The organism is Pontixanthobacter sp. CEM42 (assembly GCF_017812015.1).
Classification (GTDB): domain Bacteria; phylum Pseudomonadota; class Alphaproteobacteria; order Sphingomonadales; family Sphingomonadaceae; genus Pontixanthobacter.
The window spans coordinates 1,139,414-1,197,084 of sequence record NZ_JADQTN010000001.1; the positions used below are offsets into that span (position 1 = coordinate 1,139,414).

Annotated in this window: 55 protein-coding genes (1 of these 55 cut by a window edge); 18 read left to right on the plus strand and 37 right to left on the minus strand. The window is 56.8% G+C overall.

The window, feature by feature from the left end:
* Window positions 1–106 precede the first annotated feature (106 nt).
* Genes J9777_RS05470 through zapE form a run of 3 tightly spaced genes read left to right on the plus strand, consistent with a single transcriptional unit; the run spans window position 107 to window position 2,490 of the window.
* Window positions 107–889: a succinate dehydrogenase iron-sulfur subunit gene (locus tag J9777_RS05470; RefSeq protein WP_209347743.1), complete on the plus strand. Its 783-nt coding sequence runs from the start codon at window positions 107–109 to the stop codon at window positions 887–889.
* A 27-nt stretch (window positions 890–916) separates the two neighbouring features.
* Window positions 917–1,375 carry a PaaI family thioesterase gene (locus J9777_RS05475; RefSeq protein WP_209347744.1) on the plus strand — a complete coding sequence of 153 codons (459 nt, stop codon included), beginning with the start codon at window positions 917–919 and terminating at the stop codon, window positions 1,373–1,375.
* Entirely contained in the window at window positions 1,372–2,490 is a 1,119-nt protein-coding gene (zapE, locus tag J9777_RS05480; RefSeq protein WP_209347745.1) for a cell division protein ZapE, read from the plus strand. Before J9777_RS05475 ends, zapE begins: the two co-directional genes overlap by 4 nt.
* A 3-nt stretch (window positions 2,491–2,493) precedes the next feature.
* Here the strand turns inward: zapE and J9777_RS05485 are convergent, their stop codons facing one another.
* The 13 genes from J9777_RS05485 to J9777_RS05545 all read right to left on the minus strand — a co-directional run bounded on the left by J9777_RS05485 (window position 2,494) and on the right by J9777_RS05545 (window position 19,422).
* Window positions 2,494–3,453 carry a crotonase/enoyl-CoA hydratase family protein gene (locus J9777_RS05485; protein ID WP_245228513.1) on the minus strand — a complete coding sequence of 320 codons (960 nt, stop codon included), beginning with the start codon at window positions 3,451–3,453 and terminating at the stop codon, window positions 2,494–2,496.
* A 152-nt stretch (window positions 3,454–3,605) separates the two neighbouring features.
* Window positions 3,606–5,504 carry an XrtA/PEP-CTERM system amidotransferase gene (locus J9777_RS05490; RefSeq protein WP_209347746.1) on the minus strand — a complete coding sequence of 633 codons (1,899 nt, stop codon included), beginning with the start codon at window positions 5,502–5,504 and terminating at the stop codon, window positions 3,606–3,608.
* Window positions 5,505–5,514: 10 nt separating this feature from the next.
* Window positions 5,515–7,077: an exosortase A gene (xrtA, locus tag J9777_RS05495; RefSeq protein ID WP_209347747.1), complete on the minus strand. Its 1,563-nt coding sequence runs from the start codon at window positions 7,075–7,077 to the stop codon at window positions 5,515–5,517.
* Entirely contained in the window at window positions 7,067–8,314 is a 1,248-nt protein-coding gene (locus tag J9777_RS05500; protein ID WP_209347748.1) for a TIGR03087 family PEP-CTERM/XrtA system glycosyltransferase, read from the minus strand. The genes xrtA and J9777_RS05500 overlap by 11 nt, the downstream gene beginning before the upstream one ends.
* Window positions 8,314–9,378, minus strand: coding sequence for a FemAB family XrtA/PEP-CTERM system-associated protein (locus J9777_RS05505; RefSeq protein ID WP_209347749.1), 1,065 nt, complete (start codon window positions 9,376–9,378; stop codon window positions 8,314–8,316). Before J9777_RS05505 ends, J9777_RS05500 begins: the two co-directional genes overlap by 1 nt.
* On the minus strand, window positions 9,375–10,283 hold the full coding sequence (locus J9777_RS05510) for an XrtA system polysaccharide deacetylase (protein WP_209347750.1): 909 nt from the start codon (window positions 10,281–10,283) through the stop codon (window positions 9,375–9,377). Before J9777_RS05510 ends, J9777_RS05505 begins: the two co-directional genes overlap by 4 nt.
* Before the next feature lie 14 nt (window positions 10,284–10,297).
* On the minus strand, window positions 10,298–11,485 hold the full coding sequence (locus tag J9777_RS05515) for an XrtA/PEP-CTERM system-associated ATPase (protein ID WP_209347751.1): 1,188 nt from the start codon (window positions 11,483–11,485) through the stop codon (window positions 10,298–10,300).
* Between the two features lie 18 nt (window positions 11,486–11,503).
* Entirely contained in the window at window positions 11,504–13,156 is a 1,653-nt protein-coding gene (locus J9777_RS05520; protein ID WP_209347752.1) for a preprotein translocase subunit YajC, read from the minus strand.
* A gap of 6 nt (window positions 13,157–13,162) precedes the next feature.
* On the minus strand, window positions 13,163–14,230 hold the full coding sequence (locus J9777_RS05525) for a capsular biosynthesis protein (protein ID WP_209347753.1): 1,068 nt from the start codon (window positions 14,228–14,230) through the stop codon (window positions 13,163–13,165).
* A 10-nt stretch (window positions 14,231–14,240) separates the two neighbouring features.
* On the minus strand, window positions 14,241–15,761 hold the full coding sequence (locus J9777_RS05530; protein ID WP_209347754.1) for an XrtA system polysaccharide chain length determinant: 1,521 nt from the start codon (window positions 15,759–15,761) through the stop codon (window positions 14,241–14,243).
* Between the two features lie 16 nt (window positions 15,762–15,777).
* Window positions 15,778–16,422, minus strand: coding sequence for an XrtA/PEP-CTERM system exopolysaccharide export protein (locus tag J9777_RS05535; protein ID WP_209347755.1), 645 nt, complete (start codon window positions 16,420–16,422; stop codon window positions 15,778–15,780).
* Window positions 16,423–16,627: 205 nt separating this feature from the next.
* Window positions 16,628–17,860 (minus strand): pyridoxal-dependent decarboxylase, exosortase A system-associated, encoded by a 1,233-nt coding sequence (locus tag J9777_RS05540; protein ID WP_209347756.1) that lies wholly within the window; start codon window positions 17,858–17,860, stop codon window positions 16,628–16,630.
* A complete protein-coding gene (locus J9777_RS05545) occupies window positions 17,857–19,422 on the minus strand; it encodes an acyl-CoA ligase (AMP-forming), exosortase A system-associated (protein ID WP_209347757.1) in 1,566 nt (521 codons plus the stop codon). The genes J9777_RS05540 and J9777_RS05545 overlap by 4 nt, the downstream gene beginning before the upstream one ends.
* Before the next feature lie 2 nt (window positions 19,423–19,424).
* On the opposite strand from J9777_RS05545, the gene J9777_RS05550 reads away from it, so the two are divergent.
* Genes J9777_RS05550 through J9777_RS05565 form a run of 4 tightly spaced genes read left to right on the plus strand, consistent with a single transcriptional unit; the run spans window position 19,425 to window position 22,253 of the window.
* Window positions 19,425–20,414, plus strand: a complete 990-nt coding sequence (locus tag J9777_RS05550; RefSeq protein ID WP_209347758.1) for a GNAT family N-acetyltransferase — start codon at window positions 19,425–19,427, stop codon at window positions 20,412–20,414.
* Window positions 20,415–20,448: 34 nt separating this feature from the next.
* Entirely contained in the window at window positions 20,449–20,790 is a 342-nt protein-coding gene (locus J9777_RS05555) for a phosphopantetheine-binding protein (RefSeq protein ID WP_209347759.1), read from the plus strand.
* 3 nt (window positions 20,791–20,793) lie between these two features.
* Window positions 20,794–21,480 carry a hypothetical protein gene (locus tag J9777_RS05560; RefSeq protein ID WP_209347760.1) on the plus strand — a complete coding sequence of 229 codons (687 nt, stop codon included), beginning with the start codon at window positions 20,794–20,796 and terminating at the stop codon, window positions 21,478–21,480.
* Window positions 21,477–22,253 (plus strand): hydrolase 1, exosortase A system-associated, encoded by a 777-nt coding sequence (locus tag J9777_RS05565; protein WP_209347761.1) that lies wholly within the window; start codon window positions 21,477–21,479, stop codon window positions 22,251–22,253. The genes J9777_RS05560 and J9777_RS05565 overlap by 4 nt, the downstream gene beginning before the upstream one ends.
* Here the strand turns inward: J9777_RS05565 and J9777_RS05570 are convergent.
* The 8 genes from J9777_RS05570 to J9777_RS05605 all read right to left on the minus strand — a co-directional run bounded on the left by J9777_RS05570 (window position 22,242) and on the right by J9777_RS05605 (window position 30,757).
* Entirely contained in the window at window positions 22,242–23,447 is a 1,206-nt protein-coding gene (locus J9777_RS05570; RefSeq protein WP_209347762.1) for a class I SAM-dependent RNA methyltransferase, read from the minus strand. The two genes, J9777_RS05565 and J9777_RS05570, sit on opposite strands and share 12 nt — an antisense overlap.
* Entirely contained in the window at window positions 23,444–24,841 is a 1,398-nt protein-coding gene (locus J9777_RS05575) for an NAD(P)H-hydrate dehydratase (protein ID WP_209347763.1), read from the minus strand. Before J9777_RS05575 ends, J9777_RS05570 begins: the two co-directional genes overlap by 4 nt.
* Complete coding sequence (locus tag J9777_RS05580) at window positions 24,825–25,226, minus strand: hypothetical protein (protein WP_209347764.1); 402 nt, start codon at window positions 25,224–25,226, stop codon at window positions 24,825–24,827. Before J9777_RS05580 ends, J9777_RS05575 begins: the two co-directional genes overlap by 17 nt.
* Window position 25,227: 1 nt before the next feature.
* Window positions 25,228–27,096, minus strand: coding sequence for a dihydroxy-acid dehydratase (gene ilvD, locus J9777_RS05585; protein WP_209347765.1), 1,869 nt, complete (start codon window positions 27,094–27,096; stop codon window positions 25,228–25,230).
* Window positions 27,097–27,192: 96 nt separating this feature from the next.
* The gene (locus J9777_RS05590; RefSeq protein ID WP_245228634.1) at window positions 27,193–27,924 is read right to left on the minus strand and encodes an N-formylglutamate amidohydrolase; all 732 of its coding nucleotides are present in this window, start codon (window positions 27,922–27,924) and stop codon (window positions 27,193–27,195) included.
* A gap of 16 nt (window positions 27,925–27,940) precedes the next feature.
* Window positions 27,941–28,753: a 4-(cytidine 5'-diphospho)-2-C-methyl-D-erythritol kinase gene (locus tag J9777_RS05595; RefSeq protein WP_209347766.1), complete on the minus strand. Its 813-nt coding sequence runs from the start codon at window positions 28,751–28,753 to the stop codon at window positions 27,941–27,943.
* Complete coding sequence (locus tag J9777_RS05600) at window positions 28,753–29,046, minus strand: hypothetical protein (RefSeq protein WP_209347767.1); 294 nt, start codon at window positions 29,044–29,046, stop codon at window positions 28,753–28,755. The genes J9777_RS05595 and J9777_RS05600 overlap by 1 nt, the downstream gene beginning before the upstream one ends.
* 49 nt (window positions 29,047–29,095) lie before the next feature.
* The gene (locus tag J9777_RS05605; protein ID WP_245228515.1) at window positions 29,096–30,757 is read right to left on the minus strand and encodes an electron transfer flavoprotein-ubiquinone oxidoreductase; all 1,662 of its coding nucleotides are present in this window, start codon (window positions 30,755–30,757) and stop codon (window positions 29,096–29,098) included.
* 89 nt (window positions 30,758–30,846) lie between these two features.
* On the opposite strand from J9777_RS05605, the gene J9777_RS05610 reads away from it, so the two are divergent.
* The 6 genes from J9777_RS05610 to J9777_RS05635 all read left to right on the plus strand — a co-directional run bounded on the left by J9777_RS05610 (window position 30,847) and on the right by J9777_RS05635 (window position 35,942).
* Window positions 30,847–31,602, plus strand: a complete 756-nt coding sequence (locus J9777_RS05610; RefSeq protein ID WP_209347768.1) for a hypothetical protein — start codon at window positions 30,847–30,849, stop codon at window positions 31,600–31,602.
* A 37-nt stretch (window positions 31,603–31,639) separates the two neighbouring features.
* Window positions 31,640–33,385, plus strand: a complete 1,746-nt coding sequence (locus tag J9777_RS05615) for a lytic transglycosylase domain-containing protein (RefSeq protein ID WP_209348618.1) — start codon at window positions 31,640–31,642, stop codon at window positions 33,383–33,385.
* A gap of 13 nt (window positions 33,386–33,398) precedes the next feature.
* The gene (moaB, locus tag J9777_RS05620) at window positions 33,399–33,926 is read left to right on the plus strand and encodes a molybdenum cofactor biosynthesis protein B (protein ID WP_209347769.1); all 528 of its coding nucleotides are present in this window, start codon (window positions 33,399–33,401) and stop codon (window positions 33,924–33,926) included.
* Window position 33,927: 1 nt separating this feature from the next.
* Window positions 33,928–34,455: a hypothetical protein gene (locus J9777_RS05625; protein WP_209347770.1), complete on the plus strand. Its 528-nt coding sequence runs from the start codon at window positions 33,928–33,930 to the stop codon at window positions 34,453–34,455.
* A 39-nt stretch (window positions 34,456–34,494) separates the two neighbouring features.
* Window positions 34,495–35,607, plus strand: a complete 1,113-nt coding sequence (locus tag J9777_RS05630; RefSeq protein WP_209347771.1) for a PA0069 family radical SAM protein — start codon at window positions 34,495–34,497, stop codon at window positions 35,605–35,607.
* Window positions 35,608–35,756: 149 nt separating this feature from the next.
* Window positions 35,757–35,942, plus strand: coding sequence for a hypothetical protein (locus J9777_RS05635; RefSeq protein ID WP_209347772.1), 186 nt, complete (start codon window positions 35,757–35,759; stop codon window positions 35,940–35,942).
* 19 nt (window positions 35,943–35,961) lie between these two features.
* On the opposite strand, the gene J9777_RS05640 is transcribed toward J9777_RS05635, so the two are convergent.
* Window positions 35,962–36,393, minus strand: a complete 432-nt coding sequence (locus J9777_RS05640; protein WP_209347773.1) for a DUF1330 domain-containing protein — start codon at window positions 36,391–36,393, stop codon at window positions 35,962–35,964.
* A 4-nt stretch (window positions 36,394–36,397) separates the two neighbouring features.
* Complete coding sequence (locus J9777_RS05645) at window positions 36,398–38,011, minus strand: long-chain fatty acid--CoA ligase (RefSeq protein ID WP_209347774.1); 1,614 nt, start codon at window positions 38,009–38,011, stop codon at window positions 36,398–36,400.
* An 83-nt stretch (window positions 38,012–38,094) separates the two neighbouring features.
* Here J9777_RS05645 and J9777_RS05650 point away from each other — a divergent pair, with 83 nt between their 5' ends.
* The gene (locus tag J9777_RS05650) at window positions 38,095–38,460 is read left to right on the plus strand and encodes a hypothetical protein (RefSeq protein ID WP_209347775.1); all 366 of its coding nucleotides are present in this window, start codon (window positions 38,095–38,097) and stop codon (window positions 38,458–38,460) included.
* On the opposite strand, the gene dnaE is transcribed toward J9777_RS05650, so the two are convergent.
* The 6 genes from dnaE to J9777_RS05680 form a co-directional block, all read right to left on the minus strand.
* The gene (gene dnaE / locus J9777_RS05655; protein ID WP_209347776.1) at window positions 38,437–41,910 is read right to left on the minus strand and encodes a DNA polymerase III subunit alpha; all 3,474 of its coding nucleotides are present in this window, start codon (window positions 41,908–41,910) and stop codon (window positions 38,437–38,439) included. The genes J9777_RS05650 and dnaE overlap by 24 nt on opposite strands.
* 96 nt (window positions 41,911–42,006) lie before the next feature.
* Window positions 42,007–42,354 carry a hypothetical protein gene (locus J9777_RS05660; RefSeq protein ID WP_209347777.1) on the minus strand — a complete coding sequence of 116 codons (348 nt, stop codon included), beginning with the start codon at window positions 42,352–42,354 and terminating at the stop codon, window positions 42,007–42,009.
* A 50-nt stretch (window positions 42,355–42,404) separates the two neighbouring features.
* The gene (locus tag J9777_RS05665) at window positions 42,405–42,884 is read right to left on the minus strand and encodes a glutathione peroxidase (protein WP_209347778.1); all 480 of its coding nucleotides are present in this window, start codon (window positions 42,882–42,884) and stop codon (window positions 42,405–42,407) included.
* Window positions 42,881–43,459: a DUF1579 family protein gene (locus tag J9777_RS05670; protein ID WP_209347779.1), complete on the minus strand. Its 579-nt coding sequence runs from the start codon at window positions 43,457–43,459 to the stop codon at window positions 42,881–42,883. The genes J9777_RS05665 and J9777_RS05670 overlap by 4 nt, the downstream gene beginning before the upstream one ends.
* Before the next feature lie 39 nt (window positions 43,460–43,498).
* The gene (locus J9777_RS05675) at window positions 43,499–44,173 is read right to left on the minus strand and encodes an ABC transporter ATP-binding protein (protein WP_209347780.1); all 675 of its coding nucleotides are present in this window, start codon (window positions 44,171–44,173) and stop codon (window positions 43,499–43,501) included.
* A complete protein-coding gene (locus J9777_RS05680; RefSeq protein ID WP_209347781.1) occupies window positions 44,166–45,407 on the minus strand; it encodes a lipoprotein-releasing ABC transporter permease subunit in 1,242 nt (413 codons plus the stop codon). Before J9777_RS05680 ends, J9777_RS05675 begins: the two co-directional genes overlap by 8 nt.
* 192 nt (window positions 45,408–45,599) lie before the next feature.
* Between J9777_RS05680 and purF the strand changes: the two genes are divergently transcribed.
* The 3 genes from purF to J9777_RS05695 all read left to right on the plus strand — a co-directional run bounded on the left by purF (window position 45,600) and on the right by J9777_RS05695 (window position 48,248).
* Window positions 45,600–47,066, plus strand: coding sequence for an amidophosphoribosyltransferase (gene purF, locus J9777_RS05685; RefSeq protein WP_209347782.1), 1,467 nt, complete (start codon window positions 45,600–45,602; stop codon window positions 47,064–47,066).
* Window positions 47,066–47,788 carry an SDR family NAD(P)-dependent oxidoreductase gene (locus tag J9777_RS05690; protein WP_209347783.1) on the plus strand — a complete coding sequence of 241 codons (723 nt, stop codon included), beginning with the start codon at window positions 47,066–47,068 and terminating at the stop codon, window positions 47,786–47,788. Before purF ends, J9777_RS05690 begins: the two co-directional genes overlap by 1 nt.
* Before the next feature lie 109 nt (window positions 47,789–47,897).
* Window positions 47,898–48,248, plus strand: a complete 351-nt coding sequence (locus tag J9777_RS05695; protein WP_209347784.1) for a PilZ domain-containing protein — start codon at window positions 47,898–47,900, stop codon at window positions 48,246–48,248.
* A gap of 96 nt (window positions 48,249–48,344) precedes the next feature.
* Here J9777_RS05695 and J9777_RS05700 read toward each other — a convergent pair whose 3' ends face one another.
* From J9777_RS05700 to J9777_RS05735, 8 genes are read right to left on the minus strand one after another with little or no spacing between them, the layout of a single operon-like run.
* Window positions 48,345–49,559: a serine hydrolase gene (locus J9777_RS05700; RefSeq protein WP_209347785.1), complete on the minus strand. Its 1,215-nt coding sequence runs from the start codon at window positions 49,557–49,559 to the stop codon at window positions 48,345–48,347.
* Window positions 49,560–49,596: 37 nt separating this feature from the next.
* On the minus strand, window positions 49,597–50,862 hold the full coding sequence (locus J9777_RS05705) for a cyclopropane-fatty-acyl-phospholipid synthase family protein (RefSeq protein WP_209347786.1): 1,266 nt from the start codon (window positions 50,860–50,862) through the stop codon (window positions 49,597–49,599).
* Between the two features lie 49 nt (window positions 50,863–50,911).
* A complete protein-coding gene (locus J9777_RS05710; RefSeq protein ID WP_209347787.1) occupies window positions 50,912–52,303 on the minus strand; it encodes a deoxyribodipyrimidine photo-lyase in 1,392 nt (463 codons plus the stop codon).
* Window positions 52,304–52,318: 15 nt separating this feature from the next.
* Window positions 52,319–53,239, minus strand: a complete 921-nt coding sequence (locus J9777_RS05715) for a metal-dependent hydrolase (protein WP_209347788.1) — start codon at window positions 53,237–53,239, stop codon at window positions 52,319–52,321.
* A gap of 3 nt (window positions 53,240–53,242) precedes the next feature.
* Window positions 53,243–53,872 (minus strand): hypothetical protein, encoded by a 630-nt coding sequence (locus J9777_RS05720; protein ID WP_209347789.1) that lies wholly within the window; start codon window positions 53,870–53,872, stop codon window positions 53,243–53,245.
* 21 nt (window positions 53,873–53,893) lie between these two features.
* The gene (locus tag J9777_RS05725) at window positions 53,894–54,943 is read right to left on the minus strand and encodes a 2-oxoacid:ferredoxin oxidoreductase subunit beta (RefSeq protein WP_209347790.1); all 1,050 of its coding nucleotides are present in this window, start codon (window positions 54,941–54,943) and stop codon (window positions 53,894–53,896) included.
* Window positions 54,927–55,280: a hypothetical protein gene (locus J9777_RS05730; RefSeq protein ID WP_209347791.1), complete on the minus strand. Its 354-nt coding sequence runs from the start codon at window positions 55,278–55,280 to the stop codon at window positions 54,927–54,929. Before J9777_RS05730 ends, J9777_RS05725 begins: the two co-directional genes overlap by 17 nt.
* A 2-nt stretch (window positions 55,281–55,282) precedes the next feature.
* On the minus strand, window positions 55,283–57,202 hold the full coding sequence (locus J9777_RS05735; protein WP_209347792.1) for a 2-oxoacid:acceptor oxidoreductase subunit alpha: 1,920 nt from the start codon (window positions 57,200–57,202) through the stop codon (window positions 55,283–55,285).
* Window positions 57,203–57,398: 196 nt separating this feature from the next.
* On the opposite strand from J9777_RS05735, the gene J9777_RS05740 reads away from it, so the two are divergent.
* Window positions 57,399–57,671: the 5' portion of an RNA pyrophosphohydrolase gene (locus tag J9777_RS05740; protein WP_209347793.1), read on the plus strand. The gene runs 216 nt beyond the window's last position; the window shows 273 of its 489 coding nt (coding positions 1–273); its start codon is at window positions 57,399–57,401; the stop codon falls past the right edge of the window.

Sequence of the window (57,671 nt, forward strand, 5' to 3'; positions counted from 1 at the left end):
TGTTCCATCCTGTAGGAATTACGGGCGAAACCGGCGCGCAAACGCTTGTGTCACACGGCAGAATCGTTACATAGGCAGCAACTAGAAAGATCAGGAATTTCTCTCCATGGCGACCTTCACTCTTCCCAAAAACTCCAAAATCAACGGCAAAGGGAAAACCCATTCTGCCGATGGCGCTGGGCGTGTGAAGAAATTCAAAGTCTATCGCTACGATCCCGATACGGGCGAAAACCCGCGTTACGACACATACGAAATTGACCTCGACAATTGCGGGCCGATGGTTCTGGACGCTCTGTTCAAGATCAAGAACGAGATTGATCCGACGCTGACGTTCCGCCGGTCCTGCCGCGAGGGGATTTGCGGGTCGTGCTCGATGAATATGAACGGCAAGAACGGCCTCGCCTGCACCTCTGCGATTGAGGACATGAAGGGCGAGATCCGCATTACCCCACTGCCGCATATGGAAGTGATCAAGGACCTCGTTCCTGACTTCACCCATTTCTACGCGCAATATGCCTCTATCCGTCCTTGGTTGCAGGCGGTTACGCCGACACCAAGCGGCAAGGAACGGCTGCAGAGCCCCGAGCAGCGCGAACAGCTTGATGGCTTGTATGAGTGCATCCTGTGCGCTTGCTGCTCGACCAGCTGCCCGTCATACTGGTGGAACAGCGACAAGTTCCTTGGCCCTGCTATTCTGCTGCAAGCCTATCGCTGGCTGGCAGATAGCCGCGATGAAATGACCGGTGAGCGTTTGAACGAGCTGGAAGACCCCTTCCGCCTGTATCGCTGCCACACGATCATGAACTGCGCGAATGTATGCCCCAAGGGTCTAAGTCCGGCCAAGGCAATCGCCGAAACCAAGAAGATGATGGCCGAACGGTCAATCTAAACGCTTGCTGGTGTAGGGGCAAAGCCAATGCGCGAGCCACCCGACTTCTTCACTTACGAACCGGTTCCCGGCCAACCCGGCTGGTATACTTGGGATATGGCCGATAATTCGCGCTTCAACACGCAAGTAATGGGCGCAATGAGGGTGCGTCAGGAGGGCGACAAATGCCGCCTGCGCATGTTTCCGGAGCACAAACACACCAATCTGCAAGATATGATCCACGGCGCGACCACTCTGTCGCTGATCGATATCTCGCTATTTTCTGCCATGCATGTGCTGCGCAAGAGCGAAGCCGGAATGGCGGTAACACTTGAGCTTTCAACGCAGTTTATCGGTGGCGGCAAACCGGACGAGCCAATGGATGCGGTGGTCGAAGTTATGCGCGAAACAGGGCGATTGATGTTCATGCGCGGCGAAGTTGTACAAGGCGATCATCTGGTGGCTGCATATTCCGGACTCGTCCGTAAAGCGTCTCCAAAAGCATGACGGAAACGCCGATATCGCGCTACGAAGAGCTAGTCGCTGCCGGCGAGCTTAAGCCTGATCCTGAACAGAAATCCGCAGCCCGGCGTCTAGCACTGTTACGACAGGAACTCGCGGCCCAATCACCCACCGGCTTTCTCGGCAAACTGTTTGGGAAGGCGCCACCGCCTCCGCGCGGGATCTATATGTGGGGCGGTGTCGGGCGCGGTAAATCGATGCTGATGGATCTGTTCCACGAAGCGCTTCAGATCAATCAGAAGCGCCGCGTACATTTCCATGCTTTCATGCAGGAAGTGCATCAAATGATCCGCTCCTGGCGCGAAGCTGATCCTGGCGATCCCATTCCAAAAGTCGCTCACGACATTGCGCAGGAAGTCCGCTGCTTGTGCTTCGACGAAATGGTGATCAACAACTCCGCTGATGCGATGATTATGAGCCGCCTGTTCCGCTCTCTGATCGTGGATGAGGGGGTAACGGTAGTGACAACCTCCAACCGGCCTCCATCCGATCTGTATAAAGACGGGCTCAACCGTGAGCATTTTCTGCCGTTCATCGACTTGATCGAAGATCGTCTGGATGTGCTGCCGCTCAACGGGCCGGTGGATTATCGCCTCGACAGGTTAGGCGACATTGATACGTGGCACTCGCCGCTTGGAGACGCAGCCACGGCACAGGTACGCGAAGCATTCTTTCGCCTCACCGACTACGCACCCGAAGATGCCAAAAATGTGCCTTCTGGAGAACTGGATGTCGGCGGTGGACGGATGCTCTACGTGCCGAAATCGCTCAAAGGCGTAGCGGTGTTCAGCTTCAAGCGTCTTTGTAAGGAAGCGCGCGGCGCGAGCGATTACCTGGCGATCGCAAGAACTTATCACACGGTCATCGTGGTCGGGATTCCGGTCATGAGCGCCGAGGACCGTAACGAGGCGGCACGCTTCGTCACTCTAATTGATGCACTGTATGAGCACCGCGTGAAACTGTTCGTGACCGCCGCTGCTGAACCAGAACAACTCTATCAAGCCGGCGATGGTAGCTTTGAATTTGAGCGGACAGTCAGCCGTCTGATGGAAATGCAAAGCGCCGAGTATATGGCATTGGGTCATGGCCCCAGTGACTAGCCACTAAGCGGCGTTTGCCAGCCTCTTCTGGGCGGAGGCCAACCTGCACATTACCTTCAGATCACGTTCGCTAAGCTGTAAAGCCGCGTCGGCCCACAATTCGGTGATACGGTTAAGCTCATCAAGCTGCAAATCCCAAGACAGTTTCATCGCCCGGCGAGCATTGACCAGCCCGGCATGGCGCCGATCCGACTTCTTGATGAAGTCGCGGCACACATTCAGCCCTTCGCCTTTCTCGGCCAAATGGTGAACCAAACCAAGCTCGTACATCTGCTCAGCGGAGTAGGTCTCATTGGAAACGATCAGCCGATCGGCCATCGCACTTCCCAATTTGCGCGAGAGGAATGCATGCGCACCCATCCCGGGAAACAGGCCGAACATGATCTCTGGCAGTCCGAATGTCGCATCACGCTCTGCCACGATATAGTCGAATGACATCAACGCTTCCCAGCCGCCGCCCAATGCAGCGCCCTCGACGAGACCGATAGTAAGCATCGGAATGTCTAGCGTATTCATGTTGTTGTGCAAAATCTCACAGCAACGATGGCCGTAATGTTCGAGACCCTCGCGATCACGCTCACGGATCAAATTTTGAAACAGGGTGAGGTCGCCACCGAAGCAAAATACGCCCGGCGCACGACTGCCAAGGACAAGATATTTGAGCGGTACTTTATCGGGACCGAAGCCTTGCGAAATCAACTTCTGCCAATTCTCAAAATCGCTCAGCATCGTCCGCGTAAAGCTCGGGCGGCCCTCGGGCCGCATATAGGTCCACAATGTCTGGGTATCTTCCTGATACATAACGTCGAGCTCTTTCAGAGCCAGAAGTCCGTCAGGAATTTCTGTGTGAGAAAGATCGTGATCAAGCAGATGCTCATCACCTTCCCCAAGGGGCATAACGGTTCTCGAGACGCTGTCCACGTCTTCTGTTACCCTTCCCGATCCAGCCGTAATCCGATCCATTGCGACCCCTTTTTAGGATGAATGCGGTGTACTGATCACCACCTTGCTACAGCCATGGTGACTCGCTTGGCAAACACTTATTTTCCAGCTTGAATTTTCCAACGTCCCGAAAATGGCCAGTTGGTAAGTAATTGTGACTCTTTTTCTTAGACTTAGCGCACGACCTGCAGATGCTTTATTGAGCGCTCAAGCATAAGCAATTGCCAAAGAATGCGGCCATGATCGGCACGCTTGGCTATGTGATCATCGGCAATTTTGGCCAAGGCGCGCGGGTTGAACCATCCGGTACGCGCCAATCCTGCGCTCGAACTAATAGCTTTCGCTTCACCAGCAAGCGGACCACGGAACCAATCAGAAATCGGCGTAACAAATCCCTGCTTCGGCCGATAAAGGATATCGTTCGGAAGATAGCGTTCCATCGTGTGTTTCACGAGCCACTTGCCCTGAGCACCGCGTACGCGGGCGCGGTGCGGCAACTGGGCTGCGAATTCAATCAGGCGATGATCCAACAGCGGTTCACGTGCCTCGAGGCTTACCGACATGCTGGCGCGGTCGACTTTGGTCAGGATATCACCCTGTAGCCAGAACTTAAGGTCAGCATATTGCGCACGGTCCAATCCGGACCTGGCAGGCGCATTGCGCATCAAATCGATTAGTGGTTGCTCTGCGCGGTATTCACCCAATTCACGTTTTAGATCGTCCGAGAACAGCTTCTGACGTAGTTCAGGAGGAATAACCGAGAGTGACCGCGCATAACCCGTCGCTCCATCTTGAGCGAGTGACTGCAAAGTGGATTTGGCTCGCAGGGGCCGCGGAGCCCAATCTGCTTTCGGCCAAACCGCGCCCAATCCACCGAATATGGGTTTGCGGAGGGACTCAGGAAGCATTGCCCTCGCCTGCTCTTCTCGAGCGTGGAAGATTTGGCGGCGATACCCAGCGAATGCTTCGTCCGCGCCGTCACCCGACAACGCGACAGTTACATGCTCGCGGGCCAACTGGCACACGCGCCATGTTGGTAGTGCAGACGCATCGGCAAACGGCTCATCGAACATGCCGACAAGCCGGTCGATCTCTTGAAAATCGTCGGGCTGGACGGTGCGGTTGTAATGATTGGTACCGAACAGGCCGGCTACCTTCTCGGCATAACCTGTTTCATCGAGCGCGGCGACGTCGAAGCCAATCGAGCAGGTCGTCACAGGATCGCGGTGTGATTCTGCCATCAGCGCGACCACACTGGATGAATCCACACCACCAGATAGAAACGCGCCCAACGGTACGTCAGCATCCATGCGAGACGTCACGCCCTCGCGCACATGATGAAGCAACTCTACGGAAAGGTCCGCATCTTTGCCTTTCTTGCGGTCGGCAAAGCTCACATCCCACCACTGGCGCGGCGGCTGGGCAGGCCGACCGTGCCTCAACAAGCGGAAATGGCCAGCCGGGAGCTTTTCGACACCCTTCAGGATCGACCTATGATCGGGCACATAGCCCCATGTCATGTAGTCCTCGATCGCTAACGGGTCAGTTTCGCGGCGTAGGAGCGGATGCGCCAGCAGGCCTTTGAGTTCGGACGCGAATGCCAAGCTGCCATCGCTCAGTGGTGCCATAAATAGCGGTTTCACGCCCAACCGGTCGCGCGCAAGCAGCAACTCTTTCCGGTTACGGTCGTAAAGAGCGAAAGCGAACATACCATGCAACCGCTCCAGACAATCTACGCCCCAGCGCTGCCATGCGGCCAGAATAACTTCGCTATCGCCGTCAGTCCGGAAAGTTGCACCCTGCCCCTCAAGCTCGCGCCGAAGCTCCCGAAAATTGTAGATCTCGCCATTGAATACGAGAACCGCATTACCATCCGCCGAATGCATCGGCTGGGGTGAACCCTCGATATCGATGATCGACAGGCGGCGGTGCCCCAGTCCCACGCCAGCATCGGTCCATACGCCTTCGCCGTCAGGACCGCGATGCTCCAGTGCGTCGCACATACGCTTGATACGCGCCGGATCGACCGGCTTGGGTGTCCCGCAATGGAAAAGGCCGGCAATTCCGCACATCGGCTGCGCCCTAACGTAGGCCCGCGATGCGGTCCATCCATTCGCTTTCATTGCCGATAGATTGGCGGAAAGCTGCGATAGAAGGAGCTGGTTTCTGCGTTTCGGTCTCTTCTGCCGATAGGATCAGCATCATCGTCGGCTGAGCGCGGAGCAATAGCCGGTCACGCATATTGGCGAGCTTCAGCTTGGCGGCACTCCCAGTGAGGATATCGCCGTGATGGAACGATGTCTGCGCCAAGCGCTTCACTTGCCCGTTGGCGAGGAGGTAATCGCTTACTGCTTGCGGCACCGCTTCGCCCGGGGCCAACCAACGCCACTCTTTCTCTGTCGACAATGCGCCCTCACCGTAAGCACTGGCCTCTCGGCCTTCTTCCTGAGCGGCATAGAGTGCGAGAAACACGTCTACCTCTTGGCCAGCTTCACTGCGATAACGCCCGAGCAAGCGGTGGTCCGCGCCTGTTGCCTTGGGTGACCAATCGACAAGTGGTGCGTAGTCTACGCGTGTCCATCCGTTCACTTCCGGCAAAGTGATCGATGCAGGCACCGCAGCTTCCACTTGCGATGCCATCGCATTCCAACCGCCGAAGAGGACGAGCATACCCGCTACCACGCCAAAGGCCATGTTCCCGCCGATAGTCGCAGCAATCAGGTTCTTGAACCAATGGTGAGTCTCGATAGCCGGCAAATCAATACCAAGGTCTTCGGGGTCACGATCAAAATAGCGCCACGATGCCGCCAGCAACGCGGCAACAACCAGCGCAAAGAATACCCAGCCGTAAAACACATGGTCGAACCCGGCAGCGAATTCGATGCCTTGCGATTGCGCGATGTAGATCGTTCCCCATGCGCGTACGCCATTGGCAAGGATCGGCAATGCGATTGCCGCCGCCATAAAGGCGGCCCGGCGCTTCCAACTTTTGAAACAACTGTAAGCAACAAGGGTGCCAAGCGCGATCATAGCGATCAGGAATTTTACACCCGAACATGCCTCGGCAACTTCGAACAAGCCTGCGGGTGTATCGATGAACACGCCGTCGATAATTGCCGGAATACCGCTCCATTCGGTCAGCGCGATAACGAGATCAGCGGTGACCATTTGCAGCGTTGGCACCAGCTCGTCACCGAACGGCACCAGAAACAGCATGTAGGTCAACGGGAACAGGTTTGCGGCTGCAATGCGCGGCCCTAGCAATACCAACGTGCTGGCCTGCAGCGCCAGCACGGCGCCAAGTTGGCTTACCGTGTTCACACCTGCGAGCGAGCCGATTAGCCAGAAGAACAATGCTATGCCAACTGCCAACAGACCCGGCCACCACGCGACAGGCTTTAGGTGGCGCAGCTGATCGCGCCGATCATAAATCAGCCAACCGACTATGAATGGTACGAGCAGAATGTGATTGTAGGTCGAGATGTTCCACCACTGGTCGAACATGGAAAGCCAATCGCGAAAGGTGAGCGCGATGATCGCCAGCCACGCGAGCGCTAACCGGCCTAGCGGTAAACGCCAGTGATCGGGGATGCTCTGCAGCAACTTTCCCTCGCCTGCGGTTCCAAGTGACAGACTACGCGGCATCGCGTTGGCGGCCCTTCGCCTGACCCGATTGTGGGGGATAGCCGCACAACTCCGCTAGAGGTGCCAACATGGCCTCCCAGCCCTGCTGCTCGACCACATGGCGGCGCGCAGCAGCAGCCATCAACGATGTCGATGGTCTATCAGCAAGCATATCCAATGCACGCTCTACTAACGCCTCATCGGTATTGGCCACCGCGAAATGCTCACCATTGGTTGCATCTATGCCTGTTGCAGCCTCGGGAGAGAGCAACACGGGCCGGGCCATCGCCATCGCCTCGAGCACTTTGTTCTGTACACCGCGGGCTATTTCCAACGGCGCGATCACAATATCTGCGCCCGCGAGAAATGGCCGCACATCGGGAACTTCGCCCCACACACGAATACCCGGCTCACCATCTCGCTTGGTCAGTTGACTGACCGGAGCCCGACCGACGAGATGGAAGCTAGCCTCGGGATGCACCGCGCGGATTTGCGGCATCAGTCGATCCATCACCCGCAACGCAGCACCAATATTCGGTGCGTAATCCATCTGGCCAGTGAACACAAAGTTCGGGCCGCTGGATCGCGCAAGGTCAGGATGCGGCTCGCAATTTAACGGGTCGAAAAATTCGGTATCGATACCGTTGCGAACAGCACCGGTCTCACAGCTCTCGTGCGACGTAACGCGCGAACGAAAAAGTGCCTCTTCAGCCTCGCTGACAAACAATGTGCAGTCGGCTCGCTGTGCCAATTGTTCTTCTACTTGCGCGAGCATCACGCCTTCACGTGCATCAATCCATTTGCGCGGGAATTTACCGTCTTCGGCATAGGCTTCGAATTTGGCGGAATCGACATCGCAAAGGTCGATTACGACCTTTCCCTCGAACGAGGCGGGAATGTACTGCCCCATTTGCCCCGAGAATACGAAGATCGTCTGGATATTCCGCTCTTGAATTGTTTTGACGACCCAGTCGGCCAGAGCGGCATCTTCAAAGGCAGTCAGGCTGACTGGCTTTCCCGTTGCAAGCGCTTCAATCCCGGCCCGAGCCATGGATTTTGAACGACGCGGCAAGCAATAGCTTTCTGCGAGTTCGCCAAGCAGGTGCTCATGCTCAAAATCATTGTCAGTATCGCCAAAGCAACCGACATGAACGGGCGCGAACTTAGCCAGCGCCCTCAGCAAATGATGTGAACGAATTTTGTCCCCGCGATCAGGTGGAAACGGCATTCGGTGCGCCAGAAACAGGATATGGCCCATTAGGCTAGTCCTTTGGCAATAACCGGCCCGATGATATTCGCGACTTTCAGCGGCAAGCGCTTCCACAGATCGATCTTGGCAGAGTAGGCTTCGCTATTGGGATTGATATCGCGCTTCGCATGTCCCGGCGCAGTCCAACTGGCGTAGCTGAGCGGTTGCGGCTCGAAGCCCCAATTCTTCTTGTAATTGTAAGGTCCGCTGCCGGTCTTCGAACGCCCAAAGTCAAACCGCTGCATACCGCGTCTGCGCGCGTGGAGCATCAGCTCGAAATACATCCGTTCGTTGGCGCGCAGATGACGCGCGGCGAATGTTCCACCGCCCCAATAGGGCATGACTGCGCCGTCATGATAGAATGATAGAACGCTGGCGACAGGAACGCCCTCATGGCGAACAGTTAGAATATCAGCATCAGCGCCGAATTCATCGAGCATAGCATCAAAAAGTGCGCGCGGAAAAACCGGAGTGCCGAGGTTGCGGACACTCTCTGCATAGACGGCATAGTGCGCCGCCCGATCTTCTTCGCCGCCGCCGACAGATACTTCAAGATCGAGCTTCAGGCTCTTCCGGATCTCCGCGCGCTGCTTGCGCGGAATCGCGAGCAATTGCTGCTCGTCATCCTCGGCTAAATCGGTAACGAAACCCGCATGGCTATCATCACAATGATGCCAGTCTCGTGGTGCATCACCACCGCGCAATTCAATTGTCGGACAAGACTTCCGGATCGCCAGTTCTTCAACTGAACGGCACAATTGCACCACAGTCTTGGCACTGCTCGCCAACGCTCCTCCACCGACACCAAATCCGCTCGAGACTAAGGCCCTGCCGAAAAGCGGCGAATGCACTTCGCTGAGTGGCAGCCAGCCCGTAACGTTCCCGCATTTCTCAGCAACGAGGCCAGTCGCTCTCTGACCGGTGCTCGTCTCCACCGCTCGCAGCCACGCAGGGCGGTGAAACGGTGTTCCGCCCATCTCGGAGACAAAACTCTCTATCCGCGCGAACTCACCCGGATCGCGCAATTGGACAAGCGAAATGCTCTCCGCCGAAAGAGGAAACGGCGCGTTCATGCGGCCCATTCATCCTGTAGAGCTTTGGCAAACGCTGCCTCGCGCTCGGCGACTTCGTCCATTCGGCCCCATGCAAAATCGTCGATCAATTCGCGAAGTTTGGGTGCCATCTTCTTCAGGTTTGTGTAGTGGCGCAGCCGCGATTTGATCGGTGCGCCGGGAACCCTTGGCTGATCTGGATCGACTTCCCAAGGATGGAAGTAGAACACCGCTGGGCGGTTCTCCTCACGATTTACTTGGCGAATGGCCCAGCGTGAGAACGCGTAAGGCAGCACACGGAAGAAGCCGCCCCCGCCAGCAGCAACGCGGCGCCCGCCGAGTATTGCGGTCGTAACCGGAATTTCGACTAAGTCCGAACCCTCCAGCGGATTGAATGCAAAGCGCGGTGCTTCGCGCCATCCGTAATGGTCATGTGCAATCGGCGCGACGCTACTGGAATAGGTGTAACCTTGCGCCGCCAATTCTTCGTAGGCCCATGGCGTCCGCTGATCGATCGAGAAGCTGGGCGCACGATACCCGGCGATCTTCGCGCCAGAAGCATCCTCGAGGATCGCCTGTGCCTTGGCGATATCTTCGCCGAATTCCTTACGGTCAAAGGTGAATACGCGTGCGTGGTCATAACCGTGGCTGGCCAATTCGTGCCCAGCTTCTACGATGCGTCGCATCAGCGGACCATGCCGCTTCGCCACCCATCCCAGCGTAAAGAACGTCGCCTTCACATCGGCTTCGCCGAACATGTCGAGGATGCGCAGGACATTGTCTTCCACGCGCAGCGCCAAGCCATCCCAATCTTCGCGGTCGATAACATTTTCGAACGCGCCAACTTGGAACCAGTCTTCAACGTCAACCGACAGGCCATTGATGACCGCAGTGTCCGCCTCTGGTTTTACCGGCGAATGTTCCATCCGGAACGCTCCTCTCAGGCGGCTTCCACTCGAGCGGGCTGCTCGCTTTCGATCCACTCGATCATCATGGTAAGCACATGGCGCACAGTGCGCTCTTGCTCATCAAGGCGGGCATCCATACCGGCAATTTTCTCGACCAGTTCCTTGGGAAGTTCGACCTCGCCAGACTTCGCTTCAACCGCGCGCGACAGTTCGACAACAGCTTGCTGCAGTTCTTTGATCTGGGAATCGCGTTCAGCCAAAATCGCGTCGATCTGACCCTGCGCGAGTTCCTGCATCACAGGCGCTGCAACAGCTTCCGGTGCCGCTTGAACAGCCGCTACATGCTTGACCGGGCCGGACAATGGCATTGCGGCCGAGCCGACGTCATTGTCGCCGTCAGCAACAGCGTTGTCGCCTTGCATCTCTTCGACCACAGAAGCCAGCATCGCGCTGTCGATCTTGGTGCGTTGTTCAACCGCGCCGAGCAGTAACAAACGTGTCGCTACTTGGTTCACGCGGCGCGGAACACCGCCCGTTGCTTCGTAGAATTCAGCAAAGATTGCATCGTCAAATTCAGGATTACCATCCCAACCAACACAGCCAAGGCGGTGCTCGATATAGGGCTTGAGTTCCGCTGGCTCCATCGCACCGAGGTGGTGCGCAGCGATTACCCGCTGACGCAGCTGCTCAAGCGCCGCGTGTTGCGCGAGAACTTGTTTGAATTCAGGCTGACCCAGCAGCAGGACTTGCAGCAAGGGATGCGAACCGAGCTGGAAGTTCGACAGCATCCGAAGCTCTTCAAGCGCTTCGACAGACAAGTTCTGCGATTCATCAACGACCAGCATGGTGCGCCGACCCGCGCGGGCCTCATCATGCAGGAAGTTTTCGATAGCGCCCAGCGCGCTCGCCTTGTCCTTGCCTTCAACCTCAAGACCGAAGCTTTGCGCCGCGACATGAACCAGTTCTTCGCCGTCCAGATTGCTGGTGACCACCTGGCCCACCGTCATCTGTTCACGGTCAATCTTCTGCATCAAATGCGCAACGAGCGTGGATTTACCTGCGCCCACTTCACCGGTGATCACGATAAAGCCTTCGCTCTGCGCCATGCCATATCCAAGATAGGACAGTGCTTTGCGGTGCGTTGCACTTTCAAAATAGAAATTCGGATCAGGGGTCAGCTGAAACGGTCGCGCCGTTAATCCGTAAAATTCATCAAACATTGAAATGGTCCCCTAGGATCAGAAGCCGAAGCGCAAGCCAACAAGGGCCGATGCTGCGGTGAAGTCTTCAGCCGAAACGTCGCTGTCGAGGCTGTCGACGGCGATCGCCGCTCGTGCCGACAAACGTGACGAAATGCTGTGATTATAAGCTGCGGATGCGCCAATCGCAGTCACGTCACCAGCGAGATCAAACCCGCTATTGAAGTAGTTGTAATAAGCGTTGGTGCTGAAGTTGCCCCGCTGGCCAACTTCGCCCGACAGGAACAGCGCTGCGTAATACGACTCATCGGTCACACCATCTGCTGCGGCCAGAACGGTGCCCGGCGTCGCAATAAAGCGGCGGCGGTCATATCCAGCGCCCACACCTGCATTTAGACGGCCGATATTGGTCGAATAGCTTACGGCGACACCGCGTGAACGGAAAATCGACGAGCGAACCGAGCCAAGCGCACCGTTGAGACAGTTTGCACCGTCTTGACCCGAGACACAGCCACCCAAACCGCCGGTAAGCGGATTACGACCGGCGGTGAATTCAGTCGGAAGGTTGGCGAGCGCGGTGTTCAACTGATTACCAAAGCCGGAAACAGTATCGTAGACCGATACAGCCAATGAACTGCGGCTATTCGGCGCATATGACAGGCTACCGTAATAGCTTGTTGAATCGTAACGACGACCGACATTCGCCGTCAACGAAGTGCGGCTGCTTGGACGCCAGATTACACCAGCATCCCAAATCAGACCTGAAACGTCATAGGCAAGTTGGCGCGGCTGGCTAGTATCCGTAACGAACCGCCCGTCCGGGCCAATCACCGGATCGCCATTTACATCGCGCACTGCATCGCGGCTTGATACTTCGACATCCTCATATCCAATACCGGCAACCAGCGCGAGCGATGGAGTGACCGGCAGCGAAATATCACCCCGGACATAGACATCGCGAAATCGCTGATCGAGATTGGAAATATCTTCCTGATTCCACCCGGCACCGACGCCAACGCCCACTGGCAATGGTTCACCCGGACGGGTTGCGAGATGCACTTTCGCGCTCTGCGATACACTGTCATCGAAAACGTCAATTGGCGTTGCGCCTGGTGCGGTAACAAGACCATCCGGTGCTTCAACGCGGGTATAGCCGATACGGTAGTTCGCATTGACTTCGACATCGCCAGCGCGAGTGCTCAAAGTCGGACCTGCATAAGCAGAATAGATCTGACTATCGGTTCCGCGATCATCGAGCGATGCAAGGTTGGATGCACCATTGCCGTCAACACGGGTTTTGGCCGCAAGTGCCCCTGCTTCAACGGTCAATACCTGCGGAACAATAGAGGCATATCCGCGCGCGACGCCGCTGATAGTATCGCTGTCCACGCTATCATCACCGTAACCAATGTTGCGTTCGTAGCGCAGCGATACAGAGCCGCCATTGTTGCGCCCTGTGATCGATGCATCAACGCCCGCAGCGACTTGGGTGTAGGTCACCACTTCATCGCCGGGGGACAACTCTGCAATCGCGATTTGCGAGACTTCGATATAGGGTTCGACATTGACTGCGCGAGTGCGCGAGTCACCTTCTTCATCGCTAGAATCCTGCGCCAGGGCAGGCGAAGCCGCGCTGATCGCTACGAGTGCACCGACCAAGGCGGTTGTGCGTTTAAGGGCGAGTTTTCTCATGACGGGTTATTCCCCATATCCATAGTAGGAGCCGAAATTCCGGCCGCTTGGACTGAAATGCGCTGCATTAAGCAGCAACTTGATGTCCGGACATGCGGAGAGGAGCTGGCAAGCATCCTCCAAAGCGCTTTGTCCGGTCTTATCCGCCCGTGCGACAAGCACTGCTTGCCCCACATGCTTTGCAAGCTCGGCTGCCGGTGATGCAGCCAAAGCAGGCGGAGAATCGAAGATAATAATGCGGTTAGGCGCACCGACCGTCAGGCGATCGAGCACTTCGGCGGTGCGTTCACTGGCCAGATATTCGCTATCCGATGTCGTATTGCTTCCCGATGGGAGCACCCATAAGCCAGGAATATCAGTGCCTAGCACCAAATCTTCCACGTGAACGTCTGGATCAGCAAGACAATCCATAAAGCCCGGCCCTTTGGGCAATCCAAGAGTCGAGAGGATCGATGGTTTTGCGAAATCGCCGTCCACCAACAGCACTTCGCTGTCGCGCTCAGCCGCCATGGCAATCGCCAGATTGGTCGCGCAGAAGGTTTTGCCTTCGCCCGGATGCGGCGAGCAGATCAGCACGCGGCGTGAACGCCCCGTACCTTTTTCACGCGCAGCTTTGATCACTTGGCGTTTCACGATGCGAAACTCTTCGATCAAGCCGGTGACCGTACCCTCAGGCACAATCATGCCCTGATCGCGCAAATGCTCGCGATCAATCTCATATTTCGGGCCTGACAGCGTGATGGCGGAAACTTCCGGTTCAACCACGATCTCGCGCGATGCCGCTGGAACCGGTAGGTTTACCTCAGGTTCGGGCTGATATTCGGTCGGCACAGCGGGTTTCGCAGCTGGCGCAGCTTCAACTGTTGCTGCGGGCTTTTCCGCTTGCTCCTTAGGCTCGGTGTCTTTCACCTTAACTTTGGCGCGCTTCATCTCGCGTTCGGGCAACTTGCCTTTGATTGGTGCTGCCGTGAACGGATCAAAGCCGAATGCGCCGCTGGCACGCTCGAACAGCGAGCCGTCAGTGCTACCGCCTTCGCCGTCTTTCGGGAGTGGGATGTTCTTATGTTCGGTCATATCCTGCTCCTCACGCCACCATTCCGCGCTGGACAAATTCCACCGCGAGTAGGACGACGCACAAGGCCGCTAGGCCCGCACTGCCGGCGTAAAACATGCGCATGCGCTTGGTCCGCAACTCGCGCGCGGTGTCGGTCATTGTCTGTGAAATCGCGCCCAGCACCGGCAGATCAAGCGCGCGCTCAAGCTTGCCGGTGGTCGCGAATGTCGAACGGAGCTGACCGATGGCGAAGGCAGCGCCAACACCGGCAGCAATGCCTGCGATCAGTACGCCGATCAGCAATAGAGGCCGGTTCGGTGCCGATGGCACGCGCGGCATAGTTGGCGGATCGATCACTTCAAATTTGAACGAACTGCGCTCATTGTCGACCTGCCCGCGCAGCTTCATTTCCTCGCGGTCCTGAAGCAACTCGTCATATTTGTCTTTGAGCACTTCGTAGTCGCGGCTGATGCGGTTCGCTTCAGCAGCAACCGCGGGCTCGTTGGCCGCGCTGGCCAGCAAACTCGACTCTTCAGATTTGAGCGCTGCCTGACGCGCGAGAAGTGCCTGCACATTAGCCTGGCGGTCCGCCTTAATGGCAATCAACGAGCTATAGGCCGGGTTAGTGGAACCAACGCTGTTCGGATTTTCATTGGCCGCCTGCACGCGCAAAGCCGCAATCTGTTTCTGGATCGCTATGACGTCTGGATGGCTCTCACGTTTCCCGCTCGCTTGCATCGTTGCGAGTTGTGACATCGCGTTGGAAAGCGCTTGGCGCGCTCCGCCAACCGCGCCAGGGGTTGTGATGGTACGCGGCGTTCCCGCCAACTGACCATTGATCGCCGCGAGTGCGCTTTGTGCAGCTGCAAGATCAGCTTCAACATCGCGCAGTTCGGTGCGCAATTGTCGACGCTTGTTCGATAGCGTGTCGCTGCCACCGATCAGATCGGGGTTTTCCGCTTCAAAAGCCAAGCGGCGCTGCTCCGCGGCTTCTAGCTCACGCTTCCGCTCTTCCAATTGCTGGTCGAGGAACACAATGGTTTCAGCTACGTCGCCGCGCGCTCCGGCGATGTTTTCCTCGCGGAAAATATCGATCAGCTTCTGTACTACGCTTTGTGCCAGAGCAGCGTTCTCGCCATCAGACAGGTCGCCTTTGCCAATTTCAGCTTTCAGTTCGAAGAGATTGTCCTCTTCGCTCTTCACGGTAACTTTCTCGGTAAGCCCTTCGATAGCGCTTTCCATGTCGCGCGGCGTTTTAACTTCGTCGCCCAGCTTGGTTGAACGGACGACCTTCTCCAGATTGACCTTACTTGCCAATGTCTGGCGAACGCGGGCAATATCCTGCTTGCCGGCACCTTTGATACCAAGCTGATCGGACAAAACATCATCGAGCTGCACGTAAATCCGTGCTTCCGATTCGTAGGAGTTGGGGATCATCGCGACCACCAGCCAACCCAGAACGCACACGCCCCAAGCCACGCCGAGCGCTAACCAGCGCCTGTGCCAGACCGAGAAAAGCGCTGCGCGCAGATCTTCAAATACTTCGTTCATGCTGTGTGCCGATCCCTCAGAACATGCTTTCCGGGATGATGATCACATCGCCGGGTTGGAGGAGAACATTCGCGCGGCTGTCGCCCTTCTTCAGAAGGTCGCCTAGGCGCAACGAGTACTCAGCTTGCTGGCCGGTCGACTTGTTGCGACGGATCAGCTTCGAACGGTTGCCCGCTGCGAATTCGGACAGGCCGCCAACGGCGATCAGCGCGTCGAGCACGGTCATATTGGCACGGTATGGCAGCGATGCGGGCTGCTCGGTCGCGCCGATGATACGGATACGTTGGCTGATTGCACCTTCGAACTTGGTCACAATGACCGAGACCAGAGGTTCCTCGATATATTGCGAAAGCTGCAGACGGATATCTTGCGCCAGCATCGACGGCGTTTTACCCACGGCAGGCATATCCGTAACTAGCGGTGTAGTGATGCGCCCATCAGGACGGACCTGAATTTTCTCGGCCCCCAGTTCAGGGTTGCGCCATACATGGATTGTCAGCTCGTCCAGAGCACCGATCAGATATTCTTCGCCGGGCTGATCTTGAGCGGTCACGGTTGATGCTGGAGGAAGCTGCGCGCCACCGGCGGCACAGCCTGCTAGTGAGAGTGCAGCCAAAGCGCTGCCTGCGAGCAGTTTCGAGAAACGTTTAGTACTGGGCATCGATGCGCATCCTTGCCGTTGAGCGGGCAATTCAGCGCAAGGTCGGAGCTACCGGCCTACCACTACCCGCGGATATGAGGATGGCTTCTCGCGAAAAAGGGTGAACATACCGTTAGCCTTTTTGCGTTTACGGCTGTTTAGGATGTTGCAGTCCCAAAGCGGGACACATTGAAACAAAACGTTAATTCGAGTGATTCGGTCAAAATCAGACCAGAATCTCGCGGGCAGCGCCCTGTCCGAGGAAGTCGGATGGCGATGCGGTGGCCCCGTATGCGCCCGCACAAAAAACGACGACCAAATCACCAACTTCGGCTCTTGGAAGATGCGCTTTGTCAGCCAAACGATCGAGTGGAGTGCACAAACACCCTACGATATTGGCCTCTTCGGAAGGTTCAGAATCATATTTCGTTGCGATTGCCGATGGGTAATTGCGGCGCACCACCGTGCCAAAGTTCCCTGACGCTGCAAGTTGGTGATGCAATCCCCCGTCGGTGATCAAGTAGGTCATGTCATGGCTGACTTTGCGATCAACGACCTCAGTCAGATAAACACCCGCTTCGCCAACGAGGTAGCGACCGAGTTCGATGCACAACTCGGTCTCGGTGAGGTTTGTTGGAAGGTCAGCGAACCGCTCTTCCAATGCCGCGCCAATTGCCGCGATATCGATGGGTTCATCTCCGTGGAAATACGGGATGCCCAATCCACCGCCCATGTTGAGCTTCGGCAGAGGTTTGCCGATTTCAGTCGCAAGCTGATCCGCGAGATCGAGCACATTTGCCTGCGCTTCAATAATCGCATCAGCGCTCAGCGCCTGACTGCCAGTGAAGATATGCAGTCCGCGCCACTCAGCACCTGCAGCAATGATCTCCTTCGCCAGCGCAGGTACGCGCTTTTGATCGACGCCGAATGGTTTGGCGCCGCCTCCCATCTTCATTCCCGAGCCGCGTAGTTCGAAGTCAGGGTTTACCCGGATCGCCATTCGCGGGACCGCGCCGATACGTTCAGCGATAGCAATCGCCCGGCGCGCTTCATTTTCGGACTCCAGATTAAGCGTTACTCCTGCACGCAGAGCAGCTTCCAACTCGTCATCACGCTTACCTGGGCCAGCGAAGCTGATCTTGGTGGGGTCAAGACTGGCCATTTGCGCCATGGTCAGCTCGCCGCTTGAGGCAATATCGAAGCCGTCCACCAGCGTGGCCATATGTTCGAGAACAGGTGCGAAAGGATTGGCTTTAATAGCATAGTTGATGGTGAGCCGATCGGGCATGGCAGCGCGCAAATCGGCGACGCGCTTGGTTAGATGCTCGCGCGAATAGACGAACAATGGCGTTGCCCCGCCCTGCTCCACCAATTCACGCGCGGTCATGCCGCCAACGCTTAGCTGACCATCCTTGATGGCATAGCCTGCAGGTATGGGGCCGAGCGGTTTCGGTTTCATGCCCCGATCTCTTCCATTATCTCTTTGGCAAGGGCCGTCCGGTCGAGCTTTCCATTCGGGTTTAGCGGCATTGCGTCTTTCCAGTGGATCACATGGGGCTGCATAAAGTTGGGAAGCTCCTTAGCCAGCGCTTTGGGCAATTGCGCCTCAGCATCCTCTGCATCATGGGCAGCGCGAACGACAAGGTGTATCGCATGACCAAGCCGATCATTTGTAACACCCAGCGCTACCGCTTCTGCCACAAGATCAGTTGCCCGCGCTGCGTCTTCGATCTCTTGCGGGCTTATCCGGTTGCCTGCGCTTTTGATCATCGCATCGCGGCGCCCGACAAAATAGAGCAAGCCGTCTGCCTCGCGTTTGACCCGGTCGCCGGACCATACTGCTGTTCCGCCATATTCTGAACTTTCCGGCGAAGCTTTGAACCGCTCTGCCGTCCGTTCGCTATCCTGCCAGTACCCTTGCGCAACCAAAGGCCCGCAATGCACTAGCTCACCCTCTTCGTCCGGATCGGCGACATTGCCATCGTCATCGATGACCATGATCTCGGCGAACGGGATGGCACGGCCCATAGACGTCGGGTGGCTCTCAACCAATTCGGGATCAAGGAAGGTCGAACGAAAAGCTTCTGTCAGACCGTACATGGGAAACAAGCGTGCCTGCGGGAAGATGTCGCGTAAATCTTCGACCAGTTCTTCGGTCAAAGCACCGCCACTGTTGGTTAAACGGCGCAGGGGTGCACTGGCCTCGGCAGGCCATTCCAGTTCGGTTAATTGCACCCAAAGCGGCGGGACGGCAGCAAGCGTTGTGACACCATACTTTTCGCATGCTCTCGCGACGTCGCGCGGGAACAGGTAGTCGAGCGGTACAACAGAAGCACCCGCATACCAGCTACTTAGAAGTTGGTTCTGACCATAATCGAAAGATAGTGGCAGCACGCCCAGCGTGACGTCATCCGGCTCCATTCCGAGATAATATGCCACACTGACGGCTCCCAACCACAGATTGGCATGGCTCAGCATGACGCCTTTGGGTCGCCCTGTTGAGCCGCTGGTATAGAGGATAGCGCACAGATCGTCGGTATTGGCCTTCGATGCTGACATCGGCTCAGCGACGTCATCTAGCGCGTCGAGCACATCATTCTCGTCAATCGCTTCGCAGCCTACCGGCAAGTCGCCATCCTCAAGCGAAGCCAAACGCGCCTTAGTACCGAGCAGCATAGCGGCACCGCTATCGGCCAGAATATGCTTAGCCTGCGTATGCTTAAGCAGCGGATTGATCGGTACATGGACCAACCCCGCCCGCGCCGCCGCCAGCGGCATCAGGCAGGTTAGCTCATTTTTTGCCGCCCACGTCGCGACCCGCGCGCCCTGCTGAGGCACCCGATCTCTTAACCAGCCACTAAGAAGGGCAACACGGTCCCTTAAGTCCTTGAAGCTAAGCGTCCGGTTGCGCAGAACCAGCGCCGGGCTATCATCAGCGCCAATCTCGGCGAGGTGATCCAGCGGCTTTGGATCTGGATTGGGCAAATTGGGCAATTGTGGCTCCAGCAAGGGAAACGGCATTTGTGTTGAGCGTCAGCTATCACGACACGGTTAATGTTCTGCAAGGGACGATTGAAAAATCGCGTGACTTGAATCAAGGGCCTTTTGACCGGGTTGAATGGTTGGAACTGCTGGCGAAGTCTGGTGCCGAGCCACTGATTGCTGTTGCGGAAGACGGCGATACCAAAGTCGCGCTCCCCTTGATGCGGGATAATGACAGGCTTGAAGCCCTAGCTAACTGGTACAATTTTACATGGCGGCCGCTCCATTCGCACGATCCAGCACTCCTTGAAACGGTCGCCAGAGGATTGCGCAGCCAAACGCACCGGATTGTGATGTCACCCGTCCCCGATGACGATGGCAGCGCGGCGGCAATCGAAACAGCTTTTCGCGGCGCAGGGTGGAATGTCCTGCGCGAGCATTGTGATCACAACCATGTTCTGGAAGTGAAAGGTCGTAGTTTCGCAGACTATTGGGCCGAACGCCCGGGGCGAATGCGCACGACGCTGAAGCGCAAAGCCAAGAAGGTTGATGTCGAGTTGCTAACGCGTTTCGGTGCAGATGCTTGGGCCGAATACGAAGCGGTCTATGAGGATAGTTGGAAGCCCGAGGAAGGTGATCCAGCGCTTCTGCGAACCTTTGCCGAGCAGGAAGGCGCTGCTGGCCGCATTCGCCTCGCTATAGCGCGCCATGAAGGCAAAGCTGTCGCCGCCCAGTTCTGGACGGTCGAGGATGGTATCGCCTACATTCACAAACTCTCACATCTCGAAGAGCACAAGGCGCTATCTGCCGGAACGACGCTCAGCGCGGCCTTGTTCGAACATGTTATGGACCAAGACAAAGTCGGTCTAATCGACTTTGGCACAGGTAATGATCCCTACAAACGCGATTGGATGGAGGAGGATCGCCCGCGCTTCCGGATAGACTGCCTTGATCCGCGCCAACCAAAGGCATGGCCCTCCCTCGCCAAACGAATAGTTACCCGGCTTGCACGCGGTGGCACCGAAAGCTAAGGGCAGCGCCGCACTTGCAGGGGAAAGCACGCATATGGATCGCGAGCCCGTGACAGACGGTACCGAGAATACTCCGACCGAAGACAGCGAAGCGCCAAGCGGCCTCGCGCCCAGTCGCCATGCGATTGATGTACAATTGCGCTCAATCCTATGCGATGTGCTTGGCCTCGATAGCGATGATGTCGAGCAATTCGACAACGACACCGGCCTGTTCGGTCACCTTCCCGAGCTCGATTCCATGGCAGTCGCAGGTTTGCTGACCGAGATGGAAGACCGGATGGATATCATTATCGAAGATGATGATGTCGATGGTGAAATGCTGGAAACCTATGGCGGGCTGCTTACCTTCGCCGAGGCCAAAGTCATCGAGGGCTGATCAGTGCGTAGCTTCGCACAATGGCCCGCCCCACTATCGGGCGGTGGCACAAGCGAAGAGCAAGCGCTGACGTTCAATCAGGGACGCGAGCAGCGGCTCTTGGTTCTCCCTGCTTTATTCGATGAGGCCAACAAGCTGCGGCGGCAGACAGTGGAAGTGATGCACCGTCTGGACCTATCGGGCATCGACAGTTTTCTGCCCGATTTGCCCGGTTGCAATGAAAGTGCCCAGCCACTTGAAGCGCAGACGCTTGAGAGCTGGCGCGAAACAGCCGTTGCTGCTGCCAAGTATTTTGACGCGACGCACCTGCTGACTATTCGCAGCGGCGCTTTGCTCGCACCCGGTGGGTTACCCGGCTGGCGGTATGCACCGCATGGCGGTAAGCAATTGCTACGATCAATGCTGCGCGCCCGCACCATCGCCGCGCGCGAAGCAGGTCGCGAGGAAACCATCGCAGACCTTGATGCGACTGGCCGAGCTGATGGCATTGAGCTGGCAGGATGGCAATTAGGTGCAGAACTGTTCTCTGCTCTGTCGGACTCCAAGACGCCCGCAAGCGAAACGCTAGCAGATATTCCAAGCGATGCTGTACCCGGCGCTGGCCTTTGGCTCCGCGCGGAGCCGGACGAAGATCCGGAACAATCAGACGCCATCGCAGCCATCATCGCGATCGCATTGTCCGAATCATGAGCCGCCTTTCGCTCACCTTTGAATGCCAAGGCAGTTGCCTAGCCGGGACGTTCGACACTGCGCCCGGTACCACAGGTCTCTTGATTGTGTCAGGCGGCAATGAAGTGCGCGCTGGTACATTCTCCGGACAAGCCAAGCTGGCAGCGAAACTTGCAGGCGCTGGCTTCCCGGTCTTTCGCTTTGACAGACGCGGGATTGGTGACAGCGACGGAGAAAATCGCGGTTTCACGAAGAGCCGGAAAGACATCGCCGCCGCTATCGAGGCATTCCGCGCAATCAATCCGCAAATGACGCGCGTTATTGGCTTCGGCAATTGCGATGCAGCGAGCGCGTTGATGCTGGCCGGTGGTACCGATCTGGACGGGCTGATCCTGTCCAACCCGTGGACTATCGAAGATGAAAGCGATGATACGCCGCCGCCGAGCGCAGTGCGGTCTCGCTATGTCGAAAAACTCAAGAACCCCAAAGAGATCTGGCGGCTGCTCACTGGCGGTGTTGATCTGCGAAAACTGTTTGGCGGTCTCAAACAAGCTGCAAGTGGTTCGTCCGAGACCACCGGTTTGGCACAGGATATGGCGGCGGGCATTGCTGCCTACGACAAACCCGTCAGCATTCTTCTGGCCAGCAGCGACCGGACGGCTCAAGTCTTTCTGGAAAATTGGAACGCCAATGATCCGCGCATCCGCAGCTGCGAGGGTGCCTCTCACGCCTATGTTGAGCCACATGCTCGCGAGTGGCTGGAACAGCAAATTTTGGAAGTGCTACGCGCTTGAGCGGACAAACAGACTGCTAAGCTCAACATGCGTTGACCAGCGGAATTGACCGACCGGACGCAATTTCTCAAGCCGATATCCACCCTCAATCAGCTTTCTGGCATCGCGTGCCCAGCTTGATGGGTTGCAACTGATATAGACTACTTTTTCCACTGTGCTTTCGGCCAGCAATTCGATCTGATCGCGAGCGCCAGCCCTGGGAGGATCAAGCAATATCGCACTGAATTTGTTGAGTTCCTCCAATTGTAGCGGGTTGCGAAACAGATCGCGGTGGATCGAATGGACTGGCTTACCCGTAACGCGCGCTGCCATCAGACAGGCCATATGCGTATCGCGCGCTGCCTCCGCCGCAAGCACCTTGGTCTTACCAGCTAAAGCAAATGCAAAGGTACCTAACCCGGAAAACAGATCGGCCATCGTGTGCGCATCGGCCAACCATGCCTTGGCGTCGCCGACAAGCACATCCTCGCCATCCTGCGTTGCCTGCAAGAAACCGCCGGACGGAAAACCGACGGGAACCCCTGATAGGGTTACGGTAACGGGGTCAGGCTCCCACAATGTCTCGGGACCATAGCCTTGATCCAGCGTTAGCCGCGCCAGTCTCTGATCACGCGCAAAGTCGAGAATCGTTTCAGTCTGCTCGAGCCCTTCAATTGGCAGGTTCTTGAGCGAGCAATCGACGCCTTGGTCGGTTTCAGCCAGTTCAATATCGACCGCGAACTTGCCTTTGCGGCGCGCCAGGATTGCTCTCAGTGCTTCAACAGTCCCAAACAATTTTTCTGACAGGATATGGCATTCAGTCAGACCGACCACCTTATGCGAGCCGGCCTCACGAAAGCCGATCAGCGGCTTCCCGCCCTGGCTAAGCGCCTGCAATGTGGCGCGGCGACGACTCCTTGGCGGCGACAGATGCGTTGGCAGCAATTTACCGACAGCAATATCTTGCCCCTCGGCGGCGTTGGCCACGCGCGACGTCACAAAATCGCGAAGGCTTTCCTCGTCAATATGCTGCAACTGGCAGCCGCCGCATTTGCCGAAGTGGCGACATGCTGGAGCGATATGATGCGGGCCATGCTGTAAAGTGCCATCGTCTTGCAGGATATCACCCGGCGCTGCCCCGGAAACGTGGCGGCCATCGGCGGTAATGCCATCGCCTTTGGCAGCGATACGGACGATTTCGGATGAAGTACTCACAGGCAGGCCGCGTAGGCGTCTGCTACCTTTCCGGCAAGCTCTGTCGCAGTGAAGGCTGTTCCGGATAGACGTGCCGCCTCCGAATGGAGCCACACAGCCTGACAGGCCGCCTCGAACGGTTCTGCGCCGGTAGCTAGCCTGCTCACCGCAATTCCGGCGAGGACATCGCCTGTGCCAGCAGTCGAGAGCCAACTGGACGCTGGCCTTGCCAGGGCTGTTCTACCATCGGGCGCGGCAATGATCGTGTCCGGTCCTTTGGCCACGATTACCATCCCGCTTGCTTTGGCCAGTGCCTGGGCTTTTTCGCGCTTACTTTTCGCAATCACCGCGAATGATCGGCACAATTGCTCCAGTTCGCCCTCATGTGGTGTCGCGATGTAGATTCCATCCTCGCGCAACATATCGGGCGTCAAAATTGTCAACGCATCGGCATCGAGGACCGCTGTCCGACACCATGCCAGCGTAGTCCGCAACGCCGCGCTTGCTTCATCACTGCGGCCGAGACCCGGGCCTACAAGAACTGCGCCGATCCGTTTGTCGCCCAACGCGACGTCCAGAATCTTTCGATCAACCACCAGATCTGCAGGCACGGCACGTTCCATCCGCTCGCTCAACAGCTTCACATAGCCTGCACCGGCATGCATCGCTGCTTTGCATGACAAGAACGCTGCACCCGGCATTTCACCACCAACAACCGCACACAGCCCTCGCGTATATTTGTGTGCGTCCGGCGCGGGAGCCGCCAGCACCGGCCTGCCAACCAGTGCGGCTGACTCGGTCGGGGCGGTAATACCGATTGGCACCAGCTTGCGCTCGCCCATGGTTCCGCAGGCCGGCATCGTCCAATGGGCATATTTCCATGCACCCAATGCCAGTGTCAGCGTGTTCTCAGGCAGGTTATCATTCAGGGTCTCACCGCTATCGCTTGCGATGCCAGAGGGTAGATCAATAGCAATCCTATACCGATGCCGCGAGGCAAGATCGCGCAGCAACAACAGCAATTCTGCCGAAAGAGGTCGTGAAAGGCCTGAGCCAAACAGACAATCGACCAGAACCGCACCGTCGATCCCTTTTCCCGAGGTGGCTGCCGTGCCTTTGTAAGCCCGCCGCGCATTCATTGCCGCTGGTGTCTTTGGTGCCATCGGCGCGACGACATTCACTGGCAGGCCGCGCGCGCGCAAAACTTCAGCAATTACATAGCCATCGCCGCCATTATTACCGGGACCGCACAGCACCGTCACAGACCGCCCGGCGGCAATCCGCCAGACCCATTCGGCTGCACCAATGCCAGCAATTTGCATCAATTCATCGACGCTTGATCCCGCATCGATCAGCGCCTGTTCCGCCGCGAGCATCTGCGCGGCGGTGAGTACGGGCTCACTCGGCCGCTTCATCCGCACCGGCATCTGGTGTTTCCTGGCCGCTGACATTGGCAGTAAAGCGATAACGATCAGCACCAACGCTGATCTCCAGAATATCGCCATCAAGCATCCGCGTCATCTGGTCAGCGCCATCCAGCTCAATCAGGCCGCGCCCGTCATCAAGCTGCGCAAAACGCCGGAAACCGCCATCTGGATGACGCACGATAAGCTGCTTCTGACCATCCACATCTTCTCGCTCGACCAGACAGTCGGGACCGAACTGGCTACCGTCGCCCAGCGCGCATTCGACCATCTGAGCGCCCTCTTCCGCCTGTGGTTGATCCACATCAGGAGAGGAGCATGCACTAGCACCGACCAGCAAAGCCGAAACGGTTAGAATTCGGGAAGTGACAGTCACATCAACCTCGCTTCGATTGGGGTTTCAATTGGGTCAGATCGCGCACAGCGCCTTTGGCCGCACTCGTGGTCATCGCGGCATAGGCTTGCAACGCCTGTGACACCATACGCGGTCGGTCTTTGGCAGGTTGCCACGCGTCCTCGCCTTTTGCCTCAACAGCAGCACGGCGTTTTGCGAGCATATCTTCAGAAACCGCCAGCGAAATCGTGCGGTTTGGAATATCGATTTCGATGATGTCACCATCCTCGACCAGAGCGATTGTGCCGCCCTCGGCTGCTTCAGGCGAAACATGGCCGATGGACAGGCCCGATGTACCTCCCGAGAAACGGCCATCGGTCAGCAAGGCACATGCCGCGCCCAGCCCTTTCGATTTCAGGTAGCTGGTGGGGTAGAGCATTTCCTGCATACCGGGTCCGCCTTTGGGACCCTCATAGCGGATCACGACCACGTCGCCCTCAACAACCTGATCGGTCAGGATAGCGGTCACGGCATCGTCCTGGCTCTCATAGACTTTCGCGGGACCGGTGAAGGTCAGGATCGAGTCATCGACGCCTGCGGTCTTCACGATGCAGCCATCAAGCGCGATATTGCCGGAAAGCACGGCAAGCCCGCCATCCTGACTGAATGCATTCTCTGCGCTGCGGATCACGCCGTTTTCGCGGTCGGTATCTAGCGATTCCCACCGGCGCGATTGGCTGAAGGCGGTTTGTGTCGGCACTCCTCCCGGAGCGGCTGAGTAAAATTCATGCACTTTGTTGTTCTGCGTGCGACTAATGTCCCAATCGTCCAGCGCATCGGCCATGGTCGGGCTGTGCACCGTCGGCAGCGCGGTATTGAGCAGTCCCGCATTGTCTAGTTGTCCTAGGATCGACATGATCCCGCCCGCGCGGTGGACGTCCTCCATATGGACATCGTCCTTCGCCGGAGCGACGTTGGAAAGGCACGGAACACGGCGGCTGAGCCGGTCGATATCTTCCATGGTGAAATCGACGCCCGCTTCGTGCGCGGCGGCGAGAAGGTGGAGCACTGTGTTGGTCGAACCGCCCATCGCGATATCGAGCGACATGGCATTTTCGAATGCCGAGAAACTGGCAATGCTTCGCGGCAGAACGCTCTCGTCGTCTTCCTCGTAATATCGCTTGGCCAAGGTCACGATCAGGCGGCCAGCGCGCAAGAACAGGTTCTTTCGATCAGCATGGGTGGCTAGAGTCGATCCATTGCCGGGAAGAGACAAGCCTAGCGCCTCTGTCAGACAGTTCATCGAGTTAGCCGTGAACATCCCCGAGCACGAACCGCAAGTCGGGCAGGCAGAACGCTCAATATCGGCAACTTCCTCGTCGGAGTAGCTATCATCGGCAGCGGCGACCATCGCATCAACTAGATCGAGCGCCTTTTCCTTGCCATCGATCACGACTTTGCCGGCCTCCATTGGTCCGCCTGACACGAATACAACCGGAATATTCAACCGCATCGCGGCATTGAGCATACCCGGTGTGATCTTGTCGCAATTGGAAATGCACACCATCGCATCGGCGCAGTGGGCGTTGACCATATATTCGACGCTGTCTGAGATGATGTCGCGGCTCGGCAGCGAATAGAGCATCCCGTCATGGCCCATCGCGATGCCATCATCGACCGCTATCGTATTGAATTCCTTGGCAACACCGCCCGCTTCCTCAATTTCCCTCGCAACCAATTGGCCGAGGTCTTTGAGGTGGACGTGACCTGGTACGAACTGCGTGAAGCTGTTCACCACCGCAATAATCGGCTTTCCGAAATCGCCGTCCTTCATGCCCGTGGCGCGCCATAGTCCGCGTGCGCCGGCCATATTGCGGCCATGGGTGGTGGTGCGGGAGCGATAGGCGGGCATTGAGAACTCCGGTATTCTGGAAGAATGTGCGGTATGTTGTGCCAGCAATGCTACCCTACCGGAAGGCGTATCCGAAACAGAAAATCTTGCGTGCGCTTAGGTTTCCGCTTTGAGAGCCAGCGCAACACGGTTGGCAACATCGGTGACCAGCGACGCCCAACGAGCTTGTTCCGCCTTGGTGCCGATCAAATCCTGCCGGATCTCAACGGTAATATATTTCCGGCCTTTCGCCTCCGCATGGCGATCCATCGTCGCATTAAGTTGCTTGCCCGAATAGGGTTCGTTGTCGCCGACATTCAGCCCTTCTTCGCCAAACAGGCGGATCGCATGGCGGGCGGCGCTATCATCCTGATTGTAGAGTAGCGCCACTTCCCATGGGCGATCCTCCATTTTGGATTCAAGTTTCGGTGTAAAGCTATGTAATGCAACGATCAGTTCGGGATCGGCCTCGTCCAGCCAATCTGCAAGCGCCGCGTGATAAGGGCGGTGAAAACGGTCCAAACGCCCCTCCACATCCGCGCCAATATTTCCCGCAATTACATGTCCGTCGCTCTCGGTTGGAACAACTGCAAGAGCATCTTCGGTCCGGTGCAGATCGCAGACCAAGCGACTGACAGTGGCAATATGCGCTGCGACATCGTGACGTCGTGCCATCCGGTCGGCAATGCCGCCGGTGCCGATATCATAGCCGATGTGAGTGTCCAGAAGGCCCTTGGCGATACCCAGTTCGATATCATCGGGCACATAGTTCGCTGCATGGTCGGCAACGCACACAATCCCGCCGCGACGGGGTTCGCCGACTTGGCGATATGGTAGATCATCCATCATCATGGAAGTGAATTTCCTATCTCAGCGTTCCGGGCATCTGCCACCAATCTGGGTGGTCGAATGCCAGCTTTTCTGCGGCTTCGCGCATGACGTCATGACTGCGATATAGCGCAAAACACGTCGCACCTGAACCCGACATACGGCTGAGAAAAGCATCTGTTCCGTTCAGGGACTCCAGCACTGTTGAGATTTCGGGACAGATGCTGATCGCGGGCGCTTCGAGATCATTGCGACCTTTCTGAGCGATCAGCGATGCCGTGCCAGTCGGCATTGGTCCGTGATCTTCGCCGTCCCACGCTTTAAACACCGGCCCTGTGGCTAAAGGAATGCGCGGATTGACAAGCAGAACCGATGTGCCGGTCAGATTACTCTCGATGGTTTCCAGTTCGGTGCCCGTGCCGCGCCCGATACACGTCAGGCTCTCGACACACGCAGGAACATCAGCCCCAAGCGCCGCAGCGCGTGCCTGCCAATCATCGGGCAGACCATGAATTTCGCGAACAATCCGGAAGATCGCACCGGCATCAGCAGACCCGCCACCAAGGCCAGCCGCAACGGGCAAATTCTTCTCAAGCATGACTCGCAAGCCATTGGCACGTGGTAATTTTCCAAGAGCCTTGGTAGCGATGTTGTCGAATGGATCAGTCAGCGCAGTGCCGAATTCGCCAACGACCGTGACCTCATCCTGCTCCGCCGCACTTGCTGTCAAAACATCGCCCTGATCGACAAACGCAAACAACGTCTCAAGCTCGTGATACCCATCATCCCTCCGCGCACGAACATGCAGCGCAAGGTTGATCTTGGCGTAGGCGGTTTGGATGTGAGCCATTATTTGTCGGCGCCATCCAGGCGTTCAAGCTCATTCAACAGCTCTTGAATGGTAAACCGGCCATCATCAGTGAGCGGGAGTTCAATAGCTACCGCTCTCGTACGAATGCTCTCCAAAGCGGCATCGCTGATCGGCTGAGTTATAAATCCAGCCCATTCGACGTGCAGCCAACGACCTTCCAGCAGCTTCTGTAGCGCCTCAGCAATCTCACCAGCGGAGCGATCCACCGGAGCCATCCGCACAACGACACCTGCGCTGGCAACAATTGCGGCCAAAGTTGCTAGCCGACCCACAACTGCCTTAGCTGCGTTAATGATCACAATGTATCGGCGTGACTGCGCATCACATATTCGGATAATTCGGACCGCCGCCGCCTTCGGGCGTGGTCCAGTTGATGTTCTGGTTCGGATCCTTGATATCGCAGGTCTTGCAGTGAACGCAGTTTTGCGAGTTGATCTGGAATTTCATCGAACCATCGCTCTCGTCTTCCAACCACTCATAAACACCCGCCGGGCAATAGCGCGTTGACGGGCCAGCATAGACGCCCAACTCGCTCTGTTTCTGCAGGTCAAGATCGGCCACTTTCAGGTGGACCGGCTGGTCTTCGGCATGGTTAGTGTAGCTGAACGATACCGAGGTTAGGCGGTCAAAGCTGATCTCTCCATCGGGCTTTGGATAGTCGATAGGGCGATACAGATCGGCGCGGCCCAGCTTGGTATAATCGGGATCGTGCTTCATCGTGATCGGCAAGCCAATCTTGAGCTGGCGCATCCACATATCGATGCCAGCGATAACTGTGCCGTAATCGCCTCCAAATTTGGCAATGGCGGGTTGAGCATTCTGAACCTGCTTCAACTCCTTGGCGATCCAGCTTTCACGCAAATTCGGTTCGTAATCGGTCAGTTCGGTTTTCTCGGCACCACTTGCAATGGCCTCAGCCGCCGCTTCTGCCGCCAGCATGCCGCTCTTCATGGCGGTATGGCTGCCCTTGATACGAGGAACATTCACGAAGCCAGCTGCGCAGCCAATCAGCGCGCCGCCCGGGAATGCGAGCTTCGGCACAGATTGCCAACCGCCTTCGTTAATGGCTCTCGCGCCATAGGCAACGCGCTTTCCGCCTTCGAGATATTCCTTGATGACCGGATGGGTTTTCCAGCGCTGGAACTCCTGAAACGGCGAGACATAAGGGTTTTCATAATCGAGCGCGGTCACGAAACCGAGCGCTACCTGACCGTTTGCTTGGTGATACAGGAAGCCCCCGCCCCATGTATCAGTCTCGCTGAGAGGCCAGCCTTGGGTGTGGATCACCCGACCCGGCTCATGCTTGGCAGGATCAATGTCCCACAGCTCTTTAATGCCAAGGCCGTAAACCTGCGGCTGGCAATCAGCCTCCAGATCGAACTTGGCTTTCATTTCCTTGGTCAGATTGCCGCGAACACCCTCTGCAAACAGCGTGTATTTCGCTTCGATTTCCATACCGGGTGCGAAATCACCTTTGTGCGACCCGTCCTCGGCGATGCCCATATCTTGTGTCACAACGCCGCGCACCGCGCCATTCTCATCAAACATCACTTCGGCAGCGGGGAAGCCGGGGAAGACCATTACGCCGAGCGCCTCTGCCTGCTCACCCAGCCAGCGTGTCATGCTGCCCAGCGAACCGGTGTAGCAACCATGGTTGGACATGAACGGCGGCATCATCAGATGCGGCATTCCGTACTTACCGCCCTTGGTCAGAACCCAGTGCCAATTATCGGTGACCGGCGTTTCGGCCATCGGGCAATCCATATCGCGCCAATCAGGCAAGAGTTCATCCAAAGCTTTTGGATCAACAACCGCACCAGACAGGATATGCGCGCCGATTTCGGAGCCTTTTTCAAGCACCACAACCTCAAGATCTTCATTGATCTGTTTAAGACGGATTGACGCTGCAAGGCCTGCTGGCCCACCACCCACAATCACTACGTCACACGGCATTGATTCGCGTTCTATCGCTTCGGCGCTCATAGTGGCTCTATTCCCTATCAATTAGCTGCGTCTAAAGTCGCTGAAACCCTTGAATACTGCGGCGCAGCAGGTCAAGACCCGTGCCAGCGATGACCGAGCCCTCACCTTCTACTTTAGCTAACGAATTTGCAGCAGCTTTGGACTGGTGGCGCGACGCGGGCGTCGATCATGATTTCGCCGATGACGTTACGGACTGGCTGGTCGCGCCGGAGGCTCAAAGCGCACAGCAAGAACATCAGCCTAAGCCGAAGAAAAAGGCCGAACCTGCCCCGCCGCCTCCACCAAAGAAAATTGGCGGCGCGCGCGAGGATTGGCCAGCAGAGCTTGCTGCCTTTCAACAATGGCTCGTCAGCAGTGAGGAACTAGACGGCGGCGGCGCATTTCCGCCAATCGCTCCGCGCGGTTCCGCAGGTGCAGAACTGATGGTTATTTTGCCAGAGCCCGAGGAAAACGACAGCGACGATCTGCTGGCCGGGCCGCAAGGGCGTTTGCTAGCGGGCATTATGCAGGCCGCTGCAATATCAGATGACGATATCTATCTCGCCACCGTGCTGCGCCGTCACACGCCGATGCCCGATTGGCAGGCTTTGCGCAGCGCTGGCATTGGCGAAGTCCTGTCACACCACATCGCTCTCGCTGCGCCGAAACGGATCCTAGCGTTCGGCCGTAACATTCCGCCGCTACTCGGGAACGATACGGCGCAGGGCACTGTAATTTTACCGAATTTTAACCATGAAGGCGGAAGCATACCCGCAATGGGTGTCGGCTCCCTGGCTGAATTGCTGCGATCCGCAGGAAGACGTCAAAGGTTCTGGCAGCGCTGGCTCGAATGGACGGATAGCTAATTTGAAACAGTTTGGCGGAATTCAGAAGGCCGTGTTGATGCTCGCAGGCGCTCTCGCTTGCGGTGTTTCCACACCAGTTGTGGCGAATAGCAGCGCGGCGGAATATTTCCGCGACCGCGCATCCTCCACCAACGTGCCCGAGCTATTGAGCCGCCGCGACCGCGAATATTATTCCAGCCTTTTCGATGCAATTGACGGCCAGAATTGGGACCGTGTCCAATCGTTGTTCAGCCAGCGCGATGATGGCCCTCTGCACCAAGTTGCCCTCGCCGAATATTATCTTCACGCCAACAGCCCGCGTGTTGAAGGCGACCAGATCGCCAATTGGCTCTCGTCAGGTCGCTATCTGCCGCATGCAGAGCAACTGACCCGTTTGGGCGAGAAACGCGGCCTGAACGCAACTTACGGCTTACCGCAGGCGCAATCACTGGTGCGCCAGCCTTACAAATCAAAGCGCATCCGGCCCAAAACCGTGCGCGATGGCACAATGCCTGCTTCAATCCGCAGCGCGATCCTCGACAAGATTAAGAATGACGATCCCGATGGCGCCCGTATTTTGCTCGATGGTATCGATGCGAGCCTGAGCTCCGCTGCCCGTGCCGAATGGCGTCAGCGCGTTGCATTTAGCTATTACATCGAAAACGATGATCCTGCGGCATTCGCCGTTGCACAGACCGTCAACGAAGGCACTGGCGGTTGGGTCGCCGAAGGTAATTGGGTCGCAGGTCTCGCCGCATGGCGGATGAAGGATTGCGGCAGCTCCGCGGTCTATTTCGAGCAAGCGGCCATTGGCTCAACCAATATCGAACTCACCGCCGCTGCACGCTATTGGGCCGCCCGCTCCTACATGCGTTGCCGCGCGCCGGAAAAAGTGACTGAACAACTGCGCGCAGCCGCTGATCTTGACGAAACGCTGTACGGAATGCTGGCCCGCGAACAACTCGGCCAAGCACTGCCGCAATCGCACTCGACCGCCGATTTTGATCTGGAAGATTGGCAGAAAATCCGCAGCGTCGACAATGTCCGCACAGCCGTTGGCCTTGCCGAAATTGGCCGCGGCAACCTAGCCGACGAAGTCCTGCGTCATCAGGCGAAGATAGGTGACGCCGAGCATTACGGCGAATTGTCGCGTCTGGCACGCGAACTCGGCCTGCCATCAACGCAGCTATGGATGGCGCACAATGCCCCGCGCGGTGCGAGAGCAGAGCCAGCATTGCAGTACCCTGCCCCTCGCTGGACACCAGTGAACGGTTGGAAAGTCGATCCAGCGCTGGCTTATGCTCACACGCTACAGGAATCGAACTTCCGTCCGGCAGTCGTTAGCCCAGCCGGTGCGCGCGGATTGATGCAGATTATGCCCGCGGCAGCCAAGGACCACCGCCGCAAGCTCGGCGTTGCAGGCAATGCACGCGATTTGTCTCAACCCGAGATCAACCTGGCCTTCGGTCAAGAACACCTGAACATGCTGCGTGATAGCCGCGCGACACAAGGGCTACTGCCCAAAATTATGGCGGCCTATAATGCCGGCCTGACGCCGGTTACGCGCTGGAACAGCGAAATCCGCGATCAGGGCGACGCGCTTCTCTACATGGAGAGCATCCCCTATTGGGAAACGCGTGGTTACGTTTCAATCGTGATGCGCAATTACTGGATGTATGAACGCCAAGCAGGCGGCGCATCCGAAAGCCGCAAAGCGCTGGCGCAAGGCATGTGGCCGACCTTCCCCGGAATGGGTTCCAACAGCTCTAGCACCAACGGCGTACGCCTGAGCGTGCGGGATTGATCCGCGCACGCTGATGCCAATCAAAGAAGATCTTCAGTTCAAGCCGATCAATATCGCGATTATTACGGTTTCCGACACGCGGACTTTGGAAACAGACAGTTCGGGCGACCTGCTGGCGGATCGGATCAAAGGTGCCGGGCACATACTTGCGGCACGCGTGATCGAAAAAGATGACGCCGATGTTCTCGCAAACCGTCTGAACAGCTGGATCGATGATAGCCGGATCGATGCGATCATTACCACCGGCGGTACTGGATTGACCGGCCGCGACGTAACGCCAGAGGCCTTGGACCGCGTCAAAGAGAAAGACATCCCCGGCTTTGGCGAGCTGTTCCGTTATCTCAGCTTGAAAAGTATTGGCACTAGCACCGTGCAGAGCCGGGCATGCGCTGTTCTCTCGCGCGGGACCTATATCTTCGCTCTGCCCGGTTCGAATGGCGCGGTGAAGGATGGCTGGGACGGTATTCTGGCGGAGCAACTCGATAGCCGGAACAAGCCCTGCAATTTTGTCGATCTTATGCCGAGATTGAGGGAACAATAATTTGGCTAAGAAGCCGAGCACCCGTCAGATCCGCAAGGCCCAGCGCGAGCTGCTTGAGCCGCGTATTGCCGAGGCCGGCTTCACCGGAAAGTATTCCGAATGGCACCGCGATACCGGCACGGCAATGCAATTTATCTCGATTGATCCAGCGAAGTATGGCGGCAGTTTTTCGATTAGCGGAGCATGGGGCACGCACAAAAGTTTCGGCGAAAACCTGCCTACTCTTGCCGCAACCAAATTCGAGGATCGAGCTAAGGTGATGCGGCTCATCCCACTTTGGCATCTGGACGGCATGCAACATGCCTATCGCGTTTCGCATTTCGAGTATGTGCATTTTACGGCCGACGAAGAAAGTTGCCGTGCGTTGATCAACGAAGCGCTACCGGGCCTTGAAGCATTATTGAGATGGTTCGACACAAAGGAAATGGGCAAGGAGCTGGGCACGGTTTTCAGCGCGGTCGGAAGCGCCGCCAATCCGGAACTTCTCAAGCGCATCGCTTCAGCAAAGGCAGAACTCGGTCTTTATTGAGGCCTTTCCTTTAGCCATTGTTCTGCTTATGTTCTCTCCATGGGTTCTCAAATTATCAAGGGTCGCGGAGCGCAATCCGCGTTAGTCTCTCAGCGCTTTGGCTTAGCGGAAAGAGAATTGGACGGTGACTGGCATGATGCGATGGAAGCGCTTGCCCAAGAGGACGGCGGTCCGCCGGTAAAGCTGCGCACAACCGTCACTGAAGAACATCCCAAAACGATCCTCAGCTTCAACCAATCACCTGACATTCCGTTTGATCGCTCGGTCAATGCCTATCGCGGGTGCGAGCATGGATGTGTATATTGTTACGCGCGTCCTACCCACGCCTATCATGATCTCTCACCCGGCTTGGACTTCGAGACACAGCTGTTCGCCAAACCCAATGCGGCGAAACTGCTGCGCGACACTCTAGCAAAGCCAAAATACCGACCGCGTTGGATTGCAATGGGGACCAACACCGACCCGTATCAGCCAATCGAAGCGAGTTATCGGATCACTCGGGACATTCTGAAGCTGTGCCTCGACACGCGGCATCCGGTGACAATCACCACAAAATCAGACCGCGTCCTGGCCGATATCGATCTGCTCGAGGAATTGGCAAAACGCAATCTCACCGCTGTGTCGATCTCCGTGACGACATTCGATCCACGCTTGTCCAGTCTTCTGGAACCCCGCGCCTCAGCCCCGCGCAAGCGCCTTGCCGCAATCAAGCGATTGGCCGCTGTAGGAGTGCCGACACACTGCTCAGTGTCGCCCATCATACCGGCTATAACGGATGATTTTATGGAGCAGATCATAGCGCAAGCTGGAGAAATCGGCGCGCGGTCAGCTGGCTGGATCCCACTGCGTCTACCGCATGAAGTCGCGCCTTTGTTTCGCGAATGGCTCGACGTTCACTATCCAGATCGCGCAGGCAAAGTGATGAGCATCGTCCGCTCGATCAGAGCCAAAAACGGGAAAGGCCGGGACAATGACCCCGACTTCAAAACGCGGATGAAACCCAAAGGCGTATGGGCCGACCTGTTCCGCTCGCGCTTCCGCCTTGCCTGCAAACGCGCGGGCCTGACCAGTCTCGACAACGACCCAAAATTTGAACTCGATTGCTCGCAATTTCGCAAACCGGAGATCGGCGGGCAAATGCGGTTGCTTTGAACGGTGTCGCTCGATCAATGTGAGTAACGCCACATAGGCTCTGCGGGCGTCGGGGTACCTTTTATTAACGATTACCGCATAATTCTTCAAAAGTAGTTCGCTAAGAAAGCGGGCACAGGTCGTTGAAGCTTTAGAAGTAAGGCACTGATATGTCGAAGACAATCCAAGGAACTCTAGTCGCAGCAGTATTGCTGATCGTAATCGCAACCCTCTTCAACTCGACATTCGTCGCAGGCGGAAGCGGCGTGGTTCTGATTGTTGGATTGGCCTATGCCTACGTCGTCAGCAAACGGGAAGTCGAGCGTGGTGAGGTTGCCGGAGCGGATGCGACCTAATATTTAGGTCAAGCGGTCTTTACCCGAACCCGCCGCCAGCCTCTCCCGGCTCAAACCGCATAAGGCGGCTATCGACCAGCGCCGCAGTGCGATTCACCACTGCTAGCTGATATTCCGGGTCTTTGATCATTTCAAAGAACGCGCCGCTATTGGGGTATTGCGCGACGAAGCCTTCATGCCATTGCTTCGCATCGGGTCCAGTGACCATCGTTTGAAACGCACCGCGCCACACGATTTCGCCGCCGACGCGCTGAAAGATCGGTCCGCTTGTCTTGCCATATTCCTGATAGGCGCGTTTGCCACTCCAGCCATTACCGTGATGCTCGTGCCCCTCGGGATATTCCGCGGACTCACGGAATTGCAACAGGTTGAGCATATGGATCGGCTGGTCGCGAAGTAGGTCTTTGAACGCCTGAAAATTGACCGGACTCGGGTCGATATACGTTGTCATTCCATCACCCTTCCAGCTTATAATTCTTGAACCGGTCGCGCAGATCCTTCTTCGATATCTTGCCGGTCGCTGTGTGCGGAATATCGTCAACAAACTCGACCGCATCGGGCATCCACCATTTGGCGATCAGCGGCTTGAGGTGCTCGTTGATATCATCGGCAGTGACATTAGATCCCTCATTACGAACCACAAACAATACGGGTCGCTCATCCCATTTAGGATGCGGCATGCCAACTGCTGCGGCTTCGGCCACTTCGGCATGACCCACGGCGGCATTTTCCAACTCGACCGAGCTAATCCACTCGCCGCCAGACTTGATCACATCCTTCGTACGGTCGGTCAGTTGCAGCGTGCCATCTGGATGGAGGATTCCAACATCACCAGTGTCAAACCAACCATTCTCGTCGACGCAATCTTCCTCTGCCTTGAAGTATCGCTTGATAATCCATGGCCCGCGGATTTGCAGCGCGCCCGAACTTTTACCGTCGCGCGGTAGTTCTTTGGTCCAATCATCGAGATCGACGGTGCGCAGCTCGACACCGAAGATCGGACGCCCCTGCATCGCGGTCTTGTCGACTCTCTCTTCAAAGCTCAGATCGTCCCAATCCCAAGTCGGTCCGCCAACGGTACCAATGGGCGACGTCTCGGTCATACCCCAAGCGTGCTGCACCCGGGTGCCGTTTTTCATCAGTCGCTCGATCATGAAGCGCGGGCAGGCAGAACCACCGATTGTCGCGGCTTTTAGCTTAGGCAGATCGATGCCCTGCGCGTCGCAATATTGGAAATGCGCAAGCCAAACGGTCGGCACGCCAGCGCTGTCAGTCACCCCTTCGCGCTCCATCAGTTCGTGCAGCACTGCGGGCTCGTTACTGCAGGAGAATACGAACTTGATCCCCGCCATCGCGCCTGCATAGGGCAGTCCCCAACTGGCCGCGTGGAACATCGGAACAACGGGCAGCATGACACTGGCGGCGCTGAAGTTGAACGTTGATGGCTGAAGACCCGATACCGCGTGCAGCACGGTTGAGCCATGCTCATACTGGACGCCTTTGGGGTTGCCCGTCGTTCCGCTGGTATAGCAGATCATGCATGGATCTGTGGCTTCGCCCATGATCCAGTTAAAGTCCCCGTCCTGGTCGCCAATCCAATCTTCGAAGGCAGGCGAATGCTCGGCGGAATCGAAGCAGATATAGTGCTCAACGGTGGTCCAGCGATCGCGCATCTTGTCGATGATCGGCTGGAACATTGCGTCATACAGCATCACCTTATCTTCGGCGTGATTGACGATATATTCGAGCTGGTCTTCGAACAGGCGCGGATTCACCGTGTGCAGCACCCCGCCCATTCCGGCGACGCCGTACCAACTCACCAGATGGCGCGAATGGTTCATCGCAAGGCTGGCCACACGCTCACCCTTCTTGATACCAAGCGCTTGAAGCGCCTGCGCCATTCTGAGCGCATCTGTGCGAATGCCTGCCCAATTGGTCCGTGTTTCATTGCCATCAGCCCAGCGCGTTACGATTTCACGAGCGCCGGATTCGCGTGCTGCATGATCGATCACATGGGTTATGCGCATGGTCCAATCATGTTGCATCGCGCCCAGATTTGCTGCTGACATTGTTATCCTCTCCAAGATTGCCGGTTGTTTTTTGCCACCATGCCTATGCTTGCCCGATTGCGCAATCGGTCTAAGAAAGCATCATGAGCCCGCTCAATGACATCAAAAACTTCATCGTCGAATTCAGCGGCCTCGCGAAAGATGCGCTGCATGTCTATGTCGCGTTGATTGTGTTCCTCGGCGCGTGCCTTATCTTCCGCTGGCGCGCATCCGAATGGAAACCATTGGCATTAGTTCTGGCGGTGGTTGTCATCGGCGAAATCATCGATATCCGCGACACCATCACTATTGAAAAGCGTGTTCTTCTGGGCGGTCATTGGCACGACATCTGGAACACGATGCTCGCCCCCACGCTACTTTTCGTGCTGGCCAGATTTAGCAGCGTGTTTGAGAGACGCGCAGCAATTGTGCCCGAGGGCGAAGAATCAGGCGACGAGGCGGAGGTTTGACGCACCGCGCCGCGCCGTAAGAGCGACTTTGTCGATGCCTTCTATGAGTGCCAACCTCTCGGCCAATTCGCCATCCAAAGCGTAATCACGGCCCAACCTGATCAGCGGTTCAACCTCACCGCCTGTTTTTAGCTGCACCAATACTTCGCCATAGCCGGGAGCACCGGGAGCAAGTTCCAATTTCAGATCGTGCAACGCAGCAGCATCGCTCAGTTCCATCCGCAGCATCATCCGCGAACCGCCTTTGATCTCCTCCAAGGGCCTGCCTCCACGGATAGTCACGCGCGGTGGTTCATCGGGGCTCGGAGAATCCAGTTCGACATTCAATAGTATGCAAGTGCTTTCCGATGCCCAGTTCTGGAAGTTTTCGACCAGTGATTCCTCGAAACACGCGGCACTGAACTGACCGGTGGAATCGGAGAAGTCAGCGCGCACAAAGTCCTTGCCCTTGCGGGTCTTGCCCTTGTTCACGCTCTCTACCATTGCCGCCATAACTGCGGCTTGGCGACCACCCGGAGGCGCACCAGCCTCCATCAGACTCTGAAAAGTCCTCGCTCCATTTGCGGAAGCAACTGCCCAATATTGCTGGACCGGATGCGCAGAGAAATAGAAGCCGAAATTCTCGCGCTCCTTAGCCATCTGCTCGGGCCGCGACCAGTCATCGATCTCTTTCAACCGCAGCGTGTCTTCGGCTTGATCTTCACCGCCGAACAACGCCACCTGACCACTTTCCCGTTCGCGCGTCGCCGCATCGGCTACCGCAAGCAGCAGCTCGACATTGCCAAACAGCTTCCCTCGGTTGGGTTCAAGCTCGTCCAACGCTCCCGCACAGATCAGCCCTTCCAACTGACGCCGGTTCATTGAACCGGGCGGCAAGCGTTCGAACAGATCATTCAGGCTTTCGAACCAGCCATTCGCCTCCCTCTCTGCGGCGATCGACTCCATCGCTTTCTCACCGACATTGCGGATGCCGGCGAGAGCATAGCGGACGGCATAGCCATCATCGGTTTGCTCGACCGAATATTCGGCTTCAGAACGATTGATATCGGGCGGCGCGACTTCGATACCATGCCGCCGCGCATCATCGACAAACAGCGCCAGCTTCTCGGACTGATGCATATCGAAGCACATCGAAGCAGCGTAGAACTCCTCGGGATAGTGCGCCTTCAACCAAGCCGTTTGATAGGCGAGTAAAGCATAGGCTGCCGCATGCGATTTGTTGAAGCCGTAACCGGCAAACTTGTCGATCAAATCGAACAGTTCGTTGGCCTTGGGCTTTTCGATCCCAGAAAGCTCTTTGCAGCCTTCGATGAAACGCGCGCGCTGCGAATCCATTTCTTTCTGGTCTTTTTTACCCATTGCGCGCCGAAGCAAATCGGCATCGCCCAGTGAGTATCCCGCAAGTATCTGCGCGGCCTGCATCACTTGTTCTTGGTAGACAAAAATCCCGTATGTCTCGGCCAAAATGCCTTCCAGCTTGGGATGCGGGTATTCGATCTCCGCTTCGCCATTCTTACGCTTTCCGAACAGCGGAATGTTGTCCATCGGACCTGGGCGATAGAGCGAAACGAGGGCGATAATGTCACCGAAATTGGTCGGCTTCACTGCCGACAGCGTGCGCCGCATACCTTCGGATTCAAGTTGGAACACCCCAACGGTATTGCCTGATTTCAGCAGATCATAGACCTTGGGATCATCCCAAGCGAGAGTGCCCAGATCAATCTCGATCCCGCGCTTTTCCATCAGGTCGGTCGCCTTGCGCAACACCGACAGCGTTTTCAGGCCAAGGAAGTCGAACTTCACCAAGCCGCTGCTCTCGACATGCTTCATGTCGAACTGCGTCACCGGCATATCCGAACGCGGATCGCGATAAAGCGGCACAAGTTTCGCCAGCGGCCGATCGCCAATCACCACGCCAGCAGCGTGGGTCGAGGAGTTGCGCGGGAAGCCTTCCAGTTGCATCGCCAGATCGACGAGGCGCTTCACCTCATTATCGTTGTCATATTCGCGCTTGAAATCCGCGGCACCGTTTAGGGCGCGCGGTAGAGTCCATGGGTCAGTCGGATGGTTCGGCACCATCTTGCAAAGCCGGTCCACCTGACCATAGCTCATCTGCAAAATACGGCCGGTATCGCGCAGCACAGCACGTGCTTTCAGCTTACCAAATGTGATGATCTGAGCGACGTGATCGCTGCCATATTTCTGCTGCACATAGCGGATCACTTCGCCGCGTCGCGTTTCGCAGAAATCGATGTCGAAGTCAGGCATTGATACACGTTCGGGGTTCAAGAAACGTTCGAACAGCAGGCCCAATTTCAGTGGATCAAGATCAGTAATAGTCAACGCCCAAGCGACGACAGAGCCCGCGCCCGAACCGCGCCCTGGTCCCACCGGAATGCCATTGTCTTTGGCCCATTTGATGAAGTCCGCAACGATCAGGAAGTACCCGGGGAAACCCATCCCGACGATCACATCGACTTCGAAATCGAGTCGATCGAAATAGGGTTTGCGCTCCTCCTCCGACATCTCACCATAGGGTGCGAGACGCTCCTCGAGACCTTTTCGCGCGTCGTCGGCAAGCGCTTTGGCTTCACCTTCCAGATCACCTGCAAGGCTGGGCAGAATCGGATCTCGATTGGGCGGCGCATAGGCACAGCGCTGGGCAATGGTCAGCGTGTTGGCGGTTGCTTCCGGAAGATCATCAAACAGTTCCTCCATCATCGCGGATGATTTTACATATGCCTCGCGGTTGGAACGGGGGCGATCATCCGCATCGACTTGGGATGAGTTGGCAATACACAACATAGCATCGTGCGCCGCGAAGACATGCGGCTCGGCGAAGAATGCGGGATTGGTCGCGACCAGCGGAAGATCGCGGGTATAGGCCAGATCGATCAACGCCTTCTCGGCCGCATCCTGCACCGCATCATATTTGCGTGCCAGCTCGATATAAAGCCGGTCAGGGAACAGCCCCTGCAGCCGGTCGAGCAGCGCTTCGCCATGATCTTGCTGACCTTCGCCCAACAATCGCGACAAAGCGCCCTCGTCTGCACCTGTCAGCGCAATCAAACCATCAGTATGACCTTCAAGATTGCTCAGCCGAACATGGGGTTCAAATTCCAGCGGGCGGTCAAGATGCGCCATGCTGACGAGATGGCAGAGGTTGTCATAACCCGTCGCATCCTGCGCATAGAGCGGCAGATAGTCGACTTGCTTGCCTTCTGCATCGCGCGCGATACCTAGCAGCGTGCCGATTATTGGCTGAATGCCCTCATCCAAGCACGCCTTGGCAAACATGACTGCGCCATAGAGACCGTTTCGATCACAAATCGCGATCGCCGGAAAACCGCGTTCCTTCGCCAATTTGGCAATCTGTTTCGGATCAATCGCCGCCTCAAGCATCGAGTAAGACGACAGAACGCGAAGAGGAACGAAGGGAGCGAAAGCCATTCTATAAGTATGTGGTCAAAGCGAGCGAAAGTGAAGGAGACAGGTGGGAGTTACCCCCCTATTCGTCATTGCCGTGAAAGCCGGAATGACAACGTGTCAACCGGAAGGCGTTTGATCTTCAGCCTTCGCTGCGGCGATCTTCTTGCGCGTATCGCGGATGCTCGACCATGCGCCGTAGACAATCAGGACACCGAGGAAAATCCACACCCAGACCGGGATGTTATTCCCTACCAATGCCAGATAGAGATACGCCGACACAAAGAAGAAACCGGCGGCCATCGTCGGCAGCAGCGTCGACTTGCCTGCTTTGGCATTGCGCACCAGCCAGCCGATCGACAGCAGGAAGAACGGGATGGCAGCGACGTAGATGCCGCCAAAAATATACGGATTCACGCCATATTCCGCGCCAAGCGACAGGAACCATTGGTTGATCGATTCGAGCATTGTGCCCTCCTAATTTCTTGGCCTGTCATTCGCCCGTGCAGCAAGAATGGTTACAGCAATTTCGCGATATCCTTCTCGATCCGCGCGGGTGTGTCCTGCGGCGCGTAGCGTTTCACAACTTCGCCATCGCGGTTGATCAGGAACTTGGTGAAGTTCCATTTGATTTTCTTGCTACCCATCAAGCCAGGTGCTTCGGCCTTCATCCAATCGAATAGCGGGCTCGCGCCTCCGCCATTGACTTCAACCTTCTGCATTAGCGGGAATGTCAGTCCGAAATTGATTTTGCAGAACTGGTCGATCTCTTCTGCCGTTCCGGGTTCCTGACCGCCGAATTGGTTGCAAGGGAAGCCAAGAACTTCAAAGCCTTGATCGCCGAACTTTTGATACAGTTCCTCGAGACCGTCATATTGCGGTGTAAATCCGCATTTGCTGGCGACATTGACCACCAGCAGGACTTTGCCTTTCTTATCGGACAGATCGAGATCCGATCCGTCGGATTTTTTCACGCTGAAATCGGCAATCGTGGTCATTCTGTATCTTTCTGCCCGGCATCTGCCGTGGGTCTGTAAGTGAAATCGAAACTCGGGCCCCAACTTTCTCCTTCGTCGTAGGAGACCTCGCCGCGCTGGCGCACCGAACCGTCCAGCTCATTTGGGGTGTAGGTCATGCGGATCAACCCGTCGCGTCCCGGTCCACCCACATTGGGCCACAAACCGGTGAGCACCATGCCGGTGCGAACACCCTGCCCTTTAAAATAGACTTGTCCGGGAGAGGAGCCGATCCATGTCTGCTCCCACATGTCTGTTTCGGGATTATACCCGCTGAGACTGCCACCGGGATTTGGCCGTGCAGGCATCCAGTTTTCACGGATTGCGCAGCCATTGTAGAGTTTTTCGATTTTGCTCTGTGCTACAATACGCGGGGAGCCATCAGGGCGTCTATCGGCGCCAGTGACATAGACATCCCACTCGCCTACCCAAAAGTCGAACGCGTCGTAGTTTTCACCTTCGCAGGTAGGTGCTGGAGGAGGCGTAGCAGGCGGCGGAGCCTCAGTTTGCGCGACTGACTCTTGAGCCAATATCAGAGCGAGGAACGAAACTAGCATTTGCAAACCCTTTCTACGGATACTTCCGCACCGGGCCGCCTAATCGAGTGTGCCCTCGTGCAACCGTACCACACGGTCCATCTGTGACGCCAGTCGCTCATTATGCGTAGCAACCAGCGCTGCGCTGCGCTCGCCACGCACCAGTGCAAGAAACTGGTCGAGTACCTTGTCGGCTGTTGCCTCATCCAGATTTCCGGTGGGCTCATCTGCCAGCACCAATTGCGGACTGTTCGCCAAAGCGCGCGCGACAGCGACACGCTGCTGCTCACCGCCCGAAAGCTGGCTTGGACGGTGATCGAGCCTACCGCTGAGACCCAGCGACGTCAGCAATTCACGCGAACGTTCGGAAGCTACGTCGCGATCAACACCACGAACCAATTGCGGCAGTATCACATTCTCTTCGGCGTTAAAGTCGGGCAGCAAGTGATGGAATTGATAGACAAAACCCATATGCGTCCGGCGCAGTTCCGTGCGCCCATCAGATGGCAATGCGCTCGCATCAATACCGCCAATCTCGATAGTGCCACCAAAGCCACCTTCGAGCAGTCCTACCGCCTGCAGCATTGTCGATTTACCCGAACCGGACGGGCCGAGCAGCGCGACAATCTCGCCAGGCTGGATTTCCAGATTCACGCCGCGTAGCACATCGATGCGCACACCGCCCTGTTCGAAAGATCGAGTCAACCCCGATAGTTTGACGACCGGATCACTCATAACGCAGCACCTGCACCGGATCCGTCTTCGCCGCCTTCATTGCGGGATAAAGGGTCGCGAGAAAGCTCAGGCCGATGGCCAACACGCAAATGCCAACAATCTCAATTGGATCGGTCCGCGCTGGCAGCTCAGTAAGCAGTCGCACTTGAGGGTCCCAAATATCCTGTCCAGTCGCGAAATTGAGGAAGCCCAAGATCGGTTGACGGAAGTAGAGAATGATAAAGCCGAGGATCACTCCGGTAATCGTGCCGAATGCCCCGATAGTCGTACCAGTGGTCACAAATATCTTGAGGATATTGCGCCGTGTCGCGCCCATGGTTCTCAAGATCGCGATGTCGCGCGTTTTGGCGCGCACCAGCATCACCAGTGACGACAGAATGTTAAAAGCAGCGACCAGCACGATCAGCGACAATGCAAAAAACATCGCGACCCGTTCGACCTCAAGGGCTTCGAAGATACTGGAATTGATCGACCGCCAATCATTGATCTGGGCAATGCCTTGAAGCTTGGGCTGCAAGGGTTGGAGGATTCGCCCGACATCCTCGGCATCCGATGTTGTCACTTCGATCAATCCAATGGTGTCGCCGGTCAGCAGCAGTGTTTGCGCATCGCGGATCGGCATCACTACGAAAGTTTCATCGAACTGATAAACACCCGTCTCGATCAGTGCCACCACATCATAAGCAACCTGACGGGGAACGGTGCCAAACGGCGTTGATCGCCCGAGTGGATTAATGATCGTAATCCTGTCGCCGATCCGCGCGCCAAGATTGATCGCCAACTGGGAGCCGATCGCTATCCGGCCTGCATCGGGCTCGAGTTCCGACAGATTACCTGCAATCAGATTTTCGCCCAGTTTTTCAATATCTTGCTGCGTGTTACCACGAACACTTACCTGCTTCACGCGGCCATTAAACGTCACCAGCAGCGGTTGCTCGATCAAAGGAGACGCGCTCACCACATCGGGCGTCGCGCGGACTTCCTCGAGAATCTCTTCCCAATTGTCCAAACTCCCATTGAAGCTTTGGATAATCGCATGGCCATTCAGATTGACGAATTTGTCGAGAAGCTCGCCGCGAAATCCGTTCATCACGCTCATCACGACGATCAGCAGCGCAACTGACAGCATCACCACGCCAACGCTGATCCCGGCGACAAGCGCAATAAAGCCCTCCCCTTTACCGGGCAGCATGTACCGCTTGGTGATCGTCCATTCGAAGGGGTTCAGAAACACAATAAAGGTGCTTTTTCCGTTATGACTTGCCGCACCGTTTAGGCAGGCTTTCCTGTCGCTGCAATGAAATCTGCCAAACTACGCGTATAATCCCCAGCGGCCTCTTGTAATTGACCTGTAACAGCGCCATTGAGCGCCCACGATTTGCTTCGCCGAGAAGCATCATCTGGCAGGCATCGGACAGGCTCTACCATGACGCACAATCATCCGTTTTTTGACGCAGGCGGAGATAAGCTGCGCGAAGAGTGCGGCGTGTTTGGCGCGATCAACGCTGATAAAGCATCAGCCGTCACCGCGCTCGGCCTTCACGCATTGCAGCATCGCGGACAAGAAGCCGCCGGCATTACCAGCTACAATGGCGACCGCTTTTACTCGGTGCGCGGCACAGGCCATGTTGCCGAGAATTTCTCGACTGAAGAGGCGCTCGCCGAACTACCCGGCCATATGGCAGCAGGCCATGTCCGTTATTCTACTACTGGCGGATCGGGCCTGCGCAATGTCCAGCCGCTCTATGCAGATCTCGCTAGCGGCGGTTTCGCAGTCGCGCATAATGGCAATATTTCCAACGCGCGGACTTTGCGTGATGATCTGGTCAGCCGGGGTGCAATTTTCCAATCGACATCCGATACCGAAGTAATCATCCATCTGGTCGCAACCAGCCGCTACCCAACGATTATCGACCGTTTGGTTGATGCGTTGCGGATGGTCGAAGGCGCGTATTCGCTGATTGTAATGACGCCGGATGGTATGATGGCTTGCCGCGATCCCTTCGGCATCCGCCCATTGGTTATGGGCAAACTGGGCGACACCACAGTTTTTGCCAGCGAAAGCGTTGCATTCGACGTAATTGGTGCCGAGTTCGTTCGCGAAGTCGAGCCAGGTGAACTTATCCGCATCGGTTTTGACGGGTCGATGGGATCGCTCCACCCGTTCGGCAATATCAAACCGCGCCCATGCATATTCGAGCATGTCTATTTCAGCCGTCCCGACAGTATCTTTGTCGGTCAATCGGTCTACTCATCGCGCAAATCAATCGGCGAGCAATTGGCCATTGAAAGTCCAGCAGATGTCGATCTGGTTGTGCCTGTGCCCGATAGCGGCGTTCCTGCGGCAATCGGTTACGCGCAGCAAGCAGGCGTACCGTTCGAGCTGGGCATCATCCGGTCGCACTATGTCGGGCGGACCTTTATCCAGCCGACGCAAGGAGCACGCACTTCCAGCGTTTCGTTGAAGCACAATGCCAACCGCGCGCTGGTCGAAGGCAAGCGGATTGTTCTGATTGACGACTCATTGGTGCGCGGCACAACCAGCATCAAGATCGTGCAGATGATGCGCGATGCCGGTGCAACCGAAGTCCATTTCCGCGTTGCCAGCCCGCCCTTCGCGCATAGCTGCTTCTATGGCGTGGACACGCCCGAGCGCGAGAAACTGCTCGCTGCGAAGATGGATACCGAGCCGATGCGCGCGCATATCGGAGCGGACAGCCTAGCGTTTGTCTCCATTGACGGTCTCTACCGTGCCGTTGGCCTGCAAGGGCGCGAAAGCGCGTGCCCGCAATATTGCGATGCATGCTTCACCGGCGAGTATCCGACCCCGCTGACCGACCAATCCAAGCGCGAAGACAAAGACGCGCAACTTTCCTTTGATAAGGTCACCTGATGTCCGACGATAAACCGCTATCCGACAAGCTGGCTCTGGTCACAGGATCAAGTCGCGGGATTGGCGCGGAGACGGCGAAGGCTCTGGCAAAAGCTGGCGCACATGTTATCCTGACCGGCCGCGACGTCAAAGCGCTTGAAGCTGTCGAAGACGAGATTCACGATTTCGGCGGCAACTCGACAATTGCGCCGCTTGATCTGGGCGAGCCCGATGCTATTTCGCGTCTTGCGGCGGCAGTTGCCGGGCGCTGGGACAAGCTTGATTATCTCGTGATCTCTGCAGCTTACCTGCCAAGCCTCACACCTGTCACCCAGATCGACCAGAAGCAATTCAGTACTGCAATCACCACTAATGTGCTCGCAACGCAAGCACTGCTCGCAGCGTTCGATCCGCTATTGAAGCGGGCCGGCGCGGGCCGGGTGATTGGTCTGACCAGTTCGGTAGGGTCCGACGCTCGCGCTTATTGGGCCGCCTACGGCGCTACCAAAGCGGCGTTTGAGTCCATCCTCGACAGCTATGCACAGGAAGTCGAGAAAATCGGCGGCGTAAAGGTCGCGATTGTCGATCCCGGCGCGACTCGCACGGCAATGCGAGCGAAGGCCTATCCCGGCGAAGATCCCGAAACTGTTAAGACAGCAGACGTTGTCGCCGACCGGATCATTCATTTGTTGGTTGAAGATTTTGCAACCTCCCACCGAGAGCGGGTGGTAAAACCTTCTTAACCATCCTCGGTAATTCCTGAGAAAGTAGCTTGGTGCAGAAAGTACAAAGCCTGCCCGGAAATACCCCGGAAAGGTGTGGTTAGTCTTCAAGCCTACAGGATGCCCGTAAATGCTGGCTCAAACACACGATTCATACGAGCTTGCAGCCCAAGAAGATCGCTGCTCGCCTCGCACAAAGCTTACCATCCCCGCGCAATTGCGCGCGTCGGGTGGCCGTGCCTTCCAGACAGTCGTCCACGACCTGTCGATCTCGGGTTTCTCCTGTGCGGCTATTAGCCGCATGCGCGAAGGCCAGCTCTGCTGGATCACGTTGCCCGGTTTGGAATCGCTTCAGGCCGAAGTGGTCTGGTGGGACAGTTCCATCGTCGGTTGCGCATTCTCGGAGCTTTTGAGCCCGATTGTTCACGACAATATTCTGCAGCGATATAGTCCGAGCACGGTGTATCGCAGCACGCTCTAAGGAACCAAGTCCCCCAAAGACCAGAATCCTTAGAACGCCCAGAGACGGGTCGCTCCCCAAGAGTGGCCCGTTTTTGTGTTTGTACTATCGAGTGGATTATTCGGCGGATTGGGCATCCTCGGTTGGTGCCAGCGCATCAACCGCTTGCTGGACCGATCCGTAGAACTCCATTCGCTGCTTGCCTTCTGCACCCTGCCCCGAGGCGTTGGGCCAGTTGCTGTTGGATGCAATCACAAGATTTCGCGCGGGATCGATAAAGATGCCCTGTCCGAAGATACCCTGAGCGGCATAACTGCCATCGTCATAAGTCCACCATTGGAAGCCATAACCATAGCCTGGTGCGCCGATATCGGCTTGCTTGGTTGTGGCCTGCGCCAACCAGTCTGCGGGCACAATGCTCTCGCCGTCCACCATCGCTCCGCCGCGTATAAATTCGCCAAAGCGCGCATAATCGCGCGTTGCCGCCTGAATGCAGCACCCGCTGATTTCATGACCGGTCGAGCCAAGCAACCACGTGGCGTCCTGCTGCATCCCGTATGGCGCCCATACTTTCTCGGAGAGATAGTCGGCGAGACTCTTGCCGGTCGCTTCGCTAACCAAAACGCCGATCAGGTTCGTCTCACCGGTGCTATACACCCACTTCTCGCCGGCGGGCACATCCCGAGGGAGCGTTTTCATATAGCTGACGGTGACGTCCTCTCCGTCTTCCGCCTGATGCTCGTTGAACAGCGCCACATCCGATTGCGGATCGGTGTAATCCTCATTCCAGCGGACACCTGATGTCATGGTCAGCAATTGCTGGATCGAGACATCATCATAAGCGGAGCCCTTGAGCCCTTCGATGTAGTCAGTGACCTTATCGTCGAGGCTCTTGATATAACCGTCCTTCACCGCAGCGCCGACCAGAGTCGATGTGAAGCTTTTCGCGACCGAGAAGCTGGTCCATTTACCGTCAGCATCAAAATCGAGCCCATAGCGTTCGTAGACCAGCTTGCCGTCGAGCAGGATCACAATCGCCGCGGTTCGTTGCTCCTCCATGTAAGCATCGACATCGCTTGGAATTGAAAGCGCCGCGCCATCCGGCAGTTTGCGGATGGTATCGCCCGATTCAATCACGCGTGCATCGGCCAATATCGGGATCGCATCAAGCGTGCGGAACGCGATCTCCCGCTGCTCGTCAGACCAGAACAACACATTGCGATCAGTCGGCAGATTGGCGAGCAACGCACGCTGATCCTTGTCCAAGCTAGCATAGGCAATCGTCCCGCCCGCAAGCAGCACAACCAATATTCCGATGATCCATTTCTTCATTTTCGTGCCTCTCGCTGAACGCGGATTGTTGCGTTGATTATGTGCCTTTGACCAGTGTCACCTGGCTCACGTCAATGCTGCCCGCGCGAAAACCCGCTTCGCAATACATCAGATAGAAGCGCCACAGCCGGATAAAGCGTTCATCGAAACCATCGGGCAATTTGCCTGCCTCGGCGGCATTGTCGAAGTTTTCACGCCATAGTTTCAGTGTCTTGGCATAATCGAGTCCGAAGAATTCCTGATCGCGCCATTCCAGACCGCGCTCGGCGGCCAGTTTCTGAAACTCGCTATTGCGGATCAGCAAACCGCCCGGGAAAATATACGCCTGAATGAAATCCGCGCTGGCCGCATAGGCATCGAACAGATCATCATCGATAGTGATAAACTGGAGAGCCGCGCGGCCACCGGGTTTGAGGTTGCGGGCGATACAATCGAAATAGCTTGGCCAATATTCGCGCCCGACCGCCTCAACCATTTCGACACTGACAATGGCATCATACTGGTCTTCGGTATCGCGGTAATCCTGCTTGCGGAATTCGATGGATTGATCGTGATGTTCGCGCGCCCACGCCAACTGCGCATCAGACAGGCTAATACCGGTGACCTGTGCACCCTCGCCCGCAAAGTGCCCCGCCAGGGCGCCCCATCCGCAGCCGATCTCCAGCAGCGTAACGGGATTGCCCACACGTTCGGACAATCGCGCCCATTTGTGCTTTTGCGCCGCTTTCAGATCGTCGCCCTCTGCGAAAATCCCTGACGAATAGCTCATCGTCGGGTCGAGCCATTGCGTATAGAAGTCATTGCCCAGATCATAATGCGCATGAATATTGCGCGCCGAACCGGACTTGCTGTTCCGGTTGAGCCAATGCGCAACCTTTGCCGCCAAGCGAAACGGTCCCTTCGCGCGGCCTGTCGCTCCAAGAGAACGAGCATTGTGGGGGAAGATCGCCAGAACCTGCACCGGATCGGGGCTGTCCCATTCACCTGCTTCCCACGCCTGATACCAGCCAATCGATCCGTTCGTTGCAAGCCGGATCAACGCGCGCCAATCTTTCAAATCGACAATCGTTTCAAACCCGGGGCTCCGGCCACCAAGCAAGCGCGTGGTTCCGTCGGGCAAATGCACCTGCATCACCCCGCGCTCCAACCCGCGATCAATTTGGTCGAGGATTTTGTGGAAGCTGGGCGCGATTAGGCGGGCAAAAAAGCCCGAGAGTCCATGAGACTTGCGCTCGAAACGCGATGCGCCGTCAATAAGTCCCTGCCCTCTTCTCAGGTCTCCACTTGCTCCCTCCGCACTCATGCGCTGCTCTATGCCGCGCAGGCGTTAGAGGAGCAAGCCCGGAGCAAACCTAGTTACCCTTCATTTTCTTGTATGCCGCAAGCGCTCGTTCCCTAGCCTCGCGGTGGCCGATAATCTTGACGGGATAGTCACTTGGCAAGCACCCATGCTCTTCGGGATCGTGGATGTAAGGGGCGTCCAGATCAGCCAGTTCAGGCACATATTCGCGAATATAGCTCGCCGCGTCGAATTTCTCCGATTGGCTGAGCGGCGCCATGATCCGCACGAACATATTGCTGTCCACACCCGTCCCGGCGACCCATTGCCAATTGGTACCGTTCTGCGCGTAATCGGCATCGACCAGCGTGTCCCAGAACCATTTTTCACCGTGCCGCCAATCAATCAGCAGATGCTTGATCAGGAAGCTCGCTGCGATCATCCGCACGCGGTTATGCATCCAGCCTGTCTGCCATAGCTGCCGCATTCCGGCATCGACGATAGGATAGCCGGTTTGGCCCTTTTGCCATGCTTCCAGATCGGCCGCAGCTTGTTCATCGGCTTCCGGATCGCGCCATGTGAGGTCTTCAAACGCCTCCCGATATCCTTGCTTGGGATAAGCGGGAAATTGGCAAATCACATTCTGCGCATAGTCGCGCCAGATCAGCTCCTTGCCGTAGACATACCAACCCTTCCCACTCCGCCCTTTCAGTGCGTGCCACACCTGCGCGGGTGAAATCTCACCAAAATGAAGGTGGGGTGACAGGCGTGATGAGCCATCCTGTGACGGCATATTGCGCGCATCATCATAGTCGGCGACGTCGTCTTCCCAGTCGGTCAAACGCTCATGCGCAGCAGCTTCACCAACATTCCAGAATGCGTCGATCCCGCCGGACCAATCAGGACGTTCGGGGAGCAGGCTCCATTCTTCCAGCGCATCGCTTCGCGGCCAAGTGTCGGGATGCGAGAGCGTTTCCGGCTCCGGCAGAACATCGCGCGGGGGCATATGTTCGAGCGTCGCTTTGGAGAACGGCGTATAGATCTTGTACGGCGTGCCCGATCCGGTCGTAACCGCTCCGGGAGGGAGCAGATAATTGCCATCATACAGTTGGAGGTCGAGTTTTTCCGAAAGCTTCCCCTGAGCCTTACGCCACCATGGCTCGTAGTGCCGGATCGCATGAACCGTTTCCGCTCCGGTTTCCTCAGCAAGCTTGGTCAGCTCCTCAACCGCATCGCCGCGCCGCAGAACGAGCCGCGAATTCCTTGCACCAAGCGACTTGGAGAGGCTCTCCAACGAATGGTGCAACCACCAGCGCGACGCACCGCCATAAGCATGGCTTCCCGCCGCTTCATCATCCAGCACATAGACGGGAATAACCGGACCAGCTTGCGCGGCGGCAAAGAATGCGGGCTGGTCAGCTAAGCGAAGGTCACGGCGGAGCCAGACAATTTGTGTTTTGGTCATGCGAGGAGAACGACGCTACTCCGCCGAAGGTTCCACGCACTTCAAACCCGTCAGGACGGCGGTAAACCTGTCCCGCGCGCGGGGGTCATAGAAACGCGCATCGCGCAGCCTCCAAACGCCGTCTTCACCCGGTTCGATAAAGGGCGTCCGCGACCAAAACAGAAAGGAATCAACCTGCGGATTGTTCGCCCGGAGTTCGTTCAGATTGCAGCGATCCAACGGCACGCCAGGCAGCGCGGTGCCATTGATCGCGTACAGGCCGTTTCCACCGGTAATTACTTCACGCCCTAGGAAGTTTCCGGGAACGGGGCTTGCGATAACCTGCTCGGAACCAGTTGGAGCATAGGAATAGGTGTCCACTGCTACCGATGATATCGCTCCATTCAGCCCGATATATGCGACCGCCACGGCCATCGCCACGCGCGCAGGCTTCTTCCAGTCTCCGCCTCGTTTTTCACGGCGCAGGGAGAACCATGTGGCGAAGCCCATCAGTGCCCACAGCCACACATCAATGATGAACAGCGTATCGCCGTAGAACCACTGGCTCGAAAACGGTTCGAGCAGACGGATTCCATAGACATTGAGCCAATCCAGAGCAGGATGCGTCAAGCAACCGATAAAGCTCAGCAGGAACAGCCATTTGAAACTGACCGGCAGCCGCGTTTCTGGCCGCTTTCCGCGTTTGGCCTGCCATCGATCAAAACCATAGAGCAGCCCCGCCAATATTAGCGGCAGTAGTACCAGCGCTGGCGGGCCGTGCGTGATTCCGCGCCGGAAGCCGAGATGCTCCGTGCCTTCAAGCCAAAAGAAACACGCTGCATCCACATCGGGCAAATTCGCCCCTATAATCAGCGCAGGCATCGCCAAGCCGGTCTTCCTCTTAAGACCTGTCTGGCCAAGCAAAGCGCCGACCAGCGAATGGGTTAGATTATCCATAGTCTACAATCCCCGCCGCCCGAAGCGGCCAGAGCGAGGCTGCGGAGGACTTTCCAGCCCGGTCGTTACAGTGTCAGGCGCCGTTTGCAGCAGTGTATTCAGTTCACTGGCGAGTTCTTCAATTTCTATGACAGACCCGACTAGCACGGCACCATTTCGCGGCCCGCCAACAGCTTCGATGTAGAGGCATGTACCGCCTCCGCGTTGTTGGTTTCCGGCAGTCGCGCGAGAGCCGGAGAAAAACTGTGTGATATTGGCGAAAGCGACGGTGTGCTGCGTACTAGGCGACCCTTCAGTCTCTCTATCTACTTTCACTTTGGAAATGACCAACTCCCGCTTGCGCATATCCATTTCCAGTTGCGTCACTGACTTGCGCGGATACAGCCCGCTCCATCCCAGAAGAGCGCCCATTGCTGCCATCCCGCCGCATAGGATTATACGTATCCATGTCACATCCTGGCCGGTATCTTCGACTGGCATCTGCCAGAAGAAAATCGCTGCAGCGAGGAAAGCAGTACCGCCAAGCGCAGCGAATATGCGGCCCATCAGGCTTACTTCAGGGTTCTCGCGAATTAGCAGATCGTCACCTCTGCTGGCGCGGAGAAGCGTGTCACCTATTACAAAATGAACCATTCGCCCCTCCCTTGCCCTGATCTAATCCGTCGGGTGCCCCTCACTCGGTTCCACAGTCCACGTCTGGCCCTTGCCCAGCAGTTTCGCCAGATTGGCCTCCTTGCCCGCAGCGGACTTGGCGCGCTCTTCGATCACAGCCGTCTCGAATGTCGGGCGCGGATCGTCATAGAGAACGCCCAGCGCCATCGGGAACGGACCGAACGGCATTTCGATCAGCAAGTGAGCAATTGTGCGGTCAGTTTGATCATGGACCAGTACGCCCGCTTCTTCCCAATTCTCTTCGGTCGCTTCAACGACTTTCAGCGTCAGAGTATCGCGGTCGAGAGCGATGCCTTTGTCAAATCCTGCCTTCGGATCACCGAACAGCATCGGCTTACCGTTTTCGAGCCATAGCTGACGGTCGCCTGCTCCCTTTGGCGCAGCAAAGTCGTTAAACACGTCTTTGTTGTAGACGATGCAGTTCTGGAAGATCTCGATAAACGCCGCGCCTTGGTGGGCGTGTGCCGCTTTCAAAACGTCGGGTAGATTCTTCGACACATCAAAGCCACGACCGACAAAACGCGCACCCGCACCCAACGCAAAGGCACATGGATTTGCAGGGTGATCGAACGAGCCAATCGGAGTCGATGGGCTCTTTGTCCCCTCACGACTGGTGGGCGAGGACTGGCCCTTGGTCAGGCCGTAAATCTCGTTGTTGAACAGCATGATCTGCATGTTCACATTGCGGCGCAGCACATGCATCATGTGGTTGCCGCCAATGGACAGGCCGTCACCGTCACCGGTTACCAGCCAGATATCGAGATCCGGATTGGCCAGCTTTACACCGGTCGCCACCGCAGGCGCACGCCCGTGGATCGTGTGGAAGCCGTATGTTTCCATGTAGTACGGGAAGCGGCTGGAGCAGCCGATACCGCTGATAAAGCACGTGTTCGACGGATCAGCACCGAGCTGTGGCAAAGTGCGCTGCACCGCCTTGAGAATGGCATAATCGCCACAGCCGGGACACCAGCGGACTTCCTGATCGGTTTCCCAATCCTTGAGCGTGGTTTCGAATTTAGCGGGTGCGTTCATGAGTTCCGTTCTTTCTAAAATCAATCGCAGCAGTTGCGACAAAACTCGTAATGCCCCCTGCGACCAGTCCTCCAACGAATATATAGCCGAGGTAATTCGAGTAACCCTTGGGAAAGATAAAGGTCGCAATCGCAAACAAAGCGCCAGCGATTCCCACAGCCCAATAACTAACTCTGAAGTCGTCCTTGCTGGAAACCTTCCAAGCAAAGATGCTGATACCCACGGCTGCGCAGAAACCGGCTACAAACATAACGTAAGGCGAATTCGATAGCGCTGCCAAACGCATCAATCCTAGCATCAACGCCAGAGCGACAACTTGAGAAAAGACTCCCTTCAACGTCACTGCTCCGAACTCGGCAGCTGCGTATCGTTCACTTCAACCTGCCCGCCTTCATTGTCAGGAATGCCATCGAAATATTTGTCGATGGCCTCTTCCATTTCGACAATGCTGAATGGTTGTCCGCTGGTCTTTGTCAGCGGCTTCGCATCGACCAAGAACTGGTCGCGCAGCACGGTTTTGAACTGGCCGGTGTTCATTTCGGGCACCAGCACATTGTCATAGCTGTTGAGTAGATCGCCGAGGTTCTTCGGCAGCGGCCAGATATGGCGGACATGGATATGGCTGACATCCATTCCTTTCGCGCGCGAATTGTCGACTGCGCGGCGGATCGGGCCGTAGGTTGATCCCCAACCGACCACGACCAGCTTACCGCCCGCTTCACCTGCGGCGATTTCCTGATCCGGCACTTCGACGTTCAGAACCTTGTTCACCCGCGCATCGGTCATCGCTTGGTGATTATCCGGCGCATAATCGATGTGACCGGTATCGACCGCCTTCTCGATCCCGCCGATGCGGTGCATCAGATCGGGCGTTCCGGGCTTGATCCAAGGGCGAGCACCTTTTGAATCGCGCTTGTAAGGCAGCAATTCTTCGCCGTTTTTCTCGGTCAGGAATTTGGCAGGGAACGGCTCGAAAGTATCCGGATCGGGCACTTTCCATGGCTCCGCCGCGTTGGCGATATAGCCATCAGTCAGTAGCATCACGGGCGTCATATATTGGGTCGCAATACGGCAAGCCTCGATAGCGACTTCAAACGCATCGCCGGGGCTGCATGCGGACACGATCGGCATCGGCGCATCGCCATTGCGGCCATACATTGCCTGATAAAGATCGCTTTGCTCGGTCTTCGTCGGCAGACCTGTCGAGGGGCCACCGCGTTGGCTGTTGACGATGACCAGTGGAAGCTCGGTCATAATCGCGAGGCCCATTGCCTCACCCTTCAGCGCAATGCCGGGACCAGACGAGGATGTGATGCCCAACTGCCCTGCATAGGACGCACCGATTGCAGCACAAATTGCCGCAATCTCGTCTTCCGCTTGGAAAGTCGTGACACCGAATTCTTTAAGACGTGCAAGGTGATGCAAAATCGCCGAGGCAGGCGTGATCGGATAGCCGCCGAAGAACATCGGCAGCTCGGCCAATTGCGCACCCGCCACCAAGCCGAGCGAAATGGCTTCCGCGCCGGTGATTGTGCGATACAGGCCCGGCTCAGCTTCAACCGGATCGATATGCAGTTTTTGCAACGGGCCGGACAGTTCAGCCGTTTCGCCATAAGCATGGCCGGCATTCAGCGCGGCAATGTTGGCGTCGGCAATCTCGGGCTTGTTCTTGAACTTGTTCTTGAGCCAGTCCTCAAGCGGGCCGCGCTCACGATCAAACATCCACAGCGCAAGGCCGAGAGTCCACATATTCTTACAGCGCAACGCATCCTTGTTGCCAAGGCCGAACGGCTTGACCGCCTCAACCGTCAGCGCCGAGATATCGAATGCCAGCACATCCCATTTCGCAAGGCTGTCATCTTCCAGCGGCGAAACATCATATTTCGCCTTGTCGAGGTTGCGCTTGGTAAACTCACCTGTGTCGATAATGATCAGACCGCCGGGCTTCAGCGCATCCAGATTGACTTTCAGGCCCGCCGGATTCATCGCCACCAGAACGTCAGGCGCATCGCCTGCTGTGTTGATTTCGCGGCTGCCAAAATTGATCTGGAACGCGGACACGCCGAACAACGTGCCTTGAGGGGCGCGGATCTCGGCGGGGAAATCGGGGAATGTCGCCAGATCGTTACCTGCCAGCGCGGTCGATAGTGTGAACTGGCCACCGGTTAGCTGCATCCCGTCACCAGAATCTCCGGCGAAACGGACTACGACTGAGTCTGGAGCGGTATCCTGGGGAGTGTCTTTGGCCTGCGTAGCCATCAAATTTCCTTCTCGTGCGCGCATGCAGCGCGCTCTGTAATCGTGACCTTTCAGTCTTGATGCGCCACCTAGGTGTCACACCCATCTCTCGCAATGAAGTTTTTCTCCTAGATTGGCAAAAAGTCGAGTGGAAAAGCGCGGTGACATCGCTAGAGCGCGAACCAAGCTGCCGTTAATTGGATCAGGGGACGTTGAAATGAGCGAATTGGGGTACCGCCCATGCGTGGGTGTGATGCTGGTCAACACCGACGGGAAAGTGTTCGTCGCCGAACGGCTCGATAGCCGTCATGGCACCGGCCACACCGCAGGATTCTGGCAGATGCCCCAAGGCGGCGTCGATGAGGGCGAGGATTTGCAGGAAGCCGCGTTGCGCGAGCTAGCCGAAGAAACCGGGGTCAGCGAAGACAAGGTCACAATCCTCGCGAGAGTCAGCGAGCCGATCCGCTATGACCTGCCCGAAGAATTGATC

Coding starts and splice junctions, on each gene's coding strand:
- J9777_RS05660 (WP_209347777.1), bottom strand. CDS start 42,354: ATGCTCGAATCGATCAACCAATGGTTCCTGTCGCTTGGCGCGGAATAT.
- J9777_RS05565 (WP_209347761.1), top strand. CDS start 21,477: ATGAGCCGCCTTTCGCTCACCTTTGAATGCCAAGGCAGTTGCCTAGCC.
- purF (WP_209347782.1), top strand. CDS start 45,600: ATGACGCACAATCATCCGTTTTTTGACGCAGGCGGAGATAAGCTGCGC.
- J9777_RS05670 (WP_209347779.1), bottom strand. CDS start 43,459: ATGCTAGTTTCGTTCCTCGCTCTGATATTGGCTCAAGAGTCAGTCGCG.
- J9777_RS05535 (WP_209347755.1), bottom strand. CDS start 16,422: ATGCCCAGTACTAAACGTTTCTCGAAACTGCTCGCAGGCAGCGCTTTG.
- J9777_RS05590 (WP_245228634.1), bottom strand. CDS start 27,924: ATGATGGATGATCTACCATATCGCCAAGTCGGCGAACCCCGTCGCGGC.
- J9777_RS05715 (WP_209347788.1), bottom strand. CDS start 53,239: ATGGATAATCTAACCCATTCGCTGGTCGGCGCTTTGCTTGGCCAGACA.
- ilvD (WP_209347765.1), bottom strand. CDS start 27,096: ATGCCCGCCTATCGCTCCCGCACCACCACCCATGGCCGCAATATGGCC.
- J9777_RS05490 (WP_209347746.1), bottom strand. CDS start 5,504: ATGTGCGGAATTGCCGGCCTTTTCCATTGCGGGACACCCAAGCCGGTC.
- J9777_RS05675 (WP_209347780.1), bottom strand. CDS start 44,173: ATGAGTGATCCGGTCGTCAAACTATCGGGGTTGACTCGATCTTTCGAA.
- J9777_RS05505 (WP_209347749.1), bottom strand. CDS start 9,378: ATGAACGCGCCGTTTCCTCTTTCGGCGGAGAGCATTTCGCTTGTCCAA.
- J9777_RS05700 (WP_209347785.1), bottom strand. CDS start 49,559: ATGAAGAAATGGATCATCGGAATATTGGTTGTGCTGCTTGCGGGCGGG.
- J9777_RS05610 (WP_209347768.1), top strand. CDS start 30,847: ATGACCGAGCCCTCACCTTCTACTTTAGCTAACGAATTTGCAGCAGCT.
- J9777_RS05635 (WP_209347772.1), top strand. CDS start 35,757: ATGTCGAAGACAATCCAAGGAACTCTAGTCGCAGCAGTATTGCTGATC.
- J9777_RS05555 (WP_209347759.1), top strand. CDS start 20,449: ATGGATCGCGAGCCCGTGACAGACGGTACCGAGAATACTCCGACCGAA.
- J9777_RS05485 (WP_245228513.1), bottom strand. CDS start 3,453: ATGGATCGGATTACGGCTGGATCGGGAAGGGTAACAGAAGACGTGGAC.
- J9777_RS05605 (WP_245228515.1), bottom strand. CDS start 30,757: ATGAGCGCCGAAGCGATAGAACGCGAATCAATGCCGTGTGACGTAGTG.
- J9777_RS05515 (WP_209347751.1), bottom strand. CDS start 11,485: ATGTTTGATGAATTTTACGGATTAACGGCGCGACCGTTTCAGCTGACC.
- J9777_RS05725 (WP_209347790.1), bottom strand. CDS start 54,943: ATGAACGCACCCGCTAAATTCGAAACCACGCTCAAGGATTGGGAAACC.
- J9777_RS05525 (WP_209347753.1), bottom strand. CDS start 14,230: ATGACCGAACATAAGAACATCCCACTCCCGAAAGACGGCGAAGGCGGT.
- J9777_RS05665 (WP_209347778.1), bottom strand. CDS start 42,884: ATGACCACGATTGCCGATTTCAGCGTGAAAAAATCCGACGGATCGGAT.
- dnaE (WP_209347776.1), bottom strand. CDS start 41,910: ATGGCTTTCGCTCCCTTCGTTCCTCTTCGCGTTCTGTCGTCTTACTCG.
- xrtA (WP_209347747.1), bottom strand. CDS start 7,077: ATGCCGCGTAGTCTGTCACTTGGAACCGCAGGCGAGGGAAAGTTGCTG.
- J9777_RS05500 (WP_209347748.1), bottom strand. CDS start 8,314: ATGGGCCATATCCTGTTTCTGGCGCACCGAATGCCGTTTCCACCTGAT.
- J9777_RS05510 (WP_209347750.1), bottom strand. CDS start 10,283: ATGGAACATTCGCCGGTAAAACCAGAGGCGGACACTGCGGTCATCAAT.
- zapE (WP_209347745.1), top strand. CDS start 1,372: ATGACGGAAACGCCGATATCGCGCTACGAAGAGCTAGTCGCTGCCGGC.
- J9777_RS05640 (WP_209347773.1), bottom strand. CDS start 36,393: ATGACAACGTATATCGACCCGAGTCCGGTCAATTTTCAGGCGTTCAAA.
- J9777_RS05475 (WP_209347744.1), top strand. CDS start 917: ATGCGCGAGCCACCCGACTTCTTCACTTACGAACCGGTTCCCGGCCAA.
- J9777_RS05470 (WP_209347743.1), top strand. CDS start 107: ATGGCGACCTTCACTCTTCCCAAAAACTCCAAAATCAACGGCAAAGGG.
- J9777_RS05520 (WP_209347752.1), bottom strand. CDS start 13,156: ATGAGAAAACTCGCCCTTAAACGCACAACCGCCTTGGTCGGTGCACTC.
- J9777_RS05710 (WP_209347787.1), bottom strand. CDS start 52,303: ATGACCAAAACACAAATTGTCTGGCTCCGCCGTGACCTTCGCTTAGCT.
- J9777_RS05615 (WP_209348618.1), top strand. CDS start 31,640: ATGCTCGCAGGCGCTCTCGCTTGCGGTGTTTCCACACCAGTTGTGGCG.
- J9777_RS05575 (WP_209347763.1), bottom strand. CDS start 24,841: ATGAAGCGGCCGAGTGAGCCCGTACTCACCGCCGCGCAGATGCTCGCG.
- moaB (WP_209347769.1), top strand. CDS start 33,399: ATGCCAATCAAAGAAGATCTTCAGTTCAAGCCGATCAATATCGCGATT.
- J9777_RS05545 (WP_209347757.1), bottom strand. CDS start 19,422: ATGCCGTTTCCCTTGCTGGAGCCACAATTGCCCAATTTGCCCAATCCA.
- J9777_RS05695 (WP_209347784.1), top strand. CDS start 47,898: ATGCTGGCTCAAACACACGATTCATACGAGCTTGCAGCCCAAGAAGAT.
- J9777_RS05645 (WP_209347774.1), bottom strand. CDS start 38,011: ATGTCAGCAGCAAATCTGGGCGCGATGCAACATGATTGGACCATGCGC.
- J9777_RS05540 (WP_209347756.1), bottom strand. CDS start 17,860: ATGAAACCGAAACCGCTCGGCCCCATACCTGCAGGCTATGCCATCAAG.
- J9777_RS05530 (WP_209347754.1), bottom strand. CDS start 15,761: ATGAACGAAGTATTTGAAGATCTGCGCGCAGCGCTTTTCTCGGTCTGG.
- J9777_RS05690 (WP_209347783.1), top strand. CDS start 47,066: ATGTCCGACGATAAACCGCTATCCGACAAGCTGGCTCTGGTCACAGGA.
- J9777_RS05630 (WP_209347771.1), top strand. CDS start 34,495: ATGGGTTCTCAAATTATCAAGGGTCGCGGAGCGCAATCCGCGTTAGTC.
- J9777_RS05720 (WP_209347789.1), bottom strand. CDS start 53,872: ATGGTTCATTTTGTAATAGGTGACACGCTTCTCCGCGCCAGCAGAGGT.
- J9777_RS05735 (WP_209347792.1), bottom strand. CDS start 57,202: ATGGCTACGCAGGCCAAAGACACTCCCCAGGATACCGCTCCAGACTCA.
- J9777_RS05705 (WP_209347786.1), bottom strand. CDS start 50,862: ATGAGTGCGGAGGGAGCAAGTGGAGACCTGAGAAGAGGGCAGGGACTT.
- J9777_RS05650 (WP_209347775.1), top strand. CDS start 38,095: ATGAGCCCGCTCAATGACATCAAAAACTTCATCGTCGAATTCAGCGGC.
- J9777_RS05595 (WP_209347766.1), bottom strand. CDS start 28,753: ATGGCTCACATCCAAACCGCCTACGCCAAGATCAACCTTGCGCTGCAT.